General features: G+C 66.7%; 56 protein-coding genes and 1 tRNA gene (1 of these 57 cut by a window edge). 26 read left to right on the forward strand and 31 right to left on the reverse strand.

The features are described 5' to 3' along the window. From IPP28_02460 to IPP28_02475, 4 genes are all read left to right on the forward strand, one after another. On the forward strand, positions 1-1,357 hold a 1,357-nt coding region (locus tag IPP28_02460; GenBank protein ID MBL0039915.1), incomplete at its 5' end, for a hypothetical protein. Positions 1,358-1,441: 84 nt separating this feature from the next. After that, the gene (locus IPP28_02465) at positions 1,442-2,314 is read left to right on the forward strand and encodes a UbiA family prenyltransferase (protein ID MBL0039916.1); all 873 of its coding nucleotides are present in this window, start codon (positions 1,442-1,444) and stop codon (positions 2,312-2,314) included. After that, positions 2,311-3,864 carry a hypothetical protein gene (locus tag IPP28_02470; protein MBL0039917.1) on the forward strand — a complete coding sequence of 518 codons (1,554 nt, stop codon included), beginning with the start codon at positions 2,311-2,313 and terminating at the stop codon, positions 3,862-3,864. The genes IPP28_02465 and IPP28_02470 overlap by 4 nt, the downstream gene beginning before the upstream one ends. A 45-nt stretch (positions 3,865-3,909) precedes the next feature. Beyond that, positions 3,910-3,985, forward strand: a tRNA-Ile gene (locus IPP28_02475). A 105-nt stretch (positions 3,986-4,090) separates the two neighbouring features. On the opposite strand, the gene IPP28_02480 is transcribed toward IPP28_02475, so the two are convergent. Together IPP28_02480 and IPP28_02485 are read right to left on the reverse strand one after the other, a co-directional pair. Then, positions 4,091-5,134: an NADP-dependent oxidoreductase gene (locus IPP28_02480; protein MBL0039918.1), complete on the reverse strand. Its 1,044-nt coding sequence runs from the start codon at positions 5,132-5,134 to the stop codon at positions 4,091-4,093. Between the two features lie 102 nt (positions 5,135-5,236). After that, positions 5,237-5,476, reverse strand: a complete 240-nt coding sequence (locus IPP28_02485; GenBank protein MBL0039919.1) for a hypothetical protein — start codon at positions 5,474-5,476, stop codon at positions 5,237-5,239. A gap of 270 nt (positions 5,477-5,746) precedes the next feature. Between IPP28_02485 and katG the strand changes: the two genes are divergently transcribed. Continuing rightward, a complete protein-coding gene (gene katG, locus IPP28_02490; GenBank protein ID MBL0039920.1) occupies positions 5,747-7,957 on the forward strand; it encodes a catalase/peroxidase HPI in 2,211 nt (736 codons plus the stop codon). An 18-nt stretch (positions 7,958-7,975) separates the two neighbouring features. On the opposite strand, the gene IPP28_02495 is transcribed toward katG, so the two are convergent. After that, a complete protein-coding gene (locus IPP28_02495) occupies positions 7,976-9,394 on the reverse strand; it encodes a phospholipase D family protein (GenBank protein ID MBL0039921.1) in 1,419 nt (472 codons plus the stop codon). Between the two features lie 17 nt (positions 9,395-9,411). Then, complete coding sequence (locus IPP28_02500; protein ID MBL0039922.1) at positions 9,412-10,932, reverse strand: aminotransferase class V-fold PLP-dependent enzyme; 1,521 nt, start codon at positions 10,930-10,932, stop codon at positions 9,412-9,414. 70 nt (positions 10,933-11,002) lie between these two features. On the opposite strand from IPP28_02500, the gene IPP28_02505 reads away from it, so the two are divergent. Then, positions 11,003-11,758: a hypothetical protein gene (locus IPP28_02505; GenBank protein ID MBL0039923.1), complete on the forward strand. Its 756-nt coding sequence runs from the start codon at positions 11,003-11,005 to the stop codon at positions 11,756-11,758. Between the two features lie 6 nt (positions 11,759-11,764). Here IPP28_02505 and IPP28_02510 read toward each other — a convergent pair whose 3' ends face one another. From IPP28_02510 to IPP28_02530, 5 genes are all read right to left on the reverse strand, one after another. Further along, positions 11,765-14,500, reverse strand: coding sequence for an insulinase family protein (locus IPP28_02510; protein MBL0039924.1), 2,736 nt, complete (start codon positions 14,498-14,500; stop codon positions 11,765-11,767). Between the two features lie 87 nt (positions 14,501-14,587). Next, positions 14,588-15,118 (reverse strand): hypothetical protein, encoded by a 531-nt coding sequence (locus IPP28_02515; GenBank protein MBL0039925.1) that lies wholly within the window; start codon positions 15,116-15,118, stop codon positions 14,588-14,590. Next, complete coding sequence (locus tag IPP28_02520) at positions 15,115-15,996, reverse strand: XdhC family protein (protein ID MBL0039926.1); 882 nt, start codon at positions 15,994-15,996, stop codon at positions 15,115-15,117. The genes IPP28_02515 and IPP28_02520 overlap by 4 nt, the downstream gene beginning before the upstream one ends. A gap of 142 nt (positions 15,997-16,138) precedes the next feature. Then, positions 16,139-18,436: a xanthine dehydrogenase molybdopterin binding subunit gene (xdhB, locus tag IPP28_02525; GenBank protein MBL0039927.1), complete on the reverse strand. Its 2,298-nt coding sequence runs from the start codon at positions 18,434-18,436 to the stop codon at positions 16,139-16,141. Then, positions 18,433-19,806 (reverse strand): FAD binding domain-containing protein, encoded by a 1,374-nt coding sequence (locus IPP28_02530; GenBank protein ID MBL0039928.1) that lies wholly within the window; start codon positions 19,804-19,806, stop codon positions 18,433-18,435. Before IPP28_02530 ends, xdhB begins: the two co-directional genes overlap by 4 nt. Before the next feature lie 83 nt (positions 19,807-19,889). Here IPP28_02530 and IPP28_02535 point away from each other — a divergent pair, with 83 nt between their 5' ends. From IPP28_02535 to IPP28_02545, 3 genes are read left to right on the forward strand one after another with little or no spacing between them, the layout of a single operon-like run. Next, positions 19,890-20,906, forward strand: coding sequence for an adenosine deaminase (locus IPP28_02535; GenBank protein MBL0039929.1), 1,017 nt, complete (start codon positions 19,890-19,892; stop codon positions 20,904-20,906). 4 nt (positions 20,907-20,910) lie between these two features. Beyond that, positions 20,911-21,264 carry a hydroxyisourate hydrolase gene (gene uraH / locus IPP28_02540; protein MBL0039930.1) on the forward strand — a complete coding sequence of 118 codons (354 nt, stop codon included), beginning with the start codon at positions 20,911-20,913 and terminating at the stop codon, positions 21,262-21,264. Next, positions 21,194-22,528, forward strand: coding sequence for a urate hydroxylase PuuD (locus IPP28_02545; protein MBL0039931.1), 1,335 nt, complete (start codon positions 21,194-21,196; stop codon positions 22,526-22,528). The genes uraH and IPP28_02545 overlap by 71 nt, the downstream gene beginning before the upstream one ends. A 27-nt stretch (positions 22,529-22,555) precedes the next feature. Here the strand turns inward: IPP28_02545 and IPP28_02550 are convergent, their stop codons facing one another. The 7 genes from IPP28_02550 to IPP28_02580 all read right to left on the reverse strand — a co-directional run bounded on the left by IPP28_02550 (position 22,556) and on the right by IPP28_02580 (position 27,366). Further along, complete coding sequence (locus tag IPP28_02550) at positions 22,556-22,888, reverse strand: DUF5615 family PIN-like protein (protein MBL0039932.1); 333 nt, start codon at positions 22,886-22,888, stop codon at positions 22,556-22,558. Continuing rightward, positions 22,885-23,115: a DUF433 domain-containing protein gene (locus IPP28_02555; GenBank protein ID MBL0039933.1), complete on the reverse strand. Its 231-nt coding sequence runs from the start codon at positions 23,113-23,115 to the stop codon at positions 22,885-22,887. Before IPP28_02555 ends, IPP28_02550 begins: the two co-directional genes overlap by 4 nt. Before the next feature lie 50 nt (positions 23,116-23,165). Beyond that, complete coding sequence (locus tag IPP28_02560) at positions 23,166-23,993, reverse strand: ureidoglycolate lyase (protein MBL0039934.1); 828 nt, start codon at positions 23,991-23,993, stop codon at positions 23,166-23,168. Continuing rightward, the gene (locus IPP28_02565; protein MBL0039935.1) at positions 23,990-25,306 is read right to left on the reverse strand and encodes an amidohydrolase family protein; all 1,317 of its coding nucleotides are present in this window, start codon (positions 25,304-25,306) and stop codon (positions 23,990-23,992) included. Before IPP28_02565 ends, IPP28_02560 begins: the two co-directional genes overlap by 4 nt. A gap of 8 nt (positions 25,307-25,314) precedes the next feature. Continuing rightward, complete coding sequence (gene alc / locus IPP28_02570) at positions 25,315-26,322, reverse strand: allantoicase (protein MBL0039936.1); 1,008 nt, start codon at positions 26,320-26,322, stop codon at positions 25,315-25,317. Between the two features lie 74 nt (positions 26,323-26,396). Continuing rightward, positions 26,397-26,900 (reverse strand): 2-oxo-4-hydroxy-4-carboxy-5-ureidoimidazoline decarboxylase, encoded by a 504-nt coding sequence (gene uraD, locus IPP28_02575; protein MBL0039937.1) that lies wholly within the window; start codon positions 26,898-26,900, stop codon positions 26,397-26,399. Positions 26,901-26,925: 25 nt separating this feature from the next. Continuing rightward, positions 26,926-27,366 (reverse strand): D-tyrosyl-tRNA(Tyr) deacylase, encoded by a 441-nt coding sequence (locus IPP28_02580; GenBank protein MBL0039938.1) that lies wholly within the window; start codon positions 27,364-27,366, stop codon positions 26,926-26,928. A gap of 86 nt (positions 27,367-27,452) precedes the next feature. Here IPP28_02580 and IPP28_02585 point away from each other — a divergent pair, with 86 nt between their 5' ends. After that, positions 27,453-28,367, forward strand: a complete 915-nt coding sequence (locus IPP28_02585) for a lipid A biosynthesis acyltransferase (GenBank protein MBL0039939.1) — start codon at positions 27,453-27,455, stop codon at positions 28,365-28,367. Between the two features lie 13 nt (positions 28,368-28,380). On the opposite strand, the gene IPP28_02590 is transcribed toward IPP28_02585, so the two are convergent. Continuing rightward, positions 28,381-29,460 (reverse strand): tetratricopeptide repeat protein, encoded by a 1,080-nt coding sequence (locus tag IPP28_02590; GenBank protein MBL0039940.1) that lies wholly within the window; start codon positions 29,458-29,460, stop codon positions 28,381-28,383. 142 nt (positions 29,461-29,602) lie between these two features. Here IPP28_02590 and IPP28_02595 point away from each other — a divergent pair, with 142 nt between their 5' ends. The 7 genes from IPP28_02595 to IPP28_02625 all read left to right on the forward strand — a co-directional run bounded on the left by IPP28_02595 (position 29,603) and on the right by IPP28_02625 (position 35,850). Next, complete coding sequence (locus IPP28_02595; protein MBL0039941.1) at positions 29,603-30,298, forward strand: oxidoreductase; 696 nt, start codon at positions 29,603-29,605, stop codon at positions 30,296-30,298. Between the two features lie 90 nt (positions 30,299-30,388). Further along, complete coding sequence (locus IPP28_02600) at positions 30,389-31,195, forward strand: hypothetical protein (GenBank protein MBL0039942.1); 807 nt, start codon at positions 30,389-30,391, stop codon at positions 31,193-31,195. Beyond that, on the forward strand, positions 31,192-32,088 hold the full coding sequence (locus IPP28_02605; GenBank protein MBL0039943.1) for a hypothetical protein: 897 nt from the start codon (positions 31,192-31,194) through the stop codon (positions 32,086-32,088). The genes IPP28_02600 and IPP28_02605 overlap by 4 nt, the downstream gene beginning before the upstream one ends. Positions 32,089-32,151: 63 nt before the next feature. Next, a complete protein-coding gene (locus IPP28_02610) occupies positions 32,152-33,360 on the forward strand; it encodes a TMEM43 family protein (protein MBL0039944.1) in 1,209 nt (402 codons plus the stop codon). Next, positions 33,357-34,091 carry a prolipoprotein diacylglyceryl transferase gene (locus IPP28_02615; GenBank protein ID MBL0039945.1) on the forward strand — a complete coding sequence of 245 codons (735 nt, stop codon included), beginning with the start codon at positions 33,357-33,359 and terminating at the stop codon, positions 34,089-34,091. The genes IPP28_02610 and IPP28_02615 overlap by 4 nt, the downstream gene beginning before the upstream one ends. After that, positions 34,088-35,530: a radical SAM protein gene (locus IPP28_02620; protein ID MBL0039946.1), complete on the forward strand. Its 1,443-nt coding sequence runs from the start codon at positions 34,088-34,090 to the stop codon at positions 35,528-35,530. Before IPP28_02615 ends, IPP28_02620 begins: the two co-directional genes overlap by 4 nt. Continuing rightward, positions 35,527-35,850, forward strand: coding sequence for a hypothetical protein (locus IPP28_02625; GenBank protein ID MBL0039947.1), 324 nt, complete (start codon positions 35,527-35,529; stop codon positions 35,848-35,850). The genes IPP28_02620 and IPP28_02625 overlap by 4 nt, the downstream gene beginning before the upstream one ends. A 19-nt stretch (positions 35,851-35,869) precedes the next feature. Here IPP28_02625 and IPP28_02630 read toward each other — a convergent pair whose 3' ends face one another. From IPP28_02630 to IPP28_02655, 6 genes are all read right to left on the reverse strand, one after another. Continuing rightward, positions 35,870-36,085 (reverse strand): EAL domain-containing protein, encoded by a 216-nt coding sequence (locus IPP28_02630; GenBank protein MBL0039948.1) that lies wholly within the window; start codon positions 36,083-36,085, stop codon positions 35,870-35,872. Next, the gene (locus IPP28_02635) at positions 36,042-38,885 is read right to left on the reverse strand and encodes a diguanylate cyclase (protein MBL0039949.1); all 2,844 of its coding nucleotides are present in this window, start codon (positions 38,883-38,885) and stop codon (positions 36,042-36,044) included. Before IPP28_02635 ends, IPP28_02630 begins: the two co-directional genes overlap by 44 nt. A 138-nt stretch (positions 38,886-39,023) precedes the next feature. Beyond that, positions 39,024-40,061: a hypothetical protein gene (locus IPP28_02640; GenBank protein ID MBL0039950.1), complete on the reverse strand. Its 1,038-nt coding sequence runs from the start codon at positions 40,059-40,061 to the stop codon at positions 39,024-39,026. A 76-nt stretch (positions 40,062-40,137) separates the two neighbouring features. Next, on the reverse strand, positions 40,138-41,742 hold the full coding sequence (locus tag IPP28_02645) for an amidase (GenBank protein ID MBL0039951.1): 1,605 nt from the start codon (positions 41,740-41,742) through the stop codon (positions 40,138-40,140). Positions 41,743-41,811: 69 nt separating this feature from the next. Continuing rightward, on the reverse strand, positions 41,812-42,249 hold the full coding sequence (locus IPP28_02650) for a hypothetical protein (protein MBL0039952.1): 438 nt from the start codon (positions 42,247-42,249) through the stop codon (positions 41,812-41,814). Further along, positions 42,246-43,625 carry a sigma-54-dependent Fis family transcriptional regulator gene (locus IPP28_02655; protein ID MBL0039953.1) on the reverse strand — a complete coding sequence of 460 codons (1,380 nt, stop codon included), beginning with the start codon at positions 43,623-43,625 and terminating at the stop codon, positions 42,246-42,248. The genes IPP28_02650 and IPP28_02655 overlap by 4 nt, the downstream gene beginning before the upstream one ends. Positions 43,626-43,763: 138 nt before the next feature. Between IPP28_02655 and IPP28_02660 the strand changes: the two genes are divergently transcribed. Then, complete coding sequence (locus IPP28_02660) at positions 43,764-44,567, forward strand: undecaprenyl-diphosphate phosphatase (protein MBL0039954.1); 804 nt, start codon at positions 43,764-43,766, stop codon at positions 44,565-44,567. A 24-nt stretch (positions 44,568-44,591) separates the two neighbouring features. Here the strand turns inward: IPP28_02660 and IPP28_02665 are convergent, their stop codons facing one another. Then, the gene (locus IPP28_02665) at positions 44,592-45,134 is read right to left on the reverse strand and encodes an Hpt domain-containing protein (protein ID MBL0039955.1); all 543 of its coding nucleotides are present in this window, start codon (positions 45,132-45,134) and stop codon (positions 44,592-44,594) included. Between the two features lie 65 nt (positions 45,135-45,199). On the opposite strand from IPP28_02665, the gene IPP28_02670 reads away from it, so the two are divergent. Beyond that, the gene (locus IPP28_02670) at positions 45,200-45,757 is read left to right on the forward strand and encodes a hypothetical protein (protein MBL0039956.1); all 558 of its coding nucleotides are present in this window, start codon (positions 45,200-45,202) and stop codon (positions 45,755-45,757) included. Positions 45,758-45,761: 4 nt separating this feature from the next. Here IPP28_02670 and IPP28_02675 read toward each other — a convergent pair whose 3' ends face one another. Further along, positions 45,762-46,028 (reverse strand): GIY-YIG nuclease family protein, encoded by a 267-nt coding sequence (locus IPP28_02675; GenBank protein MBL0039957.1) that lies wholly within the window; start codon positions 46,026-46,028, stop codon positions 45,762-45,764. Between the two features lie 58 nt (positions 46,029-46,086). Here IPP28_02675 and IPP28_02680 point away from each other — a divergent pair, with 58 nt between their 5' ends. The 4 genes from IPP28_02680 (at position 46,087) to IPP28_02695 (ending at position 49,001) form a co-directional block, all read left to right on the forward strand. After that, positions 46,087-47,196 carry an S-(hydroxymethyl)glutathione dehydrogenase/class III alcohol dehydrogenase gene (locus IPP28_02680; GenBank protein ID MBL0039958.1) on the forward strand — a complete coding sequence of 370 codons (1,110 nt, stop codon included), beginning with the start codon at positions 46,087-46,089 and terminating at the stop codon, positions 47,194-47,196. A 45-nt stretch (positions 47,197-47,241) separates the two neighbouring features. After that, positions 47,242-48,072, forward strand: a complete 831-nt coding sequence (fghA, locus tag IPP28_02685) for an S-formylglutathione hydrolase (protein MBL0039959.1) — start codon at positions 47,242-47,244, stop codon at positions 48,070-48,072. 188 nt (positions 48,073-48,260) lie between these two features. Further along, a complete protein-coding gene (locus IPP28_02690; GenBank protein MBL0039960.1) occupies positions 48,261-48,470 on the forward strand; it encodes a hypothetical protein in 210 nt (69 codons plus the stop codon). Between the two features lie 156 nt (positions 48,471-48,626). After that, positions 48,627-49,001: a cupin domain-containing protein gene (locus IPP28_02695; protein MBL0039961.1), complete on the forward strand. Its 375-nt coding sequence runs from the start codon at positions 48,627-48,629 to the stop codon at positions 48,999-49,001. Positions 49,002-49,142: 141 nt separating this feature from the next. On the opposite strand, the gene IPP28_02700 is transcribed toward IPP28_02695, so the two are convergent. After that, a complete protein-coding gene (locus IPP28_02700) occupies positions 49,143-50,477 on the reverse strand; it encodes a hypothetical protein (GenBank protein ID MBL0039962.1) in 1,335 nt (444 codons plus the stop codon). 207 nt (positions 50,478-50,684) lie between these two features. Here IPP28_02700 and IPP28_02705 point away from each other — a divergent pair, with 207 nt between their 5' ends. Both IPP28_02705 and glpK read left to right on the forward strand, forming a co-directional pair. Beyond that, on the forward strand, positions 50,685-51,140 hold the full coding sequence (locus IPP28_02705; GenBank protein ID MBL0039963.1) for a transposase: 456 nt from the start codon (positions 50,685-50,687) through the stop codon (positions 51,138-51,140). A gap of 178 nt (positions 51,141-51,318) precedes the next feature. Next, complete coding sequence (gene glpK, locus IPP28_02710; protein MBL0039964.1) at positions 51,319-52,836, forward strand: glycerol kinase GlpK; 1,518 nt, start codon at positions 51,319-51,321, stop codon at positions 52,834-52,836. Here glpK and IPP28_02715 read toward each other — a convergent pair. Next, positions 52,781-53,242 carry an SRPBCC family protein gene (locus IPP28_02715; protein MBL0039965.1) on the reverse strand — a complete coding sequence of 154 codons (462 nt, stop codon included), beginning with the start codon at positions 53,240-53,242 and terminating at the stop codon, positions 52,781-52,783. The two genes, glpK and IPP28_02715, sit on opposite strands and share 56 nt — an antisense overlap. Before the next feature lie 36 nt (positions 53,243-53,278). Next, entirely contained in the window at positions 53,279-53,629 is a 351-nt protein-coding gene (locus tag IPP28_02720; protein MBL0039966.1) for a hypothetical protein, read from the reverse strand. A 118-nt stretch (positions 53,630-53,747) separates the two neighbouring features. Between IPP28_02720 and IPP28_02725 the strand changes: the two genes are divergently transcribed. Continuing rightward, complete coding sequence (locus IPP28_02725) at positions 53,748-54,314, forward strand: DUF1801 domain-containing protein (protein ID MBL0039967.1); 567 nt, start codon at positions 53,748-53,750, stop codon at positions 54,312-54,314. A gap of 6 nt (positions 54,315-54,320) precedes the next feature. Here IPP28_02725 and IPP28_02730 read toward each other — a convergent pair whose 3' ends face one another. The 3 genes from IPP28_02730 to IPP28_02740 form a co-directional block, all read right to left on the reverse strand. Further along, positions 54,321-55,400, reverse strand: a complete 1,080-nt coding sequence (locus tag IPP28_02730) for a hypothetical protein (GenBank protein MBL0039968.1) — start codon at positions 55,398-55,400, stop codon at positions 54,321-54,323. Positions 55,401-55,420: 20 nt separating this feature from the next. Continuing rightward, on the reverse strand, positions 55,421-56,044 hold the full coding sequence (locus IPP28_02735; GenBank protein ID MBL0039969.1) for a hypothetical protein: 624 nt from the start codon (positions 56,042-56,044) through the stop codon (positions 55,421-55,423). Between the two features lie 77 nt (positions 56,045-56,121). Next, positions 56,122-56,140, reverse strand: the 3' portion of a protein-coding gene (locus tag IPP28_02740) for a M28 family peptidase (protein ID MBL0039970.1). The gene runs 1,643 nt beyond the window's last position; only the last 19 of its 1,662 coding nucleotides appear in the window; its start codon lies off the right edge, out of view; the stop codon is at positions 56,122-56,124.

Genomic DNA, 56,140 nt, shown 5'->3' on the forward strand with positions numbered 1-56,140 from the left:
CGGTCTGATCGAACCGAACGAGTGCAACCAGCTCGGCGTCACGTTGCGCAACAACGGCAACGTGCCGGCGACGGCCGTGAGCGGGGTGTTGTCCACGGCGACCGCCAATGCCGGCATCACCCAGGCCAATGCCGCGTTCGCCGACATCCCGCCTGGCGAGAGCCGCACCACATTGACGCCATTCGAGATCAGCACGACCGGTGCGCTGCAGTGCTTCAGCACCATCGACGCGACCCTGACGGTGAACTACACCGGCGGCACCCTGGTCGCGCCATTGCCCCTGCCGGTCGGGCTGACCGCGGCACAGAACTACACGTTCACCGCTTCCAGCGGCGCGAGCTTGCCGAACGATGGTGTGCTCGTGGCCGGCAGCGACGCCAGCGATGCATCGTCCGAACCCATCGTCGCGGTCACCACGCCGTTCGCGTTCTCGGTCTACGGCACGAACTATCCGGCCGGTACCGTGTTGCGTGCCAGCACCAATGGCAACCTGCAATTCCGCGCCACCCAGGGCGCGCAGGATTTCAACAATGCGGCGCTGCCGGCGGCCGGCACGGGCAACGGCCAGGCGGTCTTCCCGGCGTCGGCGCCGACCCTGTTCCTGCAATGGGATGACTGGCGCATGGACGTGGCGGGTGGTGGCGCCGCCACCGGCGCCGGCATCTACACCAAGGTCGAGGGCTCGGCACCCAATCGCGACTGGATCATCGAATGGCGCGGCCGCATTCGCGGCGACGGCGCGATCGCGACCAACAATCGCGCTGCCATCGTGCTGCACGAAGGCTCGAGCAGTTTCGACTACATCTACCTGTTGACCGGGGCGGGGCCATCGAGCAACGGTGCCGGTTCGAGCATCGGCGTGCAGGCCGCCGCTACCGGCACGATCGTCACGCAATACGCCTTGAACAACGCCAACCTCGCCCCGGGCACGCGGCTGACGGCGGCCTTGGCACCCGCGGTGTGCGCGGTCGGCAACGGCGCCTGCAATGCGCCGCCGGGCGTCACGCTGAGCGAATCCGGCGGCAGCACCCAGGTCGTCGAAGGCGGCGCGACCGACAGTTACAGCGTCGTGCTCAATGCGCCGCCGTCGGGCAACGTGAGCATCGCGTTGAGCCCGGATGCGCAGGTCACGGTGTCGCCGAATCCGCTCGGTTTCACGACCGGCAACTGGAGCCAGGCGCAGACCGTCACCGTGACTGCCGTCGATGATCTCGTCGACGAAGGCGCGCACGTCGGCAATATCGCGCACGCGGCGAGCGGCGGCGGTTACGGCGCCGTGGTCGTACCCGGCGTCGTCGCGAACATCACCGACAACGATGCACCGGTGGATGCCATCTTCGAGAACGGCTTCGAGTAATTCGCATGGGCCGTGCCCCGGCCACGGCCGCGCGCGATCGCGGCCGTGGTGCTTCTGTCGCGGCGACGCCGGCATAATCGGCGCATGAGCCTGTCCGTTGCCGCACTGTTGCGCCTGTTGCGCCCGCACCAGTGGGCCAAGAACCTGCTGGTCTTCGTCGCCGTGTTCACTGCGCATCGTTATGCCGATGCGACCGCCTGGATCGCCGCGGCGTGGATGTTCGCGGCATTCTGTCTGGCGGCGTCGGCGATCTACGTCGTCAACGACGCCGTCGATGTCGTCGCCGACCGCGCGCATCCTGACAAGTCGAAACGGCCCTTCGCCAGCGGTGCTCTGGCGCCGTCGTCGGCATGGTGGATCGCGCCCATGTTGCTCGTCGCGGCGGCGCTGGCGGGGACGATGCTGCCGGTAGCGGCGGCGTCGACCTTGGCGGTCTACGTGGCGCTGTCGCTGGCCTACACCTTCGCGATCAAGCGCGTGCTCTGGCTGGATGTCCTCGTGCTCGCGGCGCTGTACGTGCTGCGCGTGGCCGCGGGTGCGTTCGCGATCGCGGTGACCTTGAGCCCCTGGTTGCTCGGCTTCGCGCTGTTCCTGTTTGTCAGCCTCGCCGCCCTGAAGCGTTATGGCGAACTGGCGATGCATACCGGCGACGGGCTCGACGGTCGCGCCTATCGGGCCGCCGATGCGCCGGTCGTGCTCGCGCTTGGCGCGGCATCGGCGCTGACGGCGGTGCTGGTGTTCGCGTTGTACGTGCAGAGCGAGGACGTGCGTCGCCTGTATGCCCGCCCGGAATGGCTGTGGCTGGTCGCGCCGGTGTTGCTGTACTGGCTGGCGCGGCTGTGGACGCTGGCCGGTCGCGGGCTGGTGCGCGCCGACCCGATCCTGTTCGCCTTGCGTGATCCGGCCAGCTACCTGAGCGGACTGGCCCTGCTCGCGCTGTTCCGGAGTGCGCTGTGACTTCGGCACGATGGGTGGGGTGGAGCGCCGTCGCAGTCGCAGTCGCCATCGCCTGGCCGGCCTTGAACGGCCAGTTCCTCAGCGACGATCTCGCGGTCATGCATTGGCTGGTCGGCTGGGACGCGAACGGCGCGTTCTGGCCGTCGATCTTCGCCAAGTTCGCGGCCGGGTTCGATGTGCCGAGCCATTATTACCGACCGCTGGCGCTGATCACCTACGGACTGGATCAACGCCTGTTCGGCTGGGCGCCCTTGCCCTGGCACCTCACCAGTTTCGCGATTCACATCGGCAACGCCCTGCTGGTCGCCGCGGTGATGCGCGCGCTCGGCGGCGACGCCTTGCGTGCAAGTGCGGCGGCGGGGCTGTTCCTGTGCTTTCCGCTTGCACCCGAGGTGAGCATCTGGCTGTCGGGGCGCTACGACCTGCTCGCGGTCACCGGCATGTTGATCGCGGTGTATGCGCATCTGCGTGCGCAGGGCTTCGATCGCTGGCGCGCGCTCAGCCTGTTCGGATTCGCGCTCGGGCTGGCGGCCAAAGAAGCGGCGATGCCGACCCCGGGCCTGCTCGTGCTCGCGAGCCTGATGCGTGCGCCAGCCGGCGAGCCCGTGATCGCGCGCGGCCTGCGCATGCTGCGCGACTGTCTGCCGGCGGTGCTGCTGTTCTTCGCCTATCTCGGTCTTCGCTACGCCTTGTTCGGCAGTGCCCTGCAGGTCTATCCGGACGCCGACCCCACTGCCGCGTTGGGCATGACCGACCTGGTCGGGCGACTGTCGGCCCTGGGGTCGATTCCGCAATTCGTCTACGCCGATGCGGCGCTGAAAGGGCTGGTCGCGCTGGTCGTGGTCGGCCTCGCGATCGTGGGCGCCGCATTCGTCGCAGGTCGCGAACGAGTGCTGTTCCCGGCGTGGGGATTGCCGGTCGCGTGGACGCTGTTGTCGCTGGCGTCGCTGCTGCCGCATCTCGGCGGTGTCTACGCGCACGGCGAAGGCAGCCGCTTCTACTACGCGACCGCCGCGTGGCTGGTCCTCGCGATGGCGCCGGCGATCGGGTTGTTGCGCGCGCGTGCGCAGCCGGTCGTCGCGTGCGCCCTGGTCGCCGCATTCGCCTACGCGCAGACGCACACGCTGGCGCAATGGGCGCGTGCGGGCGCGGCGATGCCGGCACTGATGACGCAACTCGCCGAGGCCGCCGACACCCTCGACGAAGACGCCTTCGCACTCGCCATCGTGCCCGACCACATCGGCCCCGTGCCGTTCGTGCGCAATGCCCAGGGCGGCGTGGCGATGCCGCCGCAACAGGCGACGAACCTGCTGCCGAAACTGGTCCCGGTGTTGCCCGAACATGTGTCGACCTGGCCGCAACGCATCGCCAGCGGCGATGTCGCCCTGATCAAGCAACGCGCCGTCGCGCCAAGACTCGATGCCCTGTTCTGTTTCGATGCGCGCAGCAACACCCTGATCCGTGCAACGCAGCGACCGGACTGGCAGGACGCCGCTGCCTTCACCGCCGCCGCAACGCGCTTCGCCGCCAGCGCCTGCGACCTGCATTGACGCTGGCACCCGCACGTTCGCGTCGCTATCGTCGCCACCCCATCCGGGCCTGTAGCTCAACGGTTAGAGCAGGGGACTCATAATCCCTTGGTTCACGGTTCGAATCCGTGCGGGCCCACCAGTTCCGGGGTCAAAAAAATGTGTGGCGAAAAGCATAAGGTGATCGAAGCGATCAGATGATGCTTTGCGATCCAAGTTGGCCCGGCCGCGCTGTTCTCCAACAAGCTCAGCGGTCGATGCCACCGTCGGGTGGGCGTGTGGGCGCGCCTGTGATCGCCACGACGACCTTGCCCTTGGCGCGCCCGGTTTCGAGATAGGCCATCGCTTGCTTGGTTTCGGCGAAGGGAAAGATGCGGTCAACGATCACTTCGAGTTGGCCGGCATCGATCAGTGATGCCAGATGGGCGAGGTCGCTGCCACTGGGGTGCATGAACAGGAAACGGTAGCTCGCGCCATGGCGCGAGGCGCGCATGCGGATGCCGAGACTGGCGAGCCAGAACAGGGCGGCGAGGGCGGGGCCGCGGCCGAGATCCTTGCGGGCGGTCTGTGGTTCCGGCAGGCCGGCGACGGAGACGACGCGGGCGCCCGGCTTCAGTACCCGGAACAGGCGCGACAGCGTGTCGCCGCCGATCAGGTCGAAGGCGCAGTCGTAGCCGGTCAAGTGGTCTTCGAAACGTTCGCGCGAATAGTCGATGACCACGTCGGCGCCCAGTCGCCGGACCAGCGCTTCGCCACGCGGCGAAGCGGTCGTGGCGACGTGCGCGCCCATGTGTTTGGCGAGCTGGATCGCGAACGTGCCGACGCCGCCGGCACCGCCCGGGATGAAGATGCGCTGCCCCGCCTGCAACTGCAATTCGTCACGCAGCGCCTGCAGCGCAGTGAGGGCAGCGAGCGGCACCGCGGCCGCCGTCGGGAAGTCCAGCGACGCGGGCATCACGGCGGCATGGTCCTCATGGACCACGGCGAATTCGGCGCACGCGCCCATGTGGTCCTTGTCGACGCGTGCATACACGCGATCGCCTGCGGTGAAGCGGGTGACGCCGGCACCCACGGCCTCGACCACCCCCGCAAGCTCGTTGCCCATCACGATCGGCAGTGGGTAGTCGCGGATGATCTTGAGCGCACCCATGCGCGTCTTGAAGTCGACCGGATTGAGCCCGGCGGCCTCGACGCGAACGAGCAATTCGCCAGCCCGCGGCGACGGTTTCGGCACTTCGCCCACGGCGGTGTGTTCGGGTCCGCCGTAGCGGGAGAGGACAAATGCACGCATGCCCCGAGCATACGCCGACGGTCGGCGACCGACACGGCCTTGGAGCGCGCACGGCGATCGCCGCCAGGCGGTCCCGCCCGACTGCAGGAATCGACGCCCGACCTATCCGCCGCAGCCGCCGCAGCAGACCGACGGCAACTGCTTGATCTGCTGGTGATCGAGCCTGAGGCCGGCCTGGTTCAGCAGCGCAGGGAGTTCGGCGGCGCCGAAGATGCCGGACACCCGGAGGGTGTTGGAGGCGGCGTCGAGATCGAGGGTTGCTGCGGGGTCGATGTGGCGCAGGATCGGTTCGATCTTGGCGAGATCGGGTGTTGCGCCGGCGAGACTGATGCGGAATTCCATGGTCGACTCCTGATGCTGGTCGCAGCAAATCACTGCAGAGAAGTGGAATGATCCGGTCGACGGGGTCGGCCGGGCATTGATCTCGATCAGGGTCGCCGCAACTTGTCGTGGTGACGCAGGTCGAAGCGATACACGCCGATCGACGGCGATGGTCGCCAATCCATTGGATAGCCAAAAGCTATCGAAATTATCAGTTCAAACGATTTTATCTATTGCTGGCCGGGTGCCATAGTGCTTGGGCTTGCCGTATCCACTTCACAGGAGAGTTCCATGACGACCGAATCGAAATGCCCGTTCGCGGCCACTGCCCCGATGCATGCCAAGGCCGGCGGACCGTCCAATGGCGACTGGTGGCCGAACCAGTTGAATCTCAAGATCCTGCATCAGCATTCCGCCGAGTCCGACCCGCTGGGCAAGGACTTCGATTACGCCGCGGCGTTCAAGTCGATCGACTACGCGGGCCTGAAGAAGGACCTCGCCGCGCTGATGACCGATTCGCAGGAATGGTGGCCGGCCGACTGGGGCCATTACGGCGGCCTGATGGTCCGCATGGCCTGGCATGCCGCCGGCACCTATCGCGTGGCCGATGGTCGTGGCGGTGCCGGCACCGGCAACCAGCGCTTTGCCCCGCTGAACAGCTGGCCGGACAACGGCAACCTCGACAAGGCCCGCCGCCTGCTGTGGCCGATCAAGCAGAAGTACGGCAATGCGCTGTCCTGGGCCGACCTGTTCATCCTCGCCGGCAACGTCGCGATGGAGACGATGGGCTTCAAGACCTTCGGCTTCGGCGGCGGTCGCGCCGACATCTGGGCGCCGGAAGAAGACATCTACTGGGGCGCGGAAACCGAGTGGCTGGCGACCAGCGACAAACCCAACAGCCGCTACTCCGGTGATCGCAAGCTGGACAACCCGCTCGCCGCCGTGCAGATGGGCCTGATCTACGTGAATCCGCAAGGACCGGATGGCAACCCGGACCCCTTGGCCTCGGGCCGCGACGTGCGCGAAACCTTCGCGCGCATGGCCATGAACGATTACGAGACCGTGGCCCTGGTGGCGGGCGGCCACACCTTCGGCAAGGCGCATGGCGCCGGCGACGCGGCTCAGGTTGGCGTCGAGCCGGAAGCGGCGGACATCGAAACGCAGGGCTTGGGCTGGATCAATTCCTTCGGCACCGGCAAGGGCGCGCATACCATCACCAGCGGCATCGAAGGCGCCTGGAAGCCGAACCCGACCACCTGGGACATGGGCTATTTCAAGGTCCTGTTCAAATACGACTGGGAACTGGTGAAGAGCCCGGCCGGCGCGCACCAGTGGCGCGCGAAGAACGTCGATCCCGAAGACATGATCCCGGATGCGCACGACCCGTCGAAGAAGTTTGCGCCGATGATGACCACGGCCGACCTGTCGCTGAAGATGGATCCGGCCTACGAGAAGATCTCGCGCCACTTCCTGGCCAATCCGGATGAGTTTGCCGACGCTTACGCACGCGCCTGGTTCAAGCTCACGCACCGCGACATGGGCCCGAAGTCGCGCTACGTCGGACCGGAAGTGCCGGCCGAAGACCTGATCTGGCAGGACCCGGTGCCGGCGGTCGACCACCCGCTGGTCGATGCGCAGGACATCGCGCAGCTGAAGGCAAACGTGCTCGCCTCCGGCCTGAGCATCCCGCAGCTGGTTTCAACCGCCTGGGCCTCGGCCGCGTCGTTCCGCGGCAGTGACAAGCGCGGTGGTGCCAATGGTGCGCGCATCCGTCTGGCGCCGCAAAAGGATTGGGCGGCCAACCAGCCGGCACAGCTGGCCAAGGTATTGGCGACGCTGGAAGGCATCGGGTCGGCGTTCAATGCGGCGCAGTCCGGTGGCAAGAAGGTCTCGCTGGCCGACTTGATCGTGCTCGCCGGTGGCGCTGCGATCGAGCAGGCCGCGAAGCAGGCCGGGCAGGACGTGACGGTGCCGTTCGCCGCCGGTCGCACCGATGCCAGCCAGGAGCAGACCGATGTCGATTCCTTCGCGGTGCTGGAACCCAAGGCCGATGGCTTCCGCAATTATGTCGCTGCCGGACTTGAAAGCGTGCAGGCCGAGTTGCTGCTCGACCGGGCGCAACTGCTGAACCTGAGCGCGCCCGAGATGACCGTGCTGATCGGTGGCCTGCGCGCCCTCGATGCCAATGTCGGCCAGGCCCGCCATGGCGTGTTCAGCGCCCGTCCCGGCACCCTGAGCAACGACTTCTTCGTCCACCTGCTCGACATGGGTACGGTCTGGAAGCGATCCGCCGGCAACGCCCACGTGCTCGAAGGCCGCGATCGTTCCAGCGGCGCGCTGAAGTGGACCGGTACCGTCGTCGATCTGGTGTTCGGTTCGAATTCGCAGCTGCGCGCCATCGCCGAGGTCTATGCCCAAAGCGACGCGCAGGCGAAGTTCACGCGCGATTTCGTGGCGGCCTGGACCAAGGTGATGAACCTCGATCGCTTCGACCTCAAGTAAGACCTTTGCGGTTGCCCGTCAGAGCAGATGCTCGACGGGCAGCCAGGAGAGCAGACGTACCCATGCCCGGCGCCACCACGAGGCGCCGGGTTCGACGCGATGTTCATGCTCGCCGTCGTCGTCGCGATCCTGCCAGCGCAGGTTGCCCGCCCCCTCCAGCCGCACCCGATAGCTGTTCGCCGGCCCTTCGTCGCCGAAGCCGTCGCTGCAGGCACGCGCCAGCGCCGCGCTCTCGATCATCAGGCCCATCTCGGTATTGAGTTGCGCCGAACGCGGGTCGAAATTGAACGAGCCGATGAACACGCGCTCGTGGTCGATCGCAAAGGTCTTCGTGTGCAGGCTGGCCGACGACTGCACGCGTTGTCGGCGCTGCCGCGTGCGCGGCAGTGCAATCAGGCGCCGCAACTCGAACAGGCGCACCCCGGCACGCAGCAACGGTGCACGGCGTTTGGCATAACCGGCGTGGACCGCGGCGACATCGGTGGCTTCCAGCGAATTGGTCAGCACCGATACCGCGACGCCCTGCCGCACCAGCGCCGCAAAGAATTCGACGCCGACCGCGGTCGGCACGAAGTACGGCGACACCACGTGCAGCGAGTGTTTCGGTGAGCCGAGGATCTCGCGCAACTTCGGCCAGATCAGGCCGCGCCGATGCGCTCGCCCCAGCACCTTGGCCGGGTCGTCGCTGATCAGGCGCGTCTGCGCCCATTCGAAATCGATGCAGCCGCACAGCAGGTCGGTCACGCAGCGCGGGCGCAGCGACGCCTCCGAATCCGGCATTGCGCGATGCGGGCCGGCGAGCCGCACCAGTGCTCCCGGGTCGGCCAGGCGGGTGCCGAGCACACGTGCCAGCGGACGCGCGGGCGCACTGCTCCAGTAGCGCTCGAAGTCGGCGCCGACCTCGTCCACCACCGGACCGATTGCGAACACGTCGAGGTCGATGAACTGCACGCCGTCGCCGGTACCGAAATACTCGTCGCCGATGTTGCGTCCGCCGACAATGGTCGCGACGCCGTCGACGGTGAAAGACTTGTTGTGCATGCGCCGGTTCAGGCGCGCGAAGTCCGCGAGCAGACCGAGCCAACGCCACCGCCGCAACCGGAACGGATTGAATACCCGCACCTCGATGCAGCGATGCGTGTTGAGTGCCGCCAGCAGGTCGTCGAGGCCATCGGTGTTGTTGTCGTCGAGCAGCAGACGCACCCTCACGCCGCGATCGGCCGCGCGCAGCAAGGCTTGCAGCAGCAGGGTGCCGGCATTGTCGTGGTGCCAGATGTAGTACTGCGCGTCGATGCGCTGCTCGGCCGCATCGGCGAGCTGGATGCGCGCCGCGAACGCGTCGCCACCTTCATCGAGCGCGATCAGCCCCGACACGCCGGGATGCGCCGCGGTCAGCGGCTGGATCACGTCTGCGAGTCGGGAGGAGGGGGTCAGCATCGCAACGGGACGAGGGGTCAGTCCGCTGCCGGTTCCTGCAGTTGCGCGAACCATCCGGCGACGCGCTTCGCTTTCGCATCGTCCTCGCGCACATGGCAGAACTCGTTGCTGCGCGAGCAGTAGCGATAATCGCGGCCCCAATCGCGATGCTGTGCGGCGACTTCGCCGACGGCGCGCACGATCAGGTGCGCCTCGTCGTCGGTCATGGTCGGATGGATCGACACGCGCACCCAGCCCGGCTTGTCGCTGAGGTTGCCGGCGTCGATCTGGCAGGTGATCGAATGCGAAAACTCGTGGCTCACGCTGAGCAGGTAGTGACCGTAGGTGCCGGCACAGGAACAGCCGCCGCGGCACTGGATGCCGAAGCGATCATTCAACAGCCGTACCGCCAGGTTGTAATGCAGATCGTCGATGTAGAACGACAGCACGCCGAGCCGATGCGGCTGGTTGTCGGCCAGCAGGTGCAGGCCCGGGATCGCGCGCAGGCCCGGCCACAGGATGGCCAGCAGTTCCGCTTCGCGCGCCAGCATCCGCGCCGGGCTCATCGACTCCTTCAGCTCCACGCAGAGCGCCGCACGGATCGCCTGCAGGAAGCCGGGTGTGCCGCCGTCCTCGCGCGCCTCGATGTCGTCGACGTACTTGTGTTCGCCCCAGGGGTTGGTCCAGTCGACGGTGCCGCCGCCCGGGTTGTCGGGGATGCGGTTGCGATAAAGCTTTTGGTCGAACACCAGCACGCCCGGCGTGCCGGGCCCGCCGAGGAACTTGTGCGGCGAGAAGAAGATCGCGTCGAGCTGTGCCTCGGGTCGCCCGGGCGGGCGCATGTCGATGTCGATGTAGGGCGCGCTGCAGGCGAAATCGACGAAACACAGGCCGCCGGCGCGATGCATGCGTTCGGCGATGTCGTGGTAGGGCGTGAACAGGCCGGTGACGTTCGAGCACGAGGTCACACTGGCGATCTTGAGCGGACGCTCGCGGTATTCGTCGAGCAGGCGGTCGAGCGCGCCGAGATCGACCAGGCCATTCGCATCGGCGTCAATCACGCGCACGTCGCACAGCGCCTCCAGCCACGAGGTCTGGTTCGAGTGGTGCTCCATGTGGCTGACGAACACCACCGGGCGTTCGTGCGCCGGTGCGAGTGCGAGGTCGCGGAAGCGCTCGTGCACGCGCAAACCGAGGATGCGCTGGAACTTGTTGACGACCGCGGTCATGCCGGTGCCGTAGCAGATCAGCGCATGGTTCGGCCCGGCATTCACGTGCTGCTTGATGCGCTTCAGGGCGTGGTGATACGCCAGGGTCATGGTCGCCCCGGTCTCGCTGGTCTCGGTATGCGTATTGCCCACGAAGGGCAGGATGCGGTCGCGCATCACGTCTTCGAGCGGGCCATACATGCGTCCGCTGGCGGTCCAGTCGGCGTAGACGATGCGCTGCGTGCCGCAGGGTGACTCGAAGGTCTGGTCGATGCCGATGATGTGGCGGCGGAACGGGGCGAACCATTCCTGCAGGCTGGACGAAGGCACGATGGATTCGGCGGCGGACATGCGGGCAAACTCCGGGTCTGCCGCGATTGTCCCAGATCGCGGCCCACCAAGTTCGAACCCCGGGTGACCCATGCGCAGCACGATTTTGTTGGTCTTGTTCCTGATGGCGATGTTCGGCCTGTACCGGATCGGCACCGATCCCTACCGCACCACGCTGCCGATGGACGTCGACGATCTTTCCCCGATCGCACCGCAGCTCGCGAAACTGCCGCCTGAGGACCGCGAACTGGTGACCGATTACCTCAAGCGCAGCAATGGCGACGTGTTGCCGGCACAGTTCGCCGATCCCGACAATCCGCTGACGGCGCGCACCTTCGCCGAAGCCATCGCGCTGGAGAAGACCCATCGCGAGAAGATGAAAGTCGAGCAGGCGCGGATGGCCGCTTTCCGAGCCGAACGCGATGCGCAATTCAAGCCGTTGCGCGACATCGTCACCGCACGCATCGTCAATCGGCAGGAACTCACCGAAGCCGAGATCTACGGTCAGCCGAGTGCTGGCGCGATCAAGCAGCCGCTGCGCGACAACGAGCAGCGCAGCACCGTCATCACCTATCGCTTCTGGAACCGTGGCAACCGCACCATCAACCTGCTGCGTGGACTCGTGGAGGTCGATGGCAGCGGGTTGATGCCGGCCGCCTCGTGCTGGATCGACGACGCCAACCCGATCGGGTCGCTCGACCACCGCGACGTGCGTTGCCGCACGCCGAAGGACGCGAACGCCGCCGACCGTGCCCTGATGCAACGCCCGATCGCCGAGATCCCGCTCGGCTGGTATCCGCGCGAGATCCGGTTCGACGATGGGCAGGTGTTGAAGGGACCCGGCTGAGGCAGGTCACGGTGCCGAGATGACCACCACCTCGCCGAAACCGAGTTCGCGCACGCCCGCCTCGATCTGCTTCAGGTCGCCGACGACGATCCAGATCAGCTGCTGCGGTTTCACGGTAGCGGTCGCTGCGGCATTCAGCGCGTTCCCGTCGAGCTGGCGCAGTTGCGCGGCGTAGTCGGTGTAGTAGCGCGCGTCGCGACCCATGTTGACGACATCGAGGCCGGCCATCAGCAGGCTGTCCAGCGTCTCGAAACGACCTGGCAGGCGCGAAACCTGGCTGCGCAGGATGCTGTCGAGTTCCTCGCCCGCGAGCGGGCGCGCACCGGCGAGACCATCGATCTCGCGTTTCACTTCGATCATCGATTCCTTGGTCTTGTCGGTCTGCACCGGTGCGAACACGTTGAACAGGCGCGGGCCGCGTGCGGCCTGGAGGCCGCCCATCGTGCCGTAGGACCAGTGTTTGTCGAGACGCAGGTTGCGATTCAGGCGCGAGGTCGCCATGCCGCCGAAGTTGCGCATCACCGTTTCCAGCGCGAGATCGTCCGGGCGTGCACCGTTCGTGGTGACGTGGCCGGCGAAGATCAGCGACTGCGGCGCACCGGGCTTGTCGATCAGATAGACCTTGCCGGTCCCGCTCGACGTCGCCGCGCCGATCGATTTCGTCGCGGGCATCGATCCGGTCCAATCACCGAAGGCACGCTGCACCTGCGCCTTGAGTTCGTCCATCGTCACGTCGCCGGCCACGACCAGGGTGGCGTTGCCGGGCACGAACCAGCGCGTGTGCCATTGCGCCAGCGCATCGCGCGACAGGCCCTGCACGACCGTAGTATCACCGACGCCGCCGGCGGCTTGGCCGTAGGGATGATCCGCGCCGAACAACAACGGTGCCGAGGCGCGTTGGGCCATGCCGATCGGGTTCGCGCGTTGTTGCGCGATGGTCGCGAGTTGCTGCTTGCGCTGCACCTCGATCATGTCGGCCGGGAACGATGGCGTGCGCGCGATTTCGGCGAACAGGTCGATCGAGGCGGCGAGGTTCGGCTTCAGCGCATTCAGTTGCAGCAGCGACTGGTCGAGCCCGTGGTTGACACTGATGACGGCACCGAGCGCATCGCGCGCATCGGCGAGCGCGAAGGCATCGCGCTTGGTCGTGCCTTTCAGCAGCAGGTCCATCGCGAAGCGGCCGGTGCCGCGTGCGTCAGGCGAGTCGGCGGCGACGCCGGCATCGACCGCCAGCACCATGTTCACCAGCGGCGCGGCGTGGCGTTCCATCAACATCAGGTTCAAACCATTGGCCAGCGTCGCGCGCTGCACATCGGGGAACCGCACGTCCGGTGGTGTGCCGAGCGCGGGCAGGTGGGTGCGGTCGAGATCGTTCTTCGCGGCTTTCAGGTTCGCGAACGGCGCCACGGTCAGCGTGTAGTGATGGCGGCCAAGCCACTGCGTCGCGACGCGTTGCACTTCGCCGGCGTCGATCGCGTTCAGGTCTTTCAGCCGATCGAGATAAGCGTCGGCACAGTCAAACTGGGTCAGGTGTTCGGCGAGAATGTCGGCGCGACCACCGAAGCCGCCCAGGCGTTCGATGCCACGCGCGAAGTCGGCGAGGTAACGCGTGCGGGCGCGCTCGAGTTCGGCGCTGCCGAGCGGCTTGGCCAGGGTCTCGGCGATCACGGCGTCGATCTCGCGTTCGACCGTGGCCGGATCGACGCCAGGCTTGACGTCGGCCTGCACGATCAGCAGCCCCGACAATTCCTGGCCCCAGGCAAAGGCCGCGACCGAGGTCGCGAGCTGCTGGCTGAACACGAGGCGCTTGTCGAGCGGCGAGCTGTCGCTGCCCGCGAGCAGGCCGGCATAGAGTTCAAGCGCATGCAGCTCGCGCGTGCCGGCCTGCGGGATGTGCCAGGCGCGCAGGATGCGTGTCTGCGGCACGCGATCTTCCATGTGCTCGCGGATGTCGGCGTCGAGCGTCGGCACCCAGGCTTTCAGTTTGGCGATCGGCTGGCCGGGGGCGATGCCGCCGAAATACTTGCCAACCAGTCGCTTCGCCTCATCGACGCTGATGTCGCCGGCCAGTGCGAGCACGGCATTGTTCGGTCCGTACCACGAGGCGTACCAGTCCTTGATGTCGTCCAGCGTCGCGGCATTCAGATCGGCCATGCTGCCGATGGTCGACCAGCTGTACGGATGCGAATACGGATACATGGTTTCGACCATGCGGTCGAAGTTGCGCCCGTAGGGCTGGTTCTCGCCCTGGCGCTTCTCGTTCTGCACGACGCCGCGTTCGCGCTCCAGCATCTCGGCGGAGAGGTTGCCGGCGAGGAAGCCCATGCGGTCGGCTTCGAGATAGAGAGTGCGTTCCAGCGCCGAAGTCGGCACGTCCTCGAAGAAGTTGGTGCGGTCGGTATTCGTGGTGCCGTTGCGGTTGTTGGCGCCGAGGTCGTCCATGGCTTCGCGGAAACCGTGCGGATAGTGCTCGGAGCCGTTGAAGAAAAAGTGCTCGAACAGGTGGGCGAAGCCGGTGCGACCGCGTTGCTCGTTGCGCGAGCCGACGTGGTACCAGAAGTTGACCGCAACCAGCGGCACGCTGTGGTCCTCGTGCACGACCACGCGCAAGCCGTTGTCGAGCGTGAACGTCTCGTGCTGGATCGCCAGCGCCGCCACATCGATCGGCTTCGGCCCCGCGTCCTTCGCACCCGCCGCAAGCGCACTCGCGCCCAACACCACCGCCCACATCACTCGCCGCATCGCCGCTCTCCAGAAGACCGAGCACGAGCCTATCGCCCCGAATGCACCCTTCTCGTGGCATTGGTCACGAGTGGGGAACGCTTGGGCCTATCGACCGAATTCGGCGGCGATCTCGGGCGACATCAAGCGCTTCGCGATCCAGCCGAACAGGATGCAGAAGCCCAGACCGATCACGGCACTGAAGATCGTCATGGCCACGAGGAAGAGGCCCACGTCGGGCGCGCCCGGCGCGACCGCAATCTGCTGGCGCATGTGGCCCATGACGCTGAATTGAGCCAACAAGCCGAGCAGCTGAGAAGCAATGCTGCCGACCATCAGGACGATCATCGTGATACGTGCCCAGTTCTTCCGCAGCAGCAACCCGATGGACGCCGCCAACATGACCAGCGAGCCGACCAGAAACAGTCCGACGAAGATCTTGAAGTTCCCCAGCATCAGCCTGAACACCCATGGCGTGTCGGCCGGAATGGTGTTCATGGCGCGATCGAAGTCGGGGCCGTTGAACAGCACATGGACCATGATGTTCTGAAGGATCGACACCATCGCGGTCATTATCGACAAGGCGACGAAGATCCAGCCCAGCGTCGTGACAAATCCCGATTTCTGTTGCGAGTTCATGCGCTATTTCTCCGGCTTTCGCGTTCGAACGCGATCAGTTGAGCGAGGATGCTCACCGCGATTTCTTCGGGGGTTTCGGCGCCGAGGTCGAGGCCGACGGGGGCGATGAGGTGGTCGCGAAGGTGGGTGCAGGTCGCGGGCAAATTCGCGAGCACTTCGGCGACACGTTTGCGGCTGCCCATCATGCCGATGAATTCGGGTGGGCGTGCGGCGAGATGTTCGAGGCTGGCGAGGTCGGCGTGCCAGTCGCGATTGAGCAGCACGGCATGAATGCGTCGCGGCGTGTCGAGACAGTGCGGGATCGCGTCGAGGTGGTCGTGGCAGGTGGCACCGACGAAATCGGCGTGGTCGTAGCCTTCGGCGCGGGCGTCGACGACGTGGATGTCGTAGTCGAGCAAGGCCGCTGCGCGAGTGAGTGCGAGGCCGCAATGGCCGGCGCCGATGATCAGAAGGCGCGGTGTCGGTTGCAGCGTGTGGGTGCTGTCGTGGCCGAGATCATCGGCATCGAGCGTGACCGGCTTTCCCGATGAAAGCGTTTCGGCGAGCAATTGAGCGCGTGCCGCATCGCGGTTGCCTTGCCAGCAACGCAAGGCCACCTGCATCGTGCCGCCGCAGATGCCTTGTGCACCCTCGCGTCCGGTCAGGTCGATCGCGACCGCGCCGATGCGTTCGCCGCGTGCGAGCAAGGCGCGGGCTTCATCGATGACCAGTGCTTCCAGCCGCCCGCCACCGACGCTGCCGCTCGTCCGTGTGGCTGCGACCAGCATCTGCGCACCGCGATGCCGTGGCACCGCGCCGCGCGTATCGAGCACGGTCGCGAGCACGACGGATTCGCGCGACAGCCACTCGGTCAGCGTCGCGTACAGGCGCTGGCTCATTGCTACGCACCCCACCCCAACCCTCCCCTCCGCGCTTCGCGCGCAAGGGAGGGAGCAGAGCCGTGAGCTCGCGAACGCAGGCTTGTCACCTCCCCTTTGCGCAGCAAGGGGGAGGCCGGGAGGGGGAGGCTGCTGCGCTCGCTCACGCCCCGCGCACCTTCATGATCGCGTTGTAGATGGCTTCCGGCGTGCTGGGCGCAGCGAGTTCGACGACGCGTGCATCGCCGAATGCCGCGACCGCATCGCGGATCGCCTCGCGCGCCGCAATCGCCAGCATCAAGGGCGGCTCGCCCACGCCTTTGCTGTGGAAGATCACGTTCGTGCTGGGTGGCTTCGCGCGTCGGTACAGATCGACGCGGAAATCGGTGGGCACATCGCCGACGGTCGGAATCTTGTACGTGCTGGGCGCGTCGGTCAGCAGCCGACCCTGCGCATTCCAGCGCAATTCCTCGCTGGTCAGCCAGCCCAGGCCCTGCACGAAGCCGCCTTCGATCTGGCCGCGATCGATCCCTTCGGCGATCGAGTCGCCGACATCGTGCAGCAGGTCGGTACGCATCAGGCGCTGCACGCCGGTCAGGCCGCAGACTTCGACCTCGCAGACGGCCGCGCCGAAGGCGTAGTAGTAGAACGGATGGCCGCGTCCGAGTTTCGGGTCCCAGCTCAGTCCGGGCGTGCGGTAGTAGCCGGTGGCCGACAGGCTGATGCGGGCGTTGTAGGTGGCGCGCACCACGTCGTCGAACGCGAGCGATACGTCCGGCCGTTCGTGCAGGAACACGCGATCGTGTTCGAACCTCACTTCACCCGCATCGCCACCCAGCGACGCCGCCGCCACCGGCGCCATGCGCGCGAGCAGAGATTCGCATGCGGCCTTGACTGCCTGCCCGTTCAAGTCGGAACCGCTCGAGGCCGCCGTCGCCGACGTGTTCGGCACCTTGTCGGTGCTGGTCGGCATGATGCGGATGCGCGACACCGGCACGCCCAGCGTTTTCGCCGCCACCGCCAGCATCTTCGTGTGCAGGCCCTGGCCCATCTCGGTGCCGCCGTGGTTCAGCTGCACGCTGCCGTCGGTGTAGATGTGCACCAGCGCGCCGGCCTGGTTGTATTCGGTCTTGTTGAACGAGATGCCGAACTTGACCGGCGTGATCGCCAGCCCGCGCTTGGTCTGCGCATGCACGCGGTTGAAGGCGTCGATGTCGCGGCGGCGCGCGTCGTAGTCACTGCGTGCGCGCAACTGCGCCCACAGCGTCGGCAGTTCGTTGTCGACGACCGGCTGGCCGTAGTGCGTCTGGTTGCGATCCGGCGTCTCGCCCTCGCGATAGAAATTGCGCTCGCGCACCTGATCGACCGGCAGACCGAGGAAACGCGCGACACGATCGACGATCTCCTCGCCGACGACCATGCCCTGCGGGCCGCCGAAGCCTCGGAAGGCGGTGTTCGAGGCGAGATTCGTCTTCGCGATGCGGCCGATCACTTCGATGTGCGGAATGAAATAGGCGTTGTCGACATGCACCATTGCGCGCATCAGCACCGGTGGACTCAGGTCGACGCTCCAGCCGCCGTCGGCGACCAGGTCGATGCGGGCCGCGTGGATCAAACCGTCGTCGTCGAAGCCGACTTCGAAGCGCGCATAGAACGGATGGCGCTTGCCGGTCAGTTGCATGTCGAGTGCGCGATGCAGTTTCACGCGCGCCGGTCGACCGGTCTTCCACGCCGCCAAGGCTACGGCCGCAGCGAACGGGTTCGCCTGCGTCTCCTTGCCGCCGAAACCGCCGCCCATGCGCAGGCAACGACAGACCACGCGATTCGACGGAATACCGAGCACGTGCGCGACCATGTGCTGGGTCTCGCTCGGATGCTGCGTCGAGGACGTGAGTTGCACCGTGCCTTCGCTGTCGACCTGGGCCCAACAGGCCTGCGTTTCCAGATAGAAATGATCCTGGCCGCCGATCATCAGTTCGCCGTGCAGGCGATGCGGCGCATTTGCGAGACCGCTGCCGACATCGCCGCGTTCGACCTTGGCCGGCGGCAGATGGAAGGCGTTCGCGGCGATCGCCGCATGCACGTCGAGGATCGCCGGCAGCGCTTCGTAGTCGACGCGCACGGCCTTCGCCGCTGCCGCGGCCCGGGTCTCGTCCTCGGCTACCACCCAGGCCACCGCCTGGCCGTAGAAACTGACGAGGTCCGCCGGCATCACCGGCTCATCGTGCACGATCGGGCCAAGATCATTGGTGCCCGGCACGTCGGTTGCGGTCAACACGGTGACGACACCGGGCATCGTCAGCGCGGCAGATACGTCGACCGCGAGGATACGTGCATGCGCATGCGGCGCCTGCACCGGATACAGGCTCAGCAAGCCCTGCGGCGGATGCTGCTCGTCGGCGTAGACGGCGCGACCGGTGACGTGACCGACGGCGGATTCGTGCGTGGTCGGCGTGCTCATGCCAGCTTCTCCGCAACGAACTTCACGAACAGGTTGCCGGCCAGCGCACGACGATAATCGGCGTCGGCGCGATGGTCGCTGAGTGGCGTGAATTCCTCGATCAGCGCCGCACGCGCGCGTTCGACCAGCGCATCGCCGAGCACCTGGCCGAGCAACAAGGCCTCGGTGTTCACGGCACGCTTCGGGATCGCGGCGATGCCGCCGTAGGCAAGACGCACGTGTTGTACGCGCCGCTCGCCATCGAGGCGGATCGCATAACTCGCGGCGACGATGCTGATGTCGTCGGTCTGGCGTTTCGCGATCTTGTACGAGGCGGTGACGAGATCGCGTGTCTTCGGCAGCGTGACGGCGACGATCAGTTCGTCAGGCATGCGCTGCGTCTTGCGGTAGTCGAGAAAATACCCGTCGATCGGCAGATCGCGCATGCCGTTGGGACCGGCCAGATGCACGCTGCCGCCGAGCGCGAGCAGGATCGGCGCGAGGTCGCCGATCGGCGAGGCCGAGCCCAGGCTGCCGCCGAAGGTCGCGCGATTCTTGACCTGTTTCGCCGCGAACCAGGGCAGCATGTCATCGAGCAGCGGGAACTGGCCCGCGAGTTCGTGTTCGATGCGCGACAACGACACTCCGGCGCCGATGCGCACGGACGTTGCGCCGATATCGATGCCTTGCAGTTCGGCAATGCGGTCGAGCGCAATGAAGGCGGGTGCAACGGTCTGGCCGCGGCTCAGATTTACGCCGAGATCGGTGGCGCCGGCGATCCAGATCGCGTCGGGATGCGCCTGCTTTAGCGTCAATGCTTCAGCGACTGTGGTCGGGTTGTGGAAGTCGCCGACGCGGACCGATGGCAGCGCCGCCCGCGGGTGCTGCAGCGCGGTGCCGAAGCGGTCTTCGACGACGGGCAGCGCTGCCAGTTGCTTCGCTGCATCGCGGATCGGCCGATAGCCGGTGCAGCGGCACAGGTTGCCCTCGATGCAGTGGTCGGACAGGTCGCCGTCGTGGGTGCCGACGAACAGGCTCATCACGAACCCGGGCGTGCAGTAACCACATTGCGAGCCGGCACCGTCGACCATCACCTGCTGCGCCGGGTGCAGGCGCTCGCCCTCGGCCAGACCCTCGACGGTGACGATCTCGCGGCCGGCCAACGCGCCCAGCGGCAGCAGGCAGCTGTTGACGGCGCGATAGTGCGAACGGCCGTCGGCATCGGTCTCGATCATCGCCACCGTGCAGGCGCCGCAGTCGCCGTCGCCGCAACCTTCCTTGGTGCCGGTCAGCGGCCGCGACTTCAGCCAGCGCAGCAGGGATTGCGTCGGGTCGGCGCCGGCCAGATCCACGGCGCGTCCATTCAAGATGAATCGGGTATTCGGGGTCATGCGCAAAGATTAGCGCAGGGCCGTCGCTCTGGCCGCTCCGCGCGGATTGATGCAGACTCGGCGCTTCGTATCGGGAGCATCCCATGTCCAATGATCTGGCCGAGTTCATCCGCGGCATTCCGAAGGCCGAACTGCATATCCACATCGAGGGTTCGCTGGAACCCGAGCTGATCTTCGCGCTCGCGCAGCGCAACGGCATCGCGCTCGCGTACCCAAGTGTCGAGGCGCTGCGCGCGGCCTACGCGTTCACGAATTTGCAGAGCTTTCTCGATATCTACTACGCGGGTGCCTCAGTGCTGATCACCGCGCAGGATTTCCACGACATGGCCTGGGCGTATTTCGAACGCGCCCATGCCGATCATGTCATCCACGCCGAACTGTTCTTCGATCCGCAGACGCACACCGAACGCGGCATCGACATCGGCGTGGTGATCCGTGGCCTGAAGCGCGCCTGCGATGCGGCGCAGTCGAAACTCGGCATTCGCGCGCGCCTGATCCTGTGTTTCCTGCGGCACTTGAGCGAAGAAGATGCGATCGCGACGCTGGAGGCCGCGAAGCCCTATCTCAACGACATCATCGGCGTCGGGCTCGATTCCAGCGAAGTCGGGCATCCGCCGGAGAAGTTCGCCCGCGTCTTCGCGATGGCACGCGAACTGGGCTTGCACGTCGTCGCGCATGCCGGCGAGGAAGGGCCGCCGGAATACATCTGGAGCGCGCTCGACGTGCTGCAGGTCGAACGCATCGACCATGGCGTGCGCGCGATCCAGGATGAGCGCCTGATGCAGCGCCTGATCGCGAGCGGCATGGCGTTGACGGTGTGCCCGCTGTCGAACCTGAAGCTGTGCGTGTTCAAGGCGCTCGCCGAGCACAATCTCAAGCGCATGCTCGAACGCGGCGTGCGCGTGACGATCAACTCCGACGACCCGGCCTATTTCGGCGGCTACATCAACCAGAACTATCTGGAAACCGCCGCCGCGCTGGATTTGAATCGCGACCAGATCGTCCAGCTGGCGCGCAACAGCCTCGAAGCGGCATTCACGACGACATCGGAACGCCGCGCCGATCTCGATACACTGGCCGCTTACTGCACGAAGGCCTGACGCCATGGGCAAGCTCACCACCCACGTCCTCGACACCGCACACGGCAAGCCCGGTGCCGGCATCGCGGTCGCGCTGTATCGCATGAACGGCTACGAGCGCCAGTTCGTGTCCGGACACACCACCAATGCCGATGGCCGTTGCGATCAGCCCTTGCTCGACGGCATGGCGATCACCGCTGGCGTCTACGAACTCGATTTCGCGATCGGCGACTATTTTTCGCGCATGGGCGTGAAGATGGCCGAGCCGCGGTTCATCGATGTCGTCACGATCCGCTTCGGCATCAACGATGCCAAGGCGCATTACCACGTGCCGCTGCTGGCCTCGCCCTACGGCTACAGCACCTACCGCGGCAGTTGAGGTCGTCGTGCTCGCATTCTGGACCGAGGCCGCGGCCTTCCTGTTGCGCTGGCTGCATGTGGTCGCGGCGATTGCGTGGATCGGCGAGTCGTTCTACTTCGTCGCGCTTGATCGCGGCCTGAAGCCACCGAAACAGGGCGTCCAGGGTCTGTTCGGCGAATCCTGGTCGGTGCATGGCGGCGGCTTCTACCTGAAGCAGAAATTCCTGCCGGCACCGGCGCAACTTCCCGCCGAATTGCACTGGTCGAAATGGAAGTCGTATACGACCTGGTTGTCCGGCTTCGGCCTGCTGGCCTTGACCTATCTGCTGTCGCCGGATCTGTATCTGATCGATCGCGGCGTCGCCGATCTGTCGCCCGCCACGGCCGTCACAGCCGCGATCGTGTTCCTCGTGCTGACCTGGTTCCTGTACGACCTGATGTGCAAGGTCGTCGGCTCCCGCGATCGCTTGCTCGGCGCGCTGGTCGCCGCGATGACGCTGGCACTGTGCTATGTCGCCACGCATCTGTTCGCCGGGCGTGCGGCCTTCCTGCTGGTCGGTGCGGCGTTGGCGACGATCATGTCGGCGAACGTGTTCTTCGTGATCATTCCCGGCCAGAAGCGCATGGTCGCCGCGCTTGCGAAAGGCGAGACGCCGAATCCGCTCGATGGCGCGAACGGCAAGCAGCGTTCGGTGCACAACACCTATTTCACGCTGCCGGTGGTGTTCGCGATGCTGAGCACGCATTACGGCACCGCCTATGCGCACGCGCACAACTGGATCGTGCTCGCGGTGGCGATGGCGGCGGCGGCAATGATCCGGCAGTTCTTCGTGCTCTGGCACAGCGGCGAACGCGCCTGGCGCCTGCTGGTCGCCGGTGCCCTGGTCTTGCTGGGACTGTTGTTCTGGCTGTCGCCAACCGTGCGCAACGACGCCGCTGCGGCGGCCGTCGAGACCGTTTCTTCCGCGAATGGCGCGACGATGCCAAACGGTGTGCCATCCCCGGCGATCGTGTTGCCCGATGCCTACGGCGAGCATCCCGATACGGTTGCGATCATGCCGCTGCTGCACACCCATTGCAGCGGCTGCCACGCGGCCAGGCCGACGCTGATGGCGAGCGCGCCCAAAAACCTGGTCTACGACACGCCCGAACTCGTCGAGACGTATGCCGCGCTGATCCACAAACAAGTCGTCGAACTCAAGATCATGCCGCCCGGCAACATGACCCAGATGACCGAGGCCGAACGCGCGGCGATCGGGCGGTGGTTCGCGGCGCGCAAGTGACTGTTCGGGGTGCGCCGAAGGGCGCTCTCAGAAGATTTCGACGATACCCACGTCATCCAGCTGGAGCGTTGCGATGACACGCTCCGCCGCGTTCAACAATGCCTCGAGCACGGCCGCATTGGTGGCGTTGCCCAGCCTGAGTACGATCAACTTCGGTGGATGTCCGCGCAACAACTGCAGATCGCGGAAATCGTCGTCCTTGCTGACGAGGATGAAGCCATGCGCGTGTGCGTAATCCCAGAGCGTGACATCGGCGGCGCGTTCGAGGCCGACCAGTGCAACCTGCGTGGATCCCGGAAATCGTTGCTGCAACGACGGAACAATCCGTCGCGACAAATTCTCGTCGAGCAGCAGCTTCACGCTGCGGCCTGAACCCAGGCCACGCTCTGCTCGCGCGCGGCAGCCCACGCGAGACAGGCGCGAATGTCATCCCGCGTCAGTTCCGGGTAGTCCAGCACGATGTCGTCCGGCGTCTGGCCTGACGCCAGCCAGCCCAACACGTCTTGAACTGCGATACGCAGTCCCCGCACGCAGGGCTTGCCGCCGCGCTTGTCGGCTTCAAGGGTGATGTACTGGCGAAAGTCGATCATGGCGACACCTCGGAGTATCGGCATTCAAGCGCTGTGGGTCCGTGGCGTCAACTTGCCGGCTTGCGATATCGGCCGATCTCGCGCTCCGGGTCGGCGGTCCAGTCCATCAACACGATCGTCCAGTCCCCGCGCGTGTCATCGAGCACGCGAGAAACGAAGTCGAGATGCGGGGCGATATCGAAGTCCGGACTGTTGCGCGCCAAGCAGAACTCGCGGTCGGTGCCGCCATGGAAGTCGATTCGAGCGCACAGCGGGGCGTCCGTCGAAGAAATGTCGATGCCGACCCGAGTGCCAAAGTACGCGGCCAGTCGATTCAGAATCAGATCATGTTCGAGGCTGGCGACGTATTCGTCGTCGATTCGCAGTTCCCGAGGCACATCGAGGATCCACCACGTCCGCGGCATGCTCGCCTCGTCGCAGTTGTGGCCTTCGCCGCCGCGGTCGACGATCAGGAAATCGCTGACCTCGTCGAGTGCGATCAGCGGGTGGTGCCAGGTGCCGGCGTGGTAGTTGACGCCTTCGCCGTGGGCGGCGAGGAAGCAGCGTGGCGGGTGATCGGGTGATTCGGCGACGACGATCAGGTACGGCGTCTTCGACAGCGGGATGAAGGCCTGCGAGCCGAGCGGATGGCGTTCCAGCATCGTCACCGCAAAGGGCAGCGTGCGCGGTTCGGCGCGGGCAAGACTGATGAGTCCGTGACCGGCGCCGACGTCGACACGCGCCAGCGCATGATGGCGTTGCGTTGTCCCGTTGTTGATCGGGAACACCTTGGTCGCGGCGCCGAACGCGATCACCTCGCCGAACGGCGCGAAGGCTTCGCGCGTCAGTGGTTCGACACGCAAGGTCGTCACCGGATCGGGTGTTGCGTCGTTCATGGCATGAACACGTCGCCGCCCTTCATGACGAAGCGCACCTGCTTCAGCGTCGTCACGTCGGCGAGCGGGTCGCCATCGACCGCGATCAGGTCGGCGGCATAACCGGGCGCGAGCCGGCCGATTTCGTTCGACAATCCGAGCAGGTCGGCGCCATTCACGGTCGCGGCCTGGATCGCTTCCGCAGGCGACATGCCGTGCAGCACCATCAGCTCGAACTCGTCGGCATTGCGACCGTGCTTGCTGACGCCGGCGTCGGTGCCAAAGGCGATCTTCACGCCGGCTGCGTGCGCCGCGCGCAGCGACTTGCCGGTGATGTCGATGCGCCAGCGGATCTTCTTCAGCACCTCGCCGGTATACGCATCGGGATTCGCGGCCAGACGTTCCTTGTAGCCATTGATCGTCGACAACGTCGGCACGTAGTAGGCGCCATGCTGCTTGAACAGCGCGATGCTGTCCCGATCCATCAGCGTGCCGTGTTCGACCGAGGCGGCGCCATGACGCAGCGCGATCAGGATGCCGTCGTTGCCATGCGCGTGCACCGCGACCTTCTTGCCGTACATCGTCGCGGTGTCGATCAGCGCCTGCACTTCGTCGTCGAACAACTGCACGCCGAGCCCGGCACCGATGCGGCTGTTCACGCCACCGGTGGTGGTGATCTTGATCCAGTCGACGCCATGCGCCACCTGCTCGCGCACCGCACGCCGGCAGGATTCGACGCCGTCGCACATGGTCGCGCCGCGCATCGCCTGTTCGCGCAGGTCCTCGTTCAGGCCGAGGCCTGGATCCGCATGCCCGGCGGTGGCGGAAATGCCGCGGCCGGCATCGAGGATGCGGGGTCCTTCCGCCTTGCCCGCGGCAATCGCGTTGCGCAAGGCCAGCGTGACGTAATCCTCGTCGCCGAGATTGCGCACGGTCGTGAAGCCGGCGGCCAGCGTCTTGCGCGCGTTCAACGCCGCCTCATAGGCGTGGTCGGCGACATTGCGGGTGAACTCGGCGATCAGGGCTTCCTGCCCGCCGAGGTCGGAGGTCAGATGCACGTGCGCGTCGATCAGGCCCGGCAACACGTAACGCTGGCGCTGGTCGATGACGGTCGCGTCGTCGGGCACGTCGGGCAGTGCATCGGCGCCGACGAAACCGTCGTGGACCGACTGCACGCGACCGTCGTGGATCACCAGCGTCGATGCACCACGCGCCGGTTGGCCGGGCTGATCGAGCAGATGCCCGGCGTGGACCACGGCCCAGTCGGACGCGGCGGCCGTCGCGCCGAAGAGCAGTGTGGAGGACGCGATGACGATCGAGCGGATCGGATGCATGGGAAACCTCAGGCGATGCGGCCGCGCAGACGCAGGCGCGAGACGCCGCCGTCCGGGAAAATGTTGAAGCGCACGTGCGTGACCGGCGAGTGCGACACGATGTCGTTGCGGTAATGGTGCTGATGATCCATCTGCAACTTCTGTTCGGGCAGCAGGACCGGCCAGAACATCGACTGCGTGACCATCGACTCGGCGGTGCCGCCGGCGGCGTTCGTGGCCTGGATCGAGCAGCGGTCCGGGTAATTGCCCTTGAAGTGGGCCGTGTCGACTTCGATCGCCTCGATCACGCCTGGCTGGCCGAGCGCGAGGATGCACCAGTCATTGCCGGGCTCGCGACGGCGGCGGGTTTCCCAACCATCGCCCATGTTCACGCCGCGGCCCGGGATCAGCAGGGTCGACGCGAGGCCGAAGTGCTGGTTGTTCGCGGCGACCACGGTGCCGCCGTTCAATGCGGCGACGAGGTCGATCAGGCCGTCTGCTTCCGGCTGCGCGAGTTTCGGGTCGGGCACGCCGTACACGCGCAGGCGGGCGAGACCGCCATCCGGGTACAGGTTCACGCGCAGATGCGAGACGCGCCGCGCACCGTCGAGTGCGACGTAATGATGCGCATTGCCGCCGAGATTCGTCGAAGCCAGCACCGGGAACCAGGACGTGTTCGCATCCGGATCGCTCGCGCAATCACAGCCTTCGAGCGAAAGCGCCGGCGGATAGTTGCCGGTGAAATGGCTGGTATCGAGATCGACGCCGAACAGCGCGCCCGGCCGCGCCAGCCGAACGATGCACCAGTCATGGCCGGGGCCGCGTTTGCGCCGGCTTTCCCAGCCGTCCATCCACTTGCCGTTCTGGTCGTACTTGCCAGGCACGAACACGGCCGGCTCCGGATTCAGCATGCGCGACATCTCGGCGAAAAAATCGTCGCTGCAGGCCAGCGCCTGCGCGCCGAGGCGGGCATCGGCCAGATTCACGTAGCGACGGGTGAAATCGGGCGCATTCAAATCGAGTTGCGGCAAGGCCATGACGTTTCCATCTCTGGTAGGAGCGACCCACGGGTCGCGATTCATTGCGAGGCGCCGATGCTGTGCCGACGCGCTCAGGAAAGCAACGCATCCAGCCGGAAGCGCGCAATGCGTTCGATCTGCGTCAGCGCTTCGACGATTTCAGCGTCGCGGCCGTGAGCGATGCGTGCACGCATGTTCGCGATGATCGAGTCGCGCGTGTGGCCTTTCACCGCAATGATGAACGGAAACCCGAAGCGCGCCTCGTAGTCGGCATTGAGTCGGGTGATCTCGGCGAATTCCTCGGGCGAACACTGGTCGAGCCCGGCACCGCGTTGTTCCTGCTGCGACGACTCAGTCAGTTCCCCGCGAATCGCGGCCTTGCCGGCCAGTTGCGGGTGCGCGCGGATCAGGGCCATCTGCAGGTCGGCACCGGCACCGGCGACCGCCGCACACATCGCGGCATGCAGCGCCCCGATGTCGGCGAACGGCCTGTGCGCGGCGACGCGCTGCGCCACCCAGGGCGAGTGCTCGAAGATATCGGCCAGCCGCGCTGCGAAGGCATCGGTCGACGCGCAATTCAATTCGTCCAGGTTCATGGATCGCTCCGGGGAAGCCGCGAACTTAGCGCGTCTGCAGCCAGAACGTGACTGGGCCGTCATTCACCAGATGCACCTGCATGTTCGCACCGAACTGGCCGGTCTCGACGACCGTGTGTGCGGCGCGGGCGCGTTCGACCAGCCGGTTGTACCAGCGCAAACCGGCCTCGGGCGGTGCGGCCGAGGTGAAGCTCGGACGCATGCCCTTGCGGGTGTCGGCCGCCAGCGTGAACTGCGAGACCAGCAGCAGGCCGCCAGCGATATCGTGCAGGGACCGATTCATCTTGCCGTCCTCGTCCTCGAAGACCCGATAGCCGAGCAGGCGCATCAGGGTGCGTTCGACCTGGGCTTCGCCATCGTCCGGCTCCACGGCGACCAGCGCGAGCAGGCCGCGGCCGATCTCGCCGACGGTCTTGCCCGCGACATCGACGCGCGCTTCGCTGACTCGCTGGATCAATGCAATCACGCCGGCTTTCCGATCAGGGCCATGATCGGGGATGATCGCAGGATGCGTGATGAATGCCTGTGTCGAACGTCGTGTCGAAAGTCGTCATGGCGGAACTAGCTGCGGCGCCCTTCAAGGTGCGTGCGGCGGCGGGCTTGATGCGCCTGGCGGCGCACCTGCCGCTGTCGTGGCTGCACGGCGTCGGTGCGCTCGTCGGCCGTCTCGCCGGCCTGCTGAAGACGCGCGAATGGCGAGTGGCGCGGCGCAATCACGAACTGGTCGGTGCGTCACTCGGCGCGACCGATCGCGATGCCTTCGTGCGCGCGGTGCTGGTCGAGACCGGCAAGAACCTGACCGAGTTGGCCAAGGTCTGGGGTGCGCCGCCGGCGCGTGCCTTGGCCCTGGTCCGCAACGTGCACGGCCGCGAGTACTTCGATGCCGCGAGGGCGCAGGGCCGCGGCGTGATCGTCGCCGCCCCCCATCTGGGCTGCTGGGAGTTGCTGAATCTGTGGCTGTGCGCGCAGGGTCCGATGGCCCTGCTGTATCGCGTGCCGCAGCACCCCGAATGGGAAGCCCTGTTGCGCGATGCGCGCGGCAAGCTCGGTGCGACCCAGGTGCGCGCCGATGCCGCCGGCGTGCGCGAGTTGCTGCGCTGCCTGAAGCAGGGCATGACCCTTGGCATCCTGCCCGATCAGCGCGCCAAGGGCGGCGAAGGCGAATTCGCACCGTTCTTCGGCTGGCCGTGCAAGAGCATGACCCTGCTGTCGCGACTGGCCGAGAAGACGGCCGCGCCGGTCGTGTTCGGATTCGCCGAGCGTCTGCCGCAGGGGCGCGGATACGATCTGCATTTTCTGCCTGCCGCTACAGGGATTGCCAGCAGCGATCGCGTCGCGGCCGTCACTGCCTTGCATCAGGGCATCGAAGCCTGCGTCCGCATTGCACCCACGCAATACCAGTGGACCTACAAGCGCTACTCGGCGCAGCCGGGCGTCGACGGCGACCAGGTCTACGGACGGGGTTGACGGCGATCGGCGGTCAGTGCGCGAGCGCGAGCGCGCGCAGGTGTTCAAGCTTGGTCTGGTAGCGGCCGCGCACTTCGCCACTGCTGAGGGCTTCCGCACGTCGCAGTTCGCGTTCGGCAGCACGGGTCTGGCCAAGCTGGAAGTACGCGCGAGCCAGTCCGAAGTGGAAACTGTGTTCGCCTTCGTGCAGACGGATGGCGCGTCGATAATGTTTCGCCGCCCCTTCGAAATCGCGACCCAGTTCGGCGTCGAGCGCGAGCATGAACTGGTGCAGGGGATCGCGTGCCTGCACCGATTCCAGTTTCGCCAGCAGGATGCCGGCTCGCCGGCGTTCGCCGTTGCGGCTGTAGTACATGGCAAGGTTCGAGAGTGCACCGGGATGTTCGGTGTCGAGCGTCAGCGCCTGCTGGAAGTCGGCGAATGCGCGTTGTTCATCGCCGGCATGGCGGTGCAACACTCCGAGATTGCTCCAGCTGGTCGCGAAGTTTTGGTCTTGTGCCAGCGACGCCTCGGCATGGACCATCGCCGCGGCAAGATCGCCGGCATTCAACAGGGCGACCGCACGATTGTTGTAGAAGTGCGCGAACAGGCGTGCGTCGCCGATCATCTGCGGCGGTTCGGTCGCGATCACCTCGGTCAGGGCGACATCGACGGTCAGGCGCTTGCCGCGAATGCGCACGCCGGCATTGACGTGGTTCGAGAGATAGATGGTCTTTTCGACCGTGCGCCAAGCCAGGATCTCGGAGATCTCCTGACCGTAGGCTTCGAGCCCGGCCTCGCGCGCCAACGCGATCGTGAGCAGGGTGAAGCTCAGGCAGTTCGCGCGTCGCGCGGCCCAGGCTTCGGCGACCGTGTAGGTGGCGTCGGCCTGGTACTGCATGCCGAGGCCGGTCGGCAAGAACAGGTAATCGACCAACTGTTCGAGACGGCGCGGCGGCGAGCGCTCGACATCGAGCACGCGCTGATGGAAGTCCGCACGCAACTCGGCCGGCAAGGCCAGGATCTGCGTCGGTGTCGGCGGCGGAACGACCGGTTCGGTCGCCGACACCGGCATCGAGAACCAGAACATCGCTGCGAGCAGGTAGCGGAACATCGGTCTGGTCCTGAGGGTCGCGCGGTCGTCCGCATCGGCAGAATAGTCGCGTCCGGCAGCGGGCAGACCGTGCCGGAAGCCACGTCTCACGTCCTGAATCCAGTTGCGTTACGGTCTGTATCCAGCCACCGCGGAGCCCGACATGCGATCCATCCTGCTGGCCGGTGCGACCGGGCTGATCGGCATCGAATTGCTGGCGCGACTGCTGCGCGACGAAACGCTTGATCTGCGCGTGATCGCGCCGACGCGCCGGGCGATCGGCGTCGATCACCCGAGACTGGTGAATCCGGTGGTCGATGCGATCAGTCGCAGCGACGAGACCCTGGTCAATGTCCTGCGCGAAGCCGGCGTCGATCGGCTGGATGCCTACGCCTGCTGCCTCGGCTCGACCCTCCGCAAGGCCGGCAGCCAGGCCATGTTCGCGGCGGTCGATCATGGTCTGGCGGTGCGCTGGGGTCGGGTCGCGGCCGGTCATGGCGCGCAGCATGTGTTGCTGGTCTCGTCGGTCGGGGCCGATCCGGCATCACGCGTGTTCTACCTGCGCGTGAAGGGTGAGGCCGAACGCGATCTGGCACGACTCGATTTCACCCGCGTCGATCTGCTGCGACCGGGGCAGCTGCTCGGTGCGCGCGAAGAATCGCGGCCGATGGAATCCCTGGCGCAGCTCGCGGCGCGCGCATACGGCCCGCTGCTGACGGGCGCGTCGCGGCGGTACCGTGGCATCGCCGCGGGCGATGTGGCTGCAGCGATGGCGACGCTGATCGTCGCGGCCGAACCGGCGCGCGGGGTCAGCATTCATCACTACGACGAGATCCGTGCGCTCGCCGAGCGTGCCTGACGCCACGTCCGCCGGACGCACATGCGCCGGATCGGGCAGGGTGCTAGCGTCGACGCGTTCGCGCGGTAGGCGCTCTGCGGAGGCGTTACCATGAACTTCTTGCCGAAGTCGGCCTGCATGCTCGCGTGGTCGATCCTGGCCTCGGCCGCCGCGTCGGCGGCGACGATCGATGTCGACGTCAGCAGTTTCCGCTACACGCCGAACAGCGTGACCATCCATGTCGGCGACACCGTGCGCTGGACCAACAGCGGCGGCTTCCACAACGTCCGCGCCGACGACGGCAGCTTCGGCAATACGGCGTCGTCGTCGTTGTGGTCGTTCTCGCATACCTTCAACAGCGTCGGCGAGTTCGGCTACTTCTGCCAGGTGCACAGTTCGGCCGGCGCCGACATCGCCACCAACATGAACGGCATCGTCCAGGTGCTGGCCGCCGAGCCGCCGCCGTTCGTGATCAACCAGGGGCTCGGCGGTTCCTGGTTCAACCCGGCCACCGGCGGCCAGGGTTTCCTGATCGACTTGCTGCCCGAAAACAAATTCATGTTCGTGGCCTGGTTCACCTACGACAAGGCCGCCGTGCCGGCACTGGCGCCGATCGATGCCAAGATCGGTGCCCCCGACCAGCGTTGGATGACCGCGTCCGGCCTCTACAACGGCAAGGTCGCGCCGCTCACGCTGTACGTGACCCGCGGCGGCCTGTTCAACAATGGCCAGGCCGTCACGACGACGCCGGTCGGCACCATGACCCTCGACTTCACCGACTGCTCGAACGCCACGGTCACCTACGACATTCCCGGTGAAGGGGTGAGCGGCGTGATTCCGATTTCGCGGCAGACCACCGGCATGGCCGCGTATTGCCGGTCGTTGCAGGCCGCACCCGCCGCGACCGCGGCGGAATGAGGCGCGTCACGCTGACCTTGCTGCTGGCCCTGCTGTCGGTGGGGGTCGGCGCACAAGCGGTCGATGACAGCCGCACCCGCATCCCGTTCCAGCAGACCGACGCCTGGGCGATGGCCTATGTGGCCGCGTCGACCCTGTTCACCGGCCATGGCGCCAGTCCCGAGCTCGATCCCGGTGCGTATGCGCTCAGCGCCGAGCTCGGGCACGTGCCGCGGCTGGACGAAGACGCGTTGTACGTCGGTCTCGGCGGCAGCAAGCGCGAGGATCTGAACAAGTCGCCCGTGGTCGGGCGGGCCCGTCTGTGGCTCGGCTTGCCCTACCGATTCGTGTTCGAGCTGGGCTGGGTCCCGCCGCTCGAGATCGATGGCGCGCACGCGCAGGGGCTGGTGTCGGCGGCGCTGGGGCGACGCTGGCTGCAGCGCGGACGCTGGACCCTGTCGGCGCGCCTGCACGGCCAGGCCGGCGCCGCGGTCGGCGACGTCACCTGCCCGGCCGCGATCGCCGGCAGTGCCGATCCGGCCCGCAATCCGTTCGGTTGCCTGCGGCCGTCGCGGGACCGCATCGAACTGGGCCAGTACGGGCTGGAAGGCACGGCGGCATTCGACTGGGGTGCACGCGGGCAGGGGCACGCCAGCCTGGGCTGGCTGCGCATGGAGCCGGAGGTTCGCATCCATGCCGACCTGCGCGACTACGACAATCGCTCGGCCCTGGTCAGCCGCGGCCTGCGGCCCTACGCCGCACTCGGCTTCAGCCATGATCATGGCGCGCGCTGGCAGTCGGCCGTCGAACTGTTGTACCTGCCGCTGCGCATCCGTCGTCCGGGGCATGACCCGGAAGCGTCGCCGTACTGGAGCCTGCGCCTGATGCTGCGGCGCCGGATGGGTGCCGACTGAACATCGCGCTTGCGTGCCGTGCCGCGTTTTGCGCACCATGCAGTTCCAGTCGAGGACACGCACATGGCCGATCGATTCACCGAAGTCACCCGCACCGGTTGGGGCAAGCGCATCGGGCAGTCGCTGTCCGGCGCCCTGATCGGCGGCCTGATGTTCCTGGGTTCGTTCGCGTTGCTGTGGTGGAACGAAGGCCGCGCGATCGGCGAAGCACGGGCGCTGGCCGAAGGTGCGGGCGCCGTCGTCGATGTCGGCATCGATGCGGTCGAACCGAAGCACGAGGGCAAGTTGCTGCATGTGACCGGGCAGGTCGACGCCAGCCCGGAAGCGCGTGACGACGACACCGGCATTGCCGTCGACGCGCTGCAATTGCGCCGCGTCGTCGAGATGTACCAGTGGGTCGAGAAGCGCAGCAGCAGGGAAGAGAAGAAGCTGGGCGGCGGCAGCGAAACCGTCACCACCTACGACTACGAGCAGCAATGGGACGACGATGCGGTCGATTCCAGCGACTTCCGCTACGACCAGGGGCACGAGAATCCGTCCGACTGGCCCATCCGCTCGGACAGCTTCGCCGCGGGCACGGTGACGCTGGGCGCGTTCACGCTGGCGCAGCCGGTGCGGGACGCGATGGGCCAGTGGCAGGACTTGCCGGCCACGATCACCGCGCAATTGCCCGAGCAGTTCGGTGAATTCCGGCGCATCGCGAGCGGTCGCCTGTTCCGTGGCAACGATCCGGAACGCCCGCAGATCGGCGACATGCGCGTGCGCTACGAATACCAGCCGGAAGCGACCTACTCGATCATCGCCAAGCAGGTCGGTGACCAGCTCGATCGGTATCTCGCATCGAACGGCCGCGAGGTCCTTCTGGTCGAAGACGGTTCGGTGCCGGCCGCAACGATGTTCGAAGGCGCACAGTCGCGCAATTCGATGATCACCTGGATCGTGCGCGCCGCCGGCACCTTGCTGATGTGGCTCGGGCTGTCGATGGTGTTCGCGCCGATCAGCCGCATTCTTGACGTGCTGCCGATGCTCGGCACCATTGGCAGCTGGGGCATCGGCGTCGTCACCGGACTGATCTCGCTGCTGTTGTCGCTGACCACCATCGGCATCGCCTGGGTGTTTTACCGACCGCTGCTCGGTGGCGCCATCCTGGTCGGCGTGGTGGCGCTGTTCTTCTGGTCGCGTAGTGGTCGCAAGCCGGCCCCGGCAGCGGCGGCGGCGACGCCGCCCATGGCGCCGCCTGCGGCACCGCCGCCGCCGCCGCCGACGGCGTGAGTCCTGCGCACTGGCACCTGCTGCTGGAGCTGATCGCCTACGCGCTCGGCTTCCAGCTGTTTCGCCACGAGCGCGGACGCTACCCGACCACCGCGGCCCTGCCACGCAGTGCGCAACTGGTCGTGATCGCCGGGGCGATTCTCGGCGCGGCCCTCGGTGCCCGTCTGTCGTGGTGGCTGGAAGATCCGGCGACCGCGTTCGCGCAGTTTCCGAATCCGCTGAACCTGATGCAGGGCAAGTCCATCCTCGGCGGCCTGCTCGGCGGCGTCGCCGGTGTCGAGTTCGCGAAGTCGCGGATCGGCGTGCGCGCGTCCACCGGCGATGCCTTCGTCTGGCCGATCATCGTCGCGCTGGCGGTCGGCCGCATCGGCTGCCATCTTGCCGGGCTTTCCGATCACACCGCCGGCCTGCCGACATCGTCCGGGTTCGGTCTCGACTATGGCGACGGCATCCCGCGCCATCCGACGGCGCTGTACGAAATCGTGTTCCTGCTCGGCTGGGGCGGACTCATCGCGGCCCTGGCACCGCAGCTGCATGCGCGCGGTGACCGTTTCCGCCTGCTGATGTTCGGCTACTGCGTGTGGCGACTGGCGATCGAGTCGCTGAAACCGATCCCGCACGTCTACGCCTTCGGGCTGTCCGGCCTGCAGTGGCTGGCCCTGCTCGGGATCGTGTACTACTTGCCTTCATTGCCGCGCATGTGGCGCGGCCGGTCGGAGCATCCTGCATGAGCAAGGTCCGTCCCTACCTGTTCTACGACAGCGCGGTCTCGGTCTGCAGCACCTGCCTGATGCGGGTCGAGGCCAAGATCCTGATCCAGGACGAGCGCGTGTACCTGGAAAAGTGGTGCCCGGAACACGGCCGCGAGCGTGTGCTGATCGCCGATGATGCGGCCTATTACCGTGCCGCCCGCGAGACCTGGATCAAGCCGCCGGAACTGCCGCGGCATTTTGCGACCCCGCAGCGCCACGGCTGCCCGTACGACTGCGGCCTGTGTCCGGAACACATGCAGCATGCCTGCCTGTCGCTGATCGAACTGACCGACCACTGCAACCTGCGTTGCCCGATCTGCTACGCCGATTCCGGTCCGCATCGCCCGGGCTACCGCGATCTCGCGACCATCGAGCGCATGCTCGATGCCGTGGTGAAGACCGAAGGCGAGCCCGACGTGGTCCAGCTGTCCGGGGGCGAGCCGACCTTGCATCCGCAGTTCTTCGAGGTGCTCGATGCCGCGCGCCGCCGCCCGATCCGGCACCTGATGCTGAACACGAATGGTCTTCGCATCGCGCGCGAGCCGGACTTCGTGCGTCGCCTCGCCGACTACCGCGCCGGCTTCGAGATCTACCTGCAATTCGATTCGCTGCGCGAGGACGCGCTGCAGACCCTGCGTGGCGCGAAACTGCGCGACACCCGTCTGCGCGCACTCGATGCACTCGACGCGCACGACCTGTCGACGACCCTGGTGGTCACGGTGATGCGCGGCGTCAACGATGATGAGCTCGGTGCGATCATCGATTTCGCGAAGTCGCGGCCGTGCGTGCGCGGCGTCACCTTCCAGCCGATCCAGGAGGCCGGTCGCATCGAGGGTTACGACCCCGCCCGGCATCGTCTCACCCTGACCGAAGTGCGCCGGCGCATCCTCGAACAGTCGCCGGTGTTCGCGCCGGCGGACGTGGTGCCGGTGCCATGCAATCCCGACTGCCTGGCGATGGCCTATGCCCTCAAACAGGGGGGCGAACTGGTGCCGCTGACGCGGTACGTCGAGCCGAAAGTACTGATCGAGGGCAGCCGCAACTCGATCGTCGTCGAACGCGATCCGGCGTTGCGCGAACAGGTGTTCAAGCTGTTCTCGACCGCGAATTCGCCGGACGCCAGCGCGCATCACCTGTCGAACCTGCTGTGCTGCCTGCCGAATGTCGAGTCCCTGGCCGGGCTGTCCTATCGCGATGTGTTCCGCGTGATCATCATGCAGTTCATCGACGCGCACAGCTTCGACCTGCGCGCGGTCAAGAAGAGTTGCGTGCACATCGCGCAGCCGAACGGCGAACTCATTCCGTTCGATACCTACAACCTGTTCTATCGGGACGATCGCCGCGCCTTGCTGGCGCAGTTGCGCGAGCGCCATGATCGCGCCTGGCGGCCGCCACAGCACGAGGAGCACAGCGCATGAACATGTCCGGGCCGGACCCGCTTCCGAACGATCGTGGCCATTGGGGCATTGGCGTGGCCTGGGCGGTCGCCTGCATCTTGATGGTGATTCCGCTGGGCTTCGCCGTGGCCATGATCGGCGCGCAATTCGACGCCGAATTCGGTTACGCCGGGATCGGGGTGTGGGTGCTGTTCGGCTTGTCGCAGTTCGTGTTCGTGGTGCCGGTCGGGATCTGGCTGCATCGCCGCGGCCGGCGCGATTCCGCGCTCGGCCTGTGGATCACCGCGGGCATCGCGCTGCTGTTGAACGGGGCCTGTTTCGGACTGATGGGCGTATTCTGAAACTCCGGCGCGACGCGGTTCAGTCGCTGGCGTCGTCGCCCTCGGCAGTGACCGGGCGGCGCATCTGCTGGTGCTGCTGCCACCACTGCCGCAGTGCCGGCATCGGCAAGGCGGTGCTGATGTAGTAGCCCTGGATGTAGTCGCAGTGGTGACGGCGCAACCATTTCAGGTCGGCCAGATCCTCGACGCCTTCAGCGACCAGATTCAGGCCGAGGTTGTGACCGAGTGCGATCACCGATCGACAGATCGCGGCCGACTCCTCGTCCTCGGCGACGCCACGCACGAAGCTCTTGTCGATCTTGAGTTTCTGCACCGGGAAGCGCTTGAGGTAGGACAGCGACGAGTAGCCGGTGCCGAAGTCGTCGACGGCCAGGGCCCAGCCCGAGTGCACGCAAGCGCGCCATGATCTGGAGGGCGTCGCCGAGGTCGTGCATCAACACCGTCTCGGTCAGCTCCAGTTCGACGCGGGCGGCGGCGACACGATGGCGGGCAAGCGCGGCCTGCAGGTGTTCGACCAGGGCCGGATCGCGGAACTGTGCAAGCGACAGGTTGATCGCGAGGCGCACCGGCGGCAGGCCTGCCGCGTCCCAGGTGGCGAGGTCGGCCATGGCCTGTTCGATGATCCAGTGGCCGAGCGTAACGATCAGGCCGCTTTGCTCGGCCAGCGGCACGAAGCGTTCCGGCGTGACCAGGCCGAGCGTCGGATGACGCCAGCGGATCAGAGCCTCGATGCCGTGCAGTTCGCCGCCCTGGGTCGCCAGCACGGGTTGGTAGTGCAGCACGAATTCCTGACTGGCGACGGCATGCGCGAGTTCGTCGAGCAGCGCCTTGCGTTCCATCAGTTCTGCATGCAGGCGTTCGGTGAAGAAGCGGAACGTGTTCCGACCTTCGGACTTGGCGTGATACATCGCCAGATCGGCCTTGCGCAGCAGCTGTTCGGCGTTGCGGTCGTCCCCCGGGCACAGCGTGACGCCGATGCTGACGCCGATCTGGAGGCGGTGGCTGTCGATCTCGAACAGGTCGCCGATGCGGTCGATGATGCGCTGGGCCATCCACGCGGCTTCGCCGGCGTCGACCAGGTTCGGCATCAGCATCGCGAACTCGTCGCCGCCGAGACGCGAGACGGTGTCGCCCGGGCGCATGCAGTCCTGCAGGCGTTCGCCGACGGCGCGCAGCAGGGCGTCACCGACGCTGTGGCCGAGGCTGTCGTTCGCGACCTTGAAATGGTCGAGGTCGAGGAACAGCAGCGCCATCGCGGTGGATTCGAGCAGGCAGCGCTCGACCGCGCGCTTCAGGCGGTCGTTGAACAGGGTGCGGTTCGGCAGGCCGGTGAGCGTGTCGTGCGTGGCCAGCATGCGCACACGTTCCTCGGCCCGCTGGCGTTCGGTCACGTCGCGCACCTGCACGTTGTACAGGCCGTGGCTCGGGCCGCGCCAATAGCTGACCGACACCTCGGCCGGAAAGGCGCGGCCGTCGCGGCGCTGCGCGCTCAGTTCGAGCATGTGGCTGGCGGGACGGCTGACGGCCGCGTCATCGTGTTCGCCGAAGCTCTCGCTGCGCGGATCCCAGGGCATCAGCCGCCTGAATTCCCCGCCGACCAGTTCGGCCTCCTGCCAGCCGAACATCTGTCCGCCGGCGCGGTTCATGCTGACGATGCGGCCGTGGTCATCGATCTGGATCAGCGCATCGTGTGCCAGTTCGGTGACCGCACGGAACTGCTCCGCCGACGCGCGCAGGTCGGCGTGGCTCTCGCCGATCTGCCCGGCGTAGCGGTTGAACGTGCGGGCCAATTGCGCGAGTTCGTCGCGACCTTGGACGTCGATGCGCCCGGGCACGATCGAATGTTCGGTGGCCGCCAGCTGCTCGGTGATGCGACGGATCGGCACGACCAGGGTGCGGCGCAGCAGCCAGCCGGCGAGCAGCACGACCACGACCACGGCCAAGCCCAGGGCCCAGGCCACCCGCGTCATGATCGACATCACGGCTTCGTGCACCAGCCGCGCGGGCTGCACCAGCACCAGTTGCCAGTGCGTGCCGGGCAGGCGTTGGGCGGTGACCAGGCTGGCCTCCTTGAGGAAGGGGTCGCGCGGCAGGGTGGTTTGCCGCACGCCGTCGCCCCGGGTGCCGTCGTCCAGCAACTGCGCGGCGATGCGTTGGGCCTCGGGACGATCGATGCTGTTGGTGGCCTGGTCGATCTGGCGTGCGATCTCGTCCTGACGCGGATCGCCGGGATGGTCGGTCGGCAGATCCAGGAACTGGGCCAGCGCCGCGAAATCCTGATGATGCGATGCGAAGTCGGCGATACCGAACACGGTGCCCTTGGGCGTGGCGGGCGCGCCGGCCGGCATCGGTGTGCGCCGCATCGGCGGGACCGTGATGAACACGCCGTTGCGATCGATGGCGAAGGCATAGCCCTGCAAGGCGGCACCGCGACGATCGAGGAAGTCCTGCAGGCCGGACAGTTTCAGGTCCACCGTGCTGACGCCGATGAAGCGCCCGGCCACGCGCATCGCGGCGGTGCAGGTGACCATCTGCTCGCCGCTGTAGGGATCCTGGTACGAGCGCGACCAATAACAGCGGCCTTCGCGCTGGTGGCGCGCCGGGACGTACCATTCTTCGCCGTGGTAACCGGGGCCATCGGCGGCGTTGTAATCATCGAAGTAGCGCAGCACGCCGTCGGCGTCGCGACCCCAGAAGAAGCTGCGCCGTGCCACGCCCGGGGTGTAGGCATCGGGTTCCGGCCACAGGCCGCCGCCGGCGATGAGATCGGCGCGGCCGTCCAGATCGAGTACGCCGGGGATCACGTCGCGCCACAAGGCTTCGTCATGCGGCAGGCGCTCGCCGAGATTTTCCAGCGCCACCGCGAGACCCTCGGCCAGTGCCAGTTCCTTGCCCATGTCGCTGGCCAGGCGCTGTGCCGCGGCATTGGCGACGTCGCGTTCGCGCGCCATCAGGAGTTCATAGCCACGCAGATAAAAGACGACGAGAACGGCCGCCAGCATCATCGCCAGCGCGAGCAACAGACCAACCAGCAATCTGGCCCTCAGGCTGTGCCGGAAGGGCACCTCCTTTCGCTCGGAACCCTGCATCCTGCCGTCCTTCGCCTGTCTTCCCCGAATCCGGACGCTCGCATGCGACTCGCGAAAACGCAACGGTACGAACTGACAGGGGACCTATTCGAAGCCGTCGCCAAAAACCAGTGCAAGCGGCACGCCGACCACGCTGCTCCAACCCGATGCCGGGGTCACGCCGGTGTTCGGACCGCTGATGTCGTGACTCGGTACGACGTTGCCATTGGCGCCACGTGCGAAGCCGAGGATGCGCGTCGCCGCGCTGTTGTAGGAACCACTCGCGACCAGCAGTTCGTCGAGGAAGGCGTAGTAGTCGAGGCCTTGGGCATTGACCATCCGCGTGTTGCCGCCACCGATCATGCGCAGCGGCGCGACATTGCCGCTCGCGTTCGCCGGGAACACGACGATGCGGCCGCTGCCGTCGACATCGCTGACCAGGGCGAACAGCTCGTTGCGCACCGGATCGATGGCGAGCGAGTTGACGAAGCTGCCGAGCTGGGTGAGGTTGCCGCCGATGCGCCTTGCCGGGACCGGCGCGCCACTGATCGTGCGCGGAAAGATCAGGATCTCGCCGCCGTACAGATTGTCGCCGAGCTCCTCGTAGTCGCCGACCGCGACCTCGTCGCTGGCCGGCAGGTAGGCGAGGCCGCTGGCATTGTTGATCACCGTCGGTGCATAGGTCGTCTGGCGCAGCGGAATGGCCGCGCCGGTCGCGGTGCGCGCGAAGGCATAGAGGAAGTTGCTGTTCAGCGCGATGTATTCGTCCTGTCCGCTGACGCGCACGACATTCCGCGGTTGTCCGAGGAGCAGGCTCGAAAAGCTGCGCAGCGGCGCCACGTCGCCGCGCGCGTCGGCAGGAAAGACATGGATCTTCTGGCCAAAGAAATCCGCGACCAGCACGGTCTTTTCGGCGGGGTCGTAGACCATGGCCGATGCATCCAGCAGTCCGGAATTCGTTGGCCCGCCGAGCAGCGACAGCGGCTCGGTGTCGCCATTCATGGTGTCGCCGAAGATCGACACGCTGCGGTAGAGGTTGCAGCCAGCTTCGCAGTATTTGCCGCCGAGCACGTCGGCGCGGGTATCGGCACCGGCAAGGCCGGCAAGCAGGGCGGTGAAGATCAGGGCAACACGGCGAGACATGACGTACTCCGGGGCAATCCAGCAAGGTTGCCCTCGGATACGCAATGCGGCCGAGAAACCTGTCACAGCACAACGGTCACCGCGATCGGAACGGCGACTTGCGTGCCCGGGTCGCCTGTTCGAAGGCGTAACCGAGGCCGAGCAGCCTCGCTTCCGAGTAAGGCAATCCGATGAAGCTGAGACCGACCGGCAGGTGCTGGACGAATCCCATCGGCACCGTCAGGTGCGGATAGCCGGCCACCGCGGCAAGCGAGGTGTTGCCGCCGGTGTAGTGGTCGCCATTGATGTGATCGATCAGCCAGGCCGGGCCGCCGCTCGGTCCGATCAGCGCATCCAGCCGGTGCGCCGAAAATGCCGCATCGATCCCCTTGCTGCGGCTCAGTTCGTGGTTCTTCGCGAGCGCATCGCGGTAGGCCGGATCACTGAGCGGCCCCTTGGCCTGCGCGCTCTCGAACCATTCCTGGCCGAAGAACGGCATTTCCAGCGTGGCGCGCACGCGGTTGAATTCGATCAGTTCGGCGAGCGTGCGTGCCGGCGCCGATTTCGGCAGGCGCGTGAGGTAGGCATTCAGATCGGCCTTGAGTTCGTAGCTCAGCACGTCGAATTCGCTGTCGTCGAACTGGCCGATGCTGTCGATCTTCACCTCGTCGATGATCTCGGCGCCGAGGTCCTTGAGTGCGCGGATCGCGTTTTCGGCGAGTGCGTCCACGTCCGGATGGAAGCCGAACAAGCCACGCGCGACGCCGATGCGCGCGCCCTGCGCGGCCCGCGCCTTCAGGGCGCCGAGATAGTCACGGTCGAAGCCTGCCGCGGGCGCTGCGATGAAGCCCGGCTCGCGGTTCGGCTGCACGATTGCCGCCAGCAACGCCGCGGCGTCGGCGACGCTGCGCGTCATCGGCCCGGCGGTGTCCTGCGAATGCGCGATCGGGATGATGCCGGCGCGCGGCACCAGGCCCAGGGTCGGCTTGAGTCCGACCAGCCCGTTGGCATTGGCCGGCGAGATGATCGAGCCATCGGTCTCGGTGCCGATGCCGAGTGCCGCGAATTCCATCGCGATCGCAGCGCCCGTGCCGGAACTGGAGCCGCTCGGCGAGCGCGTGCGGTCGTAGGCGTTCGTGGTCTGCCCGCCGCGCGCGCTCCAGCCACTGGACGAGCGGGTCGAGCGCGCATTCGCCCATTCGCTGAGATTGGTCTTGCCGAGAATCACGGCCCCGGCAGCACGCAGGCTGGCGACGAGTGGCGCGTCGACCGGCGCGTGCCAGTCGGCGAGTGCGAGCGAGCCGGCGGTCGTGTGCATGCGGTCGCCAGTGTCGATGTTGTCCTTGATCAGCAGCGGCAGGCCATGCAGCGGCCCGCGCGACTTGCCGGCCTTGTGCTCGGCATCGAGTTGCGCGGCAATGGCTTCGGCGTCCGGATTCAGCTCGATCACCGCATTGACCGTGCGCGCATCATGCGCCTGGATGCGTTCTAGGTAGGCGCGGGTCAGGCCGAGTGCGGTGTAGCTGCCGTTCTGCAGGCCGAGCGCCAGTGCCGCGCGGTCCTTGCCGGCGAGCTCGAAGTCACCCAGGTGCTCATGGTCGCCGTGTCCGGCCTGCGCCGAATGGGGCAGGGTCGACGCTGCTGCCAACGCGGCAGTGCCGGCAATGAAATCGCGACGACGCGGATCGTGGGACTGGCTCATGGCGCTCTCCGGTGACGAAGTGCCGATCATCGCATCGGCGGCGTCAACATCAAGTCGCCGACCACGGCGTCAGGCGCCGCAGTGCACGTCCACGGCCACGCGGACGCGCCGGGTTCCCTGGCGGACGTCGAGCACGGCGCGTTGCCGACTGCCTTCGCATTCGCTGCCGGCACAGGGATCGATCGGACCGAAGTCGCGGGCGACGATGTGAACCTGGTCGTTGCGAAACACCTGGCGTCCGCTGTCCCCGGTGTCGATCCGGTCGAGCTGCTGTTCCTCGCCCTGCACCGAAACGCGTGCGATACCGCGACCGTCGTCCGGCAAGGACCTGGATAGGGTGACCATCACCAGATCCTGCGTGTCGAGGTCGCGGTATTCGCAACCGGCACCATTCAAGCCTGACTTCAACGGATCCAGCGGCGACGCGACCGTCGCTGCGGCCCCAGCCGTCGTTCGTCCCGCGACGATCAGCATCAAGCCACCGAGTGCGCGCACGCAGCGGTTCATTCGCTCGCGTCCAGCGCCTTGGGATCGACGCCGAGGTCCTTGAGCTTGCGGTAGAGGTGGGTGCGTTCCATGCCGGAAATGCTGGCGAGGCGCGAGACCGAGCCACGGCAGAGCCGCAGTTGCCGCATCAGGTAGGCGCGTTCGAAGCGGTCGCGGGCGTCACGCAGCGGCAGCGACAGGTCGAGCAGGAAATCGCCGGCCGGCTTGCCCGGGTTCGGGGCGATGATGCCGAGCGCATCCTCGATCTCGTCGAGGTCGATCTCGCCGTCGCCACCGATGATCAGCAGACGCTGCACCAGGTTGCGCAATTCGCGCAAATTGCCGGGCCAGGGATGCCGGCGCAGGCGCTCGATCGCGGCAGCACTGAGCGTGCGCGGTGGCAGGCTGTCGCGTTGCGCCACTTGCTCCAGATGCACGCCGAGCAGGGCGGCGATGTCTTCGGGGCGTTCGCGCAGCGCCGGCACGTGCACCGACAGCACGTTGAGCTGGAAGAACAGGTCCTCGCGCAAGGTGCCGGCCTGCAGTTCCTGTTCCAGTGGCCGCGTGCTGGACACCACCACGCGCGCCGGAAACGGCCGCGGCTTCTGTCCGCCTTCCGGCACGTACTGGCGTGCGGCGATGGCCGAAGCAAGCCGTGCCTGCGTGCTGGCATCGAGGCTGGCGACATCATCGACATAGAGTGTGCCGCTCGCAGCCTGGGCGATGGCGCCTGCCTCCTCGCCATGTGCGGTCTCGCGCCCGAACAAGGCGCCGACCCCGCGCTCACCGGCCATGGTCGCGGCGGCAAAATGCACGAAGGGTGCGGCGGCACGCGGACCATGACCATGCACGTAGCGCGCGAGCGATTCTTTGCCGGTGCCGGTCTCGCCGCGAATCAGCAAGGGCGCGTCGGCATGCGCGGCGCGTTCCAGTTGCGTGCGCAGGATCTGCATCGCGGTACTGCCGCCGATCGGTGGCGGCGGTGCGGCGCGCGCGCGCAGACCCTGGTTCTCCCGTTTCAGCGCGGCATGTTCGAAGCCGCGCTGCACGGTCGTGAGCAACTTGGCCAGCGACACGGGCTTTTCCAGAAAATCGTAGGCGCCGAGCTTGAGCGCGCTGACTGCGGTCTCGATGGTGCCGTGTCCCGAGATCATCACCACCGGCGCACCGCCGGTGCCGCCGTGTTCCTGCCATTCCTGCAACAGCGCCACGCCGTCGCCGTCCGGCAGCCAGACATCGAGCAGGATCAGGTCCGGCTTGAATGCCGCCATGGCGAGGCGTGCCGAGGCGACGCTGTCGGCGGTATCGACCTGATGGCCTTCGTCGAGCAGGATGTCGCCGATGAGTTGTCGGATGTCCGGCTCGTCGTCGACGACAAGCACGCGATTCTGGTTCATGCAGACCTCGTGGAGCGGGTCCGAGCATAGCGAAGCCGTACCCGGGCCGGCCATGTTGCCCGCACTTCGTCACGCGCAACGGGGGTGATGCGGCGGCCGGCACTGGCACAATCGCCTTCTTTTTCGACGGCGCCGTGCATGGAACTCAGCCACATCATCCTTCTTGCCCTGGTCCAGGCCATCACCGAATTCCTGCCGGTGTCGAGTTCCGGACATCTCGGCCTGATCGGCTTCCTGCTCGGCTGGGACTATCAGGGCGTCACCTTCGACCTCGCCCTGCATTTCGGCACGCTGATCGCGGTGCTGGCCTATTACCGTCGTGACCTGGCCGGCATCGCCACCGCCATGCTCACGCGCGATCGCAGCGAACACGGTCGCACCCAGCATCGGCTCGGCATCGGGCTGGCGCTCGGCATCATCCCCGCGGCCATCGTCGGCGCCAGCATGGGCGAGGAAACCGCCGCGACGTTGCGCGTGCCGGCTTTGATCGCAGTGAACCTGATCGCCTTCGGCATTCTGCTCGGCATCGCCGACCGCGCCAGCGGCAAGACCCGCGGCATCACCAGCGTGACGATCAAGGAGGCGCTGCTCATCGGTGCCGCGCAGGCGCTGGCCCTGATCCCGGGCACCTCGCGTTCCGGCATCACCATGACCGCCGGCCTGTTCCTCGGGCTCGACCGCCACGAAGCGGCGCGCTACAGCTTCCTGATGGGCGTGCCGATCACGGCGGCCGCCTGCGCGCATGGCGCACTGGAACTGTACAAGAGCGGCGAGGCCATCATCTGGGCGGACTTCGCGCTGGGTGCAGCAGTCGCCGCGATCGGCGGCATCGCCTGCATCCATTTCCTGCTGCATTTCCTGCGCCGCCTCGGCCTGATGCCTTTCGTCTGGTATCGCATCGTGCTCGGCCTGGTCGTGCTCGGCCTCGTCTACCTGCGCTGATCGCCGCGGGCGTGAGCGTTCGTGTCAGGCAAGGAGGCGCCGGATCCGGTCGTCGATGCTGCGGGCCTGCGCCGGTGCCGGGCGTGCATCGCGAATGGCAACGGCGAACGCCGGCAGCAATGCGATCGCCTGTTCGACCATCGCGATCAGATCCGGCGATGCCGGTGGCGCTTGTTCCAGAATGCGTGCCGTCAGTTTTTCCAGACGACCGCTGAAGTCGCTCAGTGCAGTCGCGCCGACCAGTGGCGCCGATCCCTTGAGGGTGTGAAAACCGCGCCGCAGGGCCTTCATCGCCGCCTGATCGGACGGATCGAGGCGCCATGCCGCGCAGGCCTGCTGCAGCGATCGCGTCACCTCGCGGAGTTCGGCAAAGAACACCTCGCGGATCTCGGCGTCGGCCTCTTCTCGCGGTGCACGCGCGCGACCGATGCCGGTCAGCGACGCGATCTTGCGCAACAGCGATGTGCACCAGGCGATCAAGGCATGCGGCTCGCGCGTCAGCAGGGACAGGCCGATGGTATGCGTTTTCGGGGTCGCGTTGCCTGCTTCGCTGCATAATTCGACCATCGATAAGCCCGCTGCGCGTCCTAGGCTTTGGTTTCGGCAATCTCAATCAAGCAGGGAGTAGGAACATGAACGCGCAGCTGTCACATCGTGGTGGATCGCATGGCAACCGCTTCCGGGTCGCGATCTGGAGTCTGGTTGCCGCGCTCTGGCTGCTGCCCGTGATCGCGATGCGATTCACGACCGAAATGAACTGGAGCGTGTTCGACTTCGTGTTCTGGGCGCTGATGCTCGGTGCCGCGGGCGGCGCCTACGAAATCGCCACGCGGATGTCGCGCAGCAGTGCCTATCGCGCCGGTTTCGGCATCGCGATCGTCGGCGCCTTCGCCCTGGTCTGGATCAGTCTCGCCGTCGGCATCATCGGCGACGAAGATGATCCGGCCAATCTGGTGTTTGCCGCCGTGCTGCTCACCGGATTGATCGGTGCTGCCGTCGCGCGACTGCAGCCGCAAGGCATGGCGCATGCCCTGGTCGCGGTTGCGATCGTGCAGGCGCTGGCGGTGCCGGTCGCCGCGATCGCCGGATCGAGCGAAGGCGCGGTGTTGTCGGCCTGCTTCGTCGCGTTGTGGCTCGGTGCCGCGCAGATGTTCCGGATCGCGGCACGACAGTCCGCCGCCACGGCGTAAGGCATCAGCCGTTCTGTCCCTGCAGGAACGCGATCTTCTTCGCCCGCGGCAATCGGCGGATGGCGTGCTCGGCCTTGCTGGCGCTGCTGCGGTCCGCAAACGTGCGCGTGCCGAGCAGCCGCAGCGGCGGATTGGCCCGTGTGTACTTCGCGCCACGTCCGGACACATGCGCCGCGTAGCGCCGCTCGATGTCATTGGTGATGCCCGCGTACCAGGCACCATTGCGGCATTCGATCAGGTAGAGGCACCAGGGCGCGGCGCTTGGGCTCATGGTTTCTTCTCGGGGTGGGCGATACTTTAGGCCGTTGCCTGTCCATCGGAGTATCCCCATGAAATCACGTGCCGCCGTTGCGTTCGAAGCGGGCCAGCCGTTGCAGATCGTCGAGATCGATGTCGCGCCGCCGCGCAAGGGCGAGGTGCTGGTCAAGATCACCCACACCGGCGTCTGCCATACCGATGCATTCACGCTGTCGGGCGATGATCCGGAAGGCCTGTTCCCGGTCGTGCTCGGGCACGAGGGTGCGGGCATCGTCGTCGAAGTCGGCGAAGGCGTGACCAGCGTGAAGCCGGGCGACCACGTCATCCCGCTGTACACCGCCGAATGCGGCGAATGCCTGTTCTGCAAGTCGGGCAAGACCAACCTGTGCGTGGCCGTGCGCGCGACCCAGGGCAAGGGCGTGATGCCGGACGGCAGTTCGCGCTTCTCGTACAACGGCCAGCCGCTGTACCACTACATGGGCTGCAGCACCTTCAGCGAATACACCGTGGTCGCCGAAGTCTCGCTCGCGAAAATCCACCCGGAGGCGAAGCCCGAACACGTCTGCCTGCTCGGCTGCGGCGTCACCACCGGCATCGGTGCGGTGCACAACACGGCGAAAGTGCAGCCGGGCGATTCGGTCGCGGTGTTCGGGCTCGGCGGCATCGGCCTCGCGGTCGTGCAGGGCGCGCGCCAGGCGAAGGCCGGGCGCATCATCGCCATCGACACCAACCCGTCGAAGTTCGAGCTCGCGAAACAGATGGGCGCGACCGACTGCGTCAACCCGAAGGACCACGACAAACCGGTGCAGCACGTCATCGTCGAGATGACCGGCTGGGGCGTCGATCATTCCTTCGAATGCATCGGCAACGTGCAGGTGATGCGCGCTGCGCTCGAATGCGCGCATCGCGGCTGGGGCCAGTCGGTGATCATCGGCGTCGCCGGCGCCGGTCAGGAAATTTCGACGCGACCGTTCCAGCTGGTCACCGGCCGCAAGTGGATGGGCACCGCGTTCGGCGGCGTGAAAGGCCGCTCGCAGCTGCCGGGCATGGTCGAACAATCGATGCGCGGCGAGATCGAACTCGCGCCCTTCGTCACCCACCAGATGCCGCTGACCGACATCAATCACGCCTTCGAGCTGATGCACGAAGGCAAGTCCATCCGCACCGTCATCCATTATTGAGAGCATCGCGCCGCACGCGGCGCTCCTACATACCTGCGGGGAATCATGCAACGACTCGAACATCGCGCCTGTTTCGGCGGCTGGCAGGACGTGGTTCGCCATCGCAGCGACACGCTCGATTGCGACATGAACGTCGGTGTCTATCTGCCGCCGCAGGCCGCGATGCAGCGCTGCCCGGTGCTGTACTGGCTGAGCGGCCTCACCTGCACCGAACAGAACGCGATCACCAAGGCCGGCCTGCAGCGTTACGCGGCCGAGCACGGATTGATCGTGGTGACGTCGGACACCAGTCCGCGTGGCGCCGGCGTGGCCGATGCCGAAGGCTATGACCTCGGCGTCGGTGCCGGTTTCTACGTCGATGCGACGCAGGCGCCGTGGGCCGCGCACTACCGCATGCACGACTACATCGCGCGCGAGTTGCCGGCCTGGATCGAAGCGAACTTCCCGGCCACCGATGCGCGCAGCATCAGCGGCCATTCGATGGGCGGGCACGGCGCACTCGTCATCGCGTTGCGTCATCCCGGTCGCTATCGCAGCGTCTCCGCGTTCTCGCCGATCGTCGCGCCGACGCAGGTGCCGTGGGGCCAGAAGGCCCTGCGCGCCTATCTCGGCGACGACGAATCCGTATGGCGCGCGTGGGACACCTGCGCCCTGATCGAGCACGCGCCGGAACGCCTGCCCCTGCTCGTCGACCAAGGCGACGCCGACGAATTCCTCAGCACCCAACTCCGCCCCGACTTGCTGCAATCCGCCTGCACCCGCGCGAACCACCCGCTCACCTTGCGCCTGCAACCCGGCTACGACCACAGCTACTACTTCATCGCCAGTTTCATCGGCGAACACATCGCCTGGCATGCGGCGGCGTTGAGTCGCTAAAGATCGCGGGGCAGAGCCCGCTCCCACAGAAGCCAGAATCCTGCTCTTGGCTTTTGTGGGAGCGGGCTCTGTCCCGCGACGCTCTTGCCTCACCGCTCACCTCCGCGCTACAACAGCGCGGCATCCCCGGGGGAATGCATCCTCACTGCGTCGCTTTGCGACTAGGTTCGTGCTGCCCGGGAGATTCGATGTTCTCGACCCTCAGTCTCGATATTGATTCGATGCGTGCTGGCGCATCCGAACGATTCCTGCTCGCGCACCTCAGCCAGGGCGCCGAGCCCAACGACAAGGCCGGCCCCTACAAGGGCTCGCTTGGCACTTTCCCGTTGGCGGAATCGAATCCCTTTCGGCTCAGCACGATCTTCATGCGCAATCCTTTTCGCAGCTGGGGACATTGACGCAATCGAAGATACAGAATGTTGGCAGCGGTCAATCACTCAATGTCAGCGTCGCACACTGATTTGCTGAACCATCGACGTGAACCCCGGCGGATCGACAGACGGATTGAGGACGAGGCGATGAACAAGCGAACACTCGGTATCGGATTCATGTGGATGCTTGCGCTGTCTTGCGCCAGCGTTGTCGCGTCGACGTTGGCGGACGATCTGCCCGGGCGCACCGAGTTGAAGCGTGCCGATCTCGACGGCGCGCCGGGCATGGAGGTGATCACGTCGGTGGTGGTGATCCAGCCGGGCGAGGTGATGCCGGCGCATTTCCATCATGGTGTCGAGACCGGCTATGTGCTTGAAGGCGGGCGCGTGCATGTGGACGGCAAGCCCGAGTTCGAACTGGCCACCGGCGCGCCGCTGATGAATGCGCGCGGCGTGATGCATGGCGGGTTCAAGGTGCTGTCGGATACACCGATCAAGCTGGTCACGGTGCACATCGTCGACAAGAACAAGCCGTTGTATGACGGCATGAAGCGTTGAGGTTTTAGAGCGTCGCGGGACGGAGCCCGCTCCCACAAGAGCGGTGGTTTGGCATTCCAGAATCGGTGGGGCTAGTTCTTGTGTAGGAGGCTCTTGTGGGAGCGGGCTCCGTCCCGCGACGCTTTTTGCGGCGGGCCGGGCTCAGTCCAGCGATGCTTTCACGCGGTCCTCGAAGGACTTGCCGAGTGCCTCTGCGGCCTTCGGGTCGCCACTCGTGATCAGGCCGGCATCGAGGGCGGCGCGCAGCACGTCGCCCGGGCCGCCGATGATCGTCGCGGTCTGGTCCATGGTCTCGAGCAAGACAAAACGCTGGTCGGAGCGGCGTTCCAGCAACGCGGCGTCGAGCAGGCGCAGCACGGCATCGACGTCGTACCAGTCGCCCAGATTCTCGGCCGCTGTCTCGAGCATCTGGCCATCGACATAGGCGCGCAGCACGTAGCCGCCGTCCTCGTCATCGATGTCCGGTGCGATCTCCTCGAACACCACGTCGTCCAGCGCCGGGCGTACAGTGTCAGCGAGTGATCGCAACAGCGAATCGTGTTCGTTCGGGAAGGTGCCGGTCTCGACGTCGAACCAGTAGCCGTGCCCGGCCTCGACCAGCAGGTCGTCGGCCGTGGTCGCGTCGCCGGGATGATCGGGATCGACACGGGTGAAGCCGAGATCGCGCAGGCGCGCAGCCAGTGCACGCGCGTCTGCCGTTGCCGCGGTCGTGGCCTGTGGCGTGGATACCGGCGACTGCATCGCTTGCGCGAGATAGGTCGAGAACTTTGCGTCCTGGATCGTCGCGTGTTCGGCACGCAGCGTCGTCATGGCGGCCGGATCGGACAGCTTCGCCATCGCCAAGGCCGCCTCGTAGGCCATGCTGCGGTCATTGTGCGCGATGGCGGCGTGCAGGACATCTGCGAGTCGCGTGTCGTAAGGCATCGCTGCGCCCAGTGCGCGGTCGCGCCACGGCGAATACCAGGCCAGCACCGCCCAGTCCGGCGTGTCGGCACGCACGATCAGCGCCAGCGCATCAGCCTGCGCGCAGTGTTCGGCAAAGGTGCCGACGACGGCCATGCGCAGATGCGACGGTGGTGCGTCGACGATGGCCTGCGCGGTGGTACAGAATGACGAAGTGGTATCGCGATAGTGCAGGCCTTGATGCCAGGCCTGCGCCCAGGCGCTGGCGTCGGCCTCGTCCACGCGTGTTGCGGCAGCCTGCAGGCGCTCGAACATCACCGCGTCGCCGCGCGCGAGTGCATCGAACACATGGGCTTGCGGCGGCGGTGTCGCATCGCCCTTGAACCAGGCCTTCATCGCGGCGGACGACTCCGGCAGGGCGGTGTCGTAACGGGCAGGCAAGGCGCTGACGCTGCGCTTCACCTTGACCGGAATCGATTTCGTCGCCTTTGCCGCTTCATTGGCGGCTGGCGGGCTGCAGCCCGCCAGGGCGGCGACGGACAGGGAGAGTGCGAAGGTGGCGATGCGGTGCATGGGCGGCGAGCCTAGCAGTCGGGTGTTGGGGGGGGCTTGCTCCCGCAAGAGCGTCGCGGGGCAGAGCCCGCTCCCACAGGAGCCAGAGACCTGCTCCTAGCTTTTGTGGGAGCGGGCTCTGTCCCGCGACGCTTTTTGAGAAATTTCCCTTGCCAGTTTCGGCAGCTACCCAATGACCGTCCGCCGCCGGGCGGTGATCCTTCGCGCATGGACACTCGCATCACCCGCGGCAGCCATCGGCTGCGATTGCATCGAACTGCCGGCACGGCGTTGATCACCACCTGCTGCGCCGGTCGACAGCCGCTGCTGGCGGATCCCGTCGCCGCGGCGACCGTGCTCGAATCGTTGCAGTGGCTGGACGCGGCGCATCGATTGCTGCTGCATGTTGCGGTGGTCATGCCCGACCACCTGCATTTCGTCGCCGATCCGCTTGGCGGCGACTGGCAGTCGCTGCTGCGCACGATGAAGAGTTTCACCGCCAACGCCATCGCGAAGCGCCTGCATCACGCTTGCACGATCTGGCAGACGCAGTATCACGATCGCCGCATCGACAGCGACGCGCAGCTGGCTGCCGCCATCGAGTACTGCCTGCTGAATCCGGTGCGGGCGGGATTGGTTCCGACGGCATCGGAGTGGCCTCACTCCTGGTTGAGGGGCTCGTAGGGCGTCGCGGGACAGAGCCCGCTCCCACAAGTGCCAAGACCAGGTTTCTGGCTTTTGTGGGAGCGGGCTCCGTCCCGCGATGCTTTTGCTGTGTGGCTTGCTCTTGTGGGAGCGGGCTCTGTCCCGCGATGCTCATGTCGATTCCCTAGAATCGACCGAGCTCAAGGAGTGCCGCACCATGTCCGAGTACCTGCTGTCGATCGACGCCGGCACCACCAGCATCCGTGCCATCGTGTTCGATGCGTTGGGCCGCGCGGTGGCGACGGCGCAGCAGGAATTCATGCAGCATTATCCGCGGCCGGGCTGGGTCGAACAGGATGCCGACGAGATCTGGGCGACGACGCTGGCGGTGGTGCGCCGCGTGTTTGCGGAAGCGTCGCTGGATGCGACCCGGATCATCGCAGTCGGCATCACCAATCAACGCGAGACGACGGTGCTGTGGGAACGCGACAGCGGGCGCCCGGTCCACCGCGCCATCGTCTGGCAGGACCGGCGCACCGCCGACGTGTGCGAACGCTTGCGTGCAGCCGGGCACGAAGACCGCGTCGCGGCGAAGACGGGTCTGTTGCTCGATCCGTATTTCTCGGCGACCAAGATCGCGTGGACGCTGGACCAAGTGCCCGATGCGCGTGCACGTGCCGCAGGTGGCGAACTTTGCTTCGGCACCATCGACACCTGGTTGTTGTGGAAGCTCACCGGCGGGCGCACCTTCGCGACCGATGCGACGAATGCCTCGCGCACCCTGTTGTTCGACCTGCGGACGCAACAATGGGACGAGGCATTGTGCGCGCTGTTCGATGTGCCGCGTGCGCTGTTGCCCGAGGTGCGCGACTCGAACGGCGACTTCGGGGTCGTCGATCGCGCCTGGTTCGGTGCCGCAATGCCGATCCGCGGCGTGCTCGGCGATCAGCAGGCGGCGCTGGTCGGCCAGGCCTGCTTCGCGCCGGGCATGATCAAGAGCACCTACGGCACCGGCTGCTTCATCGTGATGAATACCGGCGGCGAGATCGCGCGTTCGCGCAACCGCTTGCTCAGCACCGTCGCCTATCGCATCGACGGGGTGACGACCTATGCCATCGAGGGCAGCATCTTCGTCGCCGGCGCGGCGATCCAGTGGTTGCGCGATGGCCTGAAATTGATCGACAGCGCTGCGCAGAGCGAAGCGATCGCCCGCGGTGCGCGTGGCAGCAACGGCGTTTATCTGGTGCCGGCCTTCACCGGCCTCGGCGCGCCGCATTGGGACCCGCATGCGCGTGGCGCGATTCTGGGTTTGACGCGTGACACCGGCATCGCCGAGATCGTCACCGCGGGGCTGCAATCCGTCTGCTTCCAGACCCGCGACCTGCTCGATGCCATGCAGCGGGACGGCGCGGCCGCTGCGTGCACGCTGCGCATCGATGGCGGCATGGCCGCCAACGACTGGTTCGCGCAATCGCTGGCCGACTTGCTCGGCGTCCCGGTGGATCGTCCGAACGGGATCGAGACCACCGCACTCGGGGCAGCCTGCATGGCGGGCCTCGGCATCGGCCTTTACGACTCGCTGGAGCGGATCGCGACGCAATGGGGTTGCGAGCGGCGGTTCGAGGTGCAGATGCCTGCGCCCGAGCGCGATGCCTTGTATCGCGGCTGGGGTGAGGCGGTCAGGCGAGTGCTTGCGCCATCGCCGCCAGGCAACGCCGCATCGCACCCTGCATGAAGATCGTCAGCAGCGGCGCGGCCAGCGGCCACGCCAGCGGCGTGGCGAGTTCGAAGCGATATCGCCAGATCACCGCGGCGCCATCGCCCTCGGGAGAGAAGGTCCAGTCGGCGTGGCCGACACGCACCAGCCATGACAGCGGCGGGCGCAACCGGCTCAGGCTGTAGGCGTGTCGACGGCCCGGTTCGAGCGCAGTGACGGTCTCCAGCATCACGACGCCGTCCTCGCCTTCGACATCGCGCGTCACACCGGCCGCGAGCGGCCCGTGCAGGGTGATGCGGCGCAATCCCGGAATCGGTCCGAAACCGCGGAACAGGACCGGGAAGCGTTCGCCATCGACGGCGAGTGCAAACACCGCTGCGGGTGCAGCGGAGAAAGTGTGGCGCGCGGCCAGATCGATGGTCATGGCGGGCACTCGACAGGGCAGGACCGGTCCATGCACTCAGCCAAGCGAGGTCCATGGCGGCAGGCGATGTTTGCGCCGACCGTAGGCGTAGTAGCTGGCCATGCTGAGTCCGAACAGCAGCCCGGCCACCACCGACAGCGCCGCGGCGAAGCCCGCCGACATGCCCGTGTCCGACCACTGCCAGAACCACATCAGCAAGCCCCAGACCAGGCCGAAGAAGCTGCCGGTGAGCACCGTGCTGGCCGCAAAGCTGGCGAAATGCGGCGGCGGCACATCGAGGCCCATGGCCCAGAGCAGTTTCAGGGCCGGTGGCGCGTAGTTGTTGCTGCGAATGCCGGTCCGGGCCAACAGCGCGAGCGCGGCGTCACGGCGGGTCGAAGGTGTCATGGCGGGGCTCGCAGGACGGAACGAAGGCCGCGAGGCTAGGTGCGGTGCGCGCATCGGGTCAAGCGCCGATGCGGCGTGGCGGCGATATGCTCTTGGCGTCGAAGGGCGGAGCATGTCCATGCAATCGAAAGCGACCACAGTGGCGGCGTACCTTGCCGAGCTGCCCGAAGATCGGCGCGCCGCGTTGACGGCACTGCGCGATCTCATCCGAAAGCACATCGATCCGGGATTCAGCGAAGGCGTCGGCTACGGCATGATCGGCTGGTCGGTGCCGCATTCGCGCTATCCGGCCGGCTACCACTGCAACCCGAAGGACCCGCTCCCGTTCGCCGGGCTCGCGTCGCAGAAGAATTACATGTCGCTGTACATCTGCCCGCCGTCGATGGGCGAAGTCGATGCTGCCGCGGAGGCGGAAGCGGATTGGTTCCGCGCCGCCTGGGCCAAGACCGGCAAGAAGCTCGACATGGGCAAGAGCTGCATCCGTTTCCGGAAGCTCGACGACCTCGCCCTCGACGTCATTGCCGAATCGTTCCGGCGCATGTCGGTCGACCAGTTCGTCGCACGTTATGAAGCGGCACGCGCCGCGCACCAGCCGAAATCGCGTGCCGAGATTCAGACGATGATGGCCGAACGCAAGGCAGCGAAGAAGGCGCCGGCGAAACAGGCGGCACGCAGCAAGCGCTGACGTCGTTCAGGGCGCGGCGAACGCGGCCAGGGCCTGATCACGCGCGGCACCTGCGGGCAGCGCCGAGAGGGCCATGCGCAGTTCGGTGCTCGCCGCTTGCGCATCGGCGCCGGACGGAAAACGTGCTGCGGCCGCGACCAGGCTGGGAATGTGCGCCAGCGGATCCGGGTTCGAAAAGTCGTCGGGGACCAGCCAGTCCGGATTCGCCGCGATCTGCATCGCGGTCACGTGCATCGATCCGGCGACCGCGGCGGCCCAGGCCGGATTCAAGGCGGCCGCCGGTGCATGGCGCACGAACTCGGAGGCGCCGTGGCGATAACGCGGATGCGCATCGGTGATCGTCTGCGCGAGTTGGGCGTCGAGACTTGGCACCTGCAGCGCACGCGCGATGATGAAGTCGCGCAGATCGGCCTCGGTGGGGTCGGGCAGGCCGGCGATGAAGACCCAGAGCGGCGCATCGGGACTGAATCCGGCATAGTCCTCGCGGAGCCGGTCGACCGCCGACAAGGCATCGCGGCGGGCCGATTCGAGATTGCGTTGTTCCTGCTCAACGTGGGCGCGTTCGGCATTCTCGGCGCGCCGTTGCCACTCCCGCGCACCGCCCCACAGGCCGATGGCCATGCCGCACAACGCGGAAGCGACCAGGACGATCAGGCCGATGCGCGTCCAGCCCGCTTCCTGCATCGCGCTGCCATCGCGCCACGCGCTCGCGATCAGCAACACGACGGCGAAGGCCGGCGCGATGCCGCCACTGAACAGGCCGAGCGGCATCACCCAGGGGCCCATGCGCTCCATCCACGCGATGAGCACGGCCACGGCCGCGATGCCGACACCGAGCATCACCAGGATCGCCGTCCAGCCGCCACGCGCGCCGAGCCAGTCGAGCCGGCCATTCGCGATCAGCAGGCCGGTGGCGACCAGCAACAACGTGACCGCCGCGATCGCACAGAACACCGGCACGACCAGACCCATTGCCGCATCGCCGCCGGGCACGCGCCCGGCATAGGCACCGCTCATCAGCAGGTTGGCCAGCAGCAGCAAGGCGGCGAGCGCGGCCGCGGCGGTGGCAAGCAGGGACAGGAACATGCGTACTCCGGGGTGTGCGTTCAGCGCCATGCGGGTTCCACGCGGCGCGGTTCGGTCAAGGTCAAGGCATGCACCGGCGCGAGGCGCAGGAACACCTGCGCGGGCAGGGCCGCGTAACGATCGACACGCGCTTCATCGCAGGCAGAACGCAATGCGTCGATATCACCGGCGATCAGCACGCGCAGCTGCAGGGGCACGACGCGCGTGTCGGCCACGAGTTCGCGCATGGCCTGCCATGTCGAATGCGCGACCGTGGCATCGATCGGAAAGTCCTGCGCGGCATCGGCGGCCCGGGTGGCGTCAATCGCGAACCAGAGCAGGCCTCGCAGCGGCGCATGCCGTGCAGCGGCCTCCGTGTCGCGCAGCGCCATCGCGGCATCGAACAAGGCGCGCTGCCGGTGCACGCCGCCGCCGTCGCGAGCGCAGTCCTGGATCGCGCTGCCGACGGCGGCGATCCGATCGTTCAGTGATGCCGGAAGTTCTGCCTGCATCGCCGCTGCGGCCCGCTGCAGCATGCGCGCCGCAACCAGGACCTGTGCCCACAAGGGCAGGTGGCCGAGCGCGCCGTCACCGGCTAGCAGGGCCGCGCCCGCACCCTGCGGAAGGGTGGCGGGATCGCGATCGTGGCGGCATGAACGGGACATCGATACCTCGGATGGCGGCGCGTGGGCCGCGTCGCTCCGGGATACGGGGATTTCGCACGAAAGCGGACAGGGATCAATCAGTCCGCTGCGGGCTGG

The organism is Lysobacterales bacterium, from assembly GCA_016721845.1.
In the GTDB taxonomy this organism is placed as follows: domain Bacteria; phylum Pseudomonadota; class Gammaproteobacteria; order Xanthomonadales; family Ahniellaceae; genus JADKHK01.

Coding starts and splice junctions, on each gene's coding strand:
- IPP28_02465 (MBL0039916.1), top strand. CDS start 1,442: ATGAGCCTGTCCGTTGCCGCACTGTTGCGCCTGTTGCGCCCGCACCAG.
- IPP28_02480 (MBL0039918.1), bottom strand. CDS start 5,134: ATGCGTGCATTTGTCCTCTCCCGCTACGGCGGACCCGAACACACCGCC.
- IPP28_02485 (MBL0039919.1), bottom strand. CDS start 5,476: ATGGAATTCCGCATCAGTCTCGCCGGCGCAACACCCGATCTCGCCAAG.
- katG (MBL0039920.1), top strand. CDS start 5,747: ATGACGACCGAATCGAAATGCCCGTTCGCGGCCACTGCCCCGATGCAT.
- IPP28_02495 (MBL0039921.1), bottom strand. CDS start 9,394: ATGCTGACCCCCTCCTCCCGACTCGCAGACGTGATCCAGCCGCTGACC.
- IPP28_02500 (MBL0039922.1), bottom strand. CDS start 10,932: ATGTCCGCCGCCGAATCCATCGTGCCTTCGTCCAGCCTGCAGGAATGG.
- IPP28_02505 (MBL0039923.1), top strand. CDS start 11,003: ATGCGCAGCACGATTTTGTTGGTCTTGTTCCTGATGGCGATGTTCGGC.
- IPP28_02510 (MBL0039924.1), bottom strand. CDS start 14,500: ATGCGGCGAGTGATGTGGGCGGTGGTGTTGGGCGCGAGTGCGCTTGCG.
- IPP28_02515 (MBL0039925.1), bottom strand. CDS start 15,118: ATGAACTCGCAACAGAAATCGGGATTTGTCACGACGCTGGGCTGGATC.
- IPP28_02520 (MBL0039926.1), bottom strand. CDS start 15,996: ATGAGCCAGCGCCTGTACGCGACGCTGACCGAGTGGCTGTCGCGCGAA.
- xdhB (MBL0039927.1), bottom strand. CDS start 18,436: ATGAGCACGCCGACCACGCACGAATCCGCCGTCGGTCACGTCACCGGT.
- IPP28_02530 (MBL0039928.1), bottom strand. CDS start 19,806: ATGACCCCGAATACCCGATTCATCTTGAATGGACGCGCCGTGGATCTG.
- IPP28_02535 (MBL0039929.1), top strand. CDS start 19,890: ATGTCCAATGATCTGGCCGAGTTCATCCGCGGCATTCCGAAGGCCGAA.
- uraH (MBL0039930.1), top strand. CDS start 20,911: ATGGGCAAGCTCACCACCCACGTCCTCGACACCGCACACGGCAAGCCC.
- IPP28_02545 (MBL0039931.1), top strand. CDS start 21,194: ATGCCAAGGCGCATTACCACGTGCCGCTGCTGGCCTCGCCCTACGGCT.
- IPP28_02560 (MBL0039934.1), bottom strand. CDS start 23,993: ATGAACGACGCAACACCCGATCCGGTGACGACCTTGCGTGTCGAACCA.
- IPP28_02565 (MBL0039935.1), bottom strand. CDS start 25,306: ATGCATCCGATCCGCTCGATCGTCATCGCGTCCTCCACACTGCTCTTC.
- alc (MBL0039936.1), bottom strand. CDS start 26,322: ATGGCCTTGCCGCAACTCGATTTGAATGCGCCCGATTTCACCCGTCGC.
- uraD (MBL0039937.1), bottom strand. CDS start 26,900: ATGAACCTGGACGAATTGAATTGCGCGTCGACCGATGCCTTCGCAGCG.
- IPP28_02585 (MBL0039939.1), top strand. CDS start 27,453: ATGGCGGAACTAGCTGCGGCGCCCTTCAAGGTGCGTGCGGCGGCGGGC.
- IPP28_02590 (MBL0039940.1), bottom strand. CDS start 29,460: ATGTTCCGCTACCTGCTCGCAGCGATGTTCTGGTTCTCGATGCCGGTG.
- IPP28_02595 (MBL0039941.1), top strand. CDS start 29,603: ATGCGATCCATCCTGCTGGCCGGTGCGACCGGGCTGATCGGCATCGAA.
- IPP28_02600 (MBL0039942.1), top strand. CDS start 30,389: ATGAACTTCTTGCCGAAGTCGGCCTGCATGCTCGCGTGGTCGATCCTG.
- IPP28_02605 (MBL0039943.1), top strand. CDS start 31,192: ATGAGGCGCGTCACGCTGACCTTGCTGCTGGCCCTGCTGTCGGTGGGG.
- IPP28_02610 (MBL0039944.1), top strand. CDS start 32,152: ATGGCCGATCGATTCACCGAAGTCACCCGCACCGGTTGGGGCAAGCGC.
- IPP28_02620 (MBL0039946.1), top strand. CDS start 34,088: ATGAGCAAGGTCCGTCCCTACCTGTTCTACGACAGCGCGGTCTCGGTC.
- IPP28_02625 (MBL0039947.1), top strand. CDS start 35,527: ATGAACATGTCCGGGCCGGACCCGCTTCCGAACGATCGTGGCCATTGG.
- IPP28_02640 (MBL0039950.1), bottom strand. CDS start 40,061: ATGTCTCGCCGTGTTGCCCTGATCTTCACCGCCCTGCTTGCCGGCCTT.
- IPP28_02645 (MBL0039951.1), bottom strand. CDS start 41,742: ATGAGCCAGTCCCACGATCCGCGTCGTCGCGATTTCATTGCCGGCACT.
- IPP28_02650 (MBL0039952.1), bottom strand. CDS start 42,249: ATGAACCGCTGCGTGCGCGCACTCGGTGGCTTGATGCTGATCGTCGCG.
- IPP28_02655 (MBL0039953.1), bottom strand. CDS start 43,625: ATGAACCAGAATCGCGTGCTTGTCGTCGACGACGAGCCGGACATCCGA.
- IPP28_02660 (MBL0039954.1), top strand. CDS start 43,764: ATGGAACTCAGCCACATCATCCTTCTTGCCCTGGTCCAGGCCATCACC.
- IPP28_02665 (MBL0039955.1), bottom strand. CDS start 45,134: ATGGTCGAATTATGCAGCGAAGCAGGCAACGCGACCCCGAAAACGCAT.
- IPP28_02670 (MBL0039956.1), top strand. CDS start 45,200: ATGAACGCGCAGCTGTCACATCGTGGTGGATCGCATGGCAACCGCTTC.
- IPP28_02675 (MBL0039957.1), bottom strand. CDS start 46,028: ATGAGCCCAAGCGCCGCGCCCTGGTGCCTCTACCTGATCGAATGCCGC.
- IPP28_02680 (MBL0039958.1), top strand. CDS start 46,087: ATGAAATCACGTGCCGCCGTTGCGTTCGAAGCGGGCCAGCCGTTGCAG.
- fghA (MBL0039959.1), top strand. CDS start 47,242: ATGCAACGACTCGAACATCGCGCCTGTTTCGGCGGCTGGCAGGACGTG.
- IPP28_02690 (MBL0039960.1), top strand. CDS start 48,261: ATGTTCTCGACCCTCAGTCTCGATATTGATTCGATGCGTGCTGGCGCA.
- IPP28_02695 (MBL0039961.1), top strand. CDS start 48,627: ATGCTTGCGCTGTCTTGCGCCAGCGTTGTCGCGTCGACGTTGGCGGAC.
- IPP28_02700 (MBL0039962.1), bottom strand. CDS start 50,477: ATGCACCGCATCGCCACCTTCGCACTCTCCCTGTCCGTCGCCGCCCTG.
- IPP28_02705 (MBL0039963.1), top strand. CDS start 50,685: ATGGACACTCGCATCACCCGCGGCAGCCATCGGCTGCGATTGCATCGA.
- glpK (MBL0039964.1), top strand. CDS start 51,319: ATGTCCGAGTACCTGCTGTCGATCGACGCCGGCACCACCAGCATCCGT.
- IPP28_02715 (MBL0039965.1), bottom strand. CDS start 53,242: ATGACCATCGATCTGGCCGCGCGCCACACTTTCTCCGCTGCACCCGCA.
- IPP28_02720 (MBL0039966.1), bottom strand. CDS start 53,629: ATGACACCTTCGACCCGCCGTGACGCCGCGCTCGCGCTGTTGGCCCGG.
- IPP28_02725 (MBL0039967.1), top strand. CDS start 53,748: ATGCAATCGAAAGCGACCACAGTGGCGGCGTACCTTGCCGAGCTGCCC.
- IPP28_02730 (MBL0039968.1), bottom strand. CDS start 55,400: ATGTTCCTGTCCCTGCTTGCCACCGCCGCGGCCGCGCTCGCCGCCTTG.
- IPP28_02735 (MBL0039969.1), bottom strand. CDS start 56,044: ATGTCCCGTTCATGCCGCCACGATCGCGATCCCGCCACCCTTCCGCAG.